The following is a 57,671-nucleotide window of genomic DNA, read 5'->3' as shown; positions in this document are numbered from 1 at the left end:
AGCAGCGACGAGCCCATGCCCGCGCCGCGCAGGTGGGAGGCGGTCGCGAGGAAGACGACCCAGCCCTGCGCGTGGGCGGCGCGGCCGATCGCGGCGCCGACGACCTGCTCGCCCATGACCGCGACCACCGCATGGTCCTTCGCGCACGAGGCGAGCACTTCGGACAGGCTGTAGACGGGCTCGACGCCCTCGGCGGTGACCTGCTCCCAGAGCCGCAGGATGCCGTCGACGTCGTCGGCGTGATAGTCGCGGATGCGCCAGCCTGCCATGCCCGGACTCCCTTCGGTGCGAGGTGGGTCGCCTCAGGCTACCCACGCGGGTGAGGGTCGCACAGTCGTATTAAGGCGTCCGGCCGGACGGACTGTCGGGCGCCCGGCCGGACGGGTCTCAGGCCGCCGGGACGGCGATGTCGCGCACCAGCGCGTCGAGCTGCGCGTCGGCGTCGAGGAACTGACGCAGCGTGTTGCGCGCGGCGCCGAACTCCTCGAACTCGTCGGGGCGCATGCCGTCGACGTCGTAGGCGCGGCGGAACTCGCTGAGCGCGGTGAGCTCGTCGAGGATCGCGGCGTCCACCGGCACGCCGATGCGGTCCTCGGCGGGGATGCCGTTCGCGTCGATGCGGTGCTGACAGGGCGCCACCGAAGGCATCGCCCGCGCCCAGGCCGTTCACCACGTCGACCCAGTAGGGCGGCACGACGACCGACTCCTCACGGGTCTTCGCGAGCACGCCCTTGGGTCCCTGCTTCACGATCGCGAGCTCGACGCCGCGCTCGAGCAGCGCGTCTGCGGCGCGCTCGGGCTCGGTCTCTCCGACGGCGACCTCGCACTCCTCGCGGTTGCCGACGGCGACCGTCGCGTGCTCGAGCGCGCGCGACACCTGCACGCCCGCCTCGGCGGGGTCGGCCCAGAACATGGGGCGGTAGTCCAGGTCGAACACGGTGTGCCCTGCGGTGCGGGCCTGGAGCGCCGCGTGGTGCGCCGCGCGGCTGGGCTCCTGGCTGAGCCCGGTCGCGGTGAACCAGAAGATGCGCGCGGAGCGGACGGCCTCGAGGTCGAGGTCGGCGGGCGCCACGTCGAGGTCGGGCGCCTTCGGCTCGCGGTAGAAGTACAGCGGGAAGTCGTCAGGCGGGAAGATCTCGCAGAACGTGACCGGCGTCTTGAGCGTCGGGTTCACGCCCACGTAGCGGTTGTCGACGCCCAGTCGTGCGAGCTCGGCGAGGAGGTAGCGGCCGAACGGGTCGTCGCCGACCCCGGCGATGAGTGCGACACGGCGGCCGTGCCGCGCGGCGGCGACGCTGACGTTCGCGGCGCTGCCGCCGAGGAACTTGCCGAACGTCTGCACCTCTTCGAGCCCCACTCCGGACTGGAGCGGGTAGATGTCGACACCCAGCCGTCCGAAGGCCAGGACGTCGAAGGGAGAAGTGTTCTCGGTCATACTCCGCTGTACAACTCTCTGCGCGTCCCGCGGGCTGCGCATCGGTGGATCATTTGTCCTGACAATAGCACAAGCATCCCGCGATGCAACACCCTCTTGCGCGTGTCGTCGAGTGACAAAGTCCGACCGATGTACCATTGTCGGGACATTATGCTGTCGGGACTTGGAGTGGATGATGGCAGACGACGTGGTCAAGATCGACGAGCTGCTCGCGAACCTGGACCGCACCGGTCCGGTGCCGCTGTACTTCCAGGTGTCGACCGCCATCGAACAGGCGATCCGCTCGGGTGAGATCCCCGCGGGCGCACGGCTCGAGAACGAGATCGCGATCGGCCAGCGGGCGGGGCTCTCCCGGCCGACGATCCGCCGCGCGATGGAGGAGCTCGTCGACAAGGGACTGCTCGTGCGCCGCCGCGGCATCGGCACGCAGGTCGTGCAGGGGCAGGTCACGCGCCAGGTCGAGCTCACCAGCCTCTACGAAGACCTCAAGAGCTCACAGCACGAACCCGGAACCCTCGTCCTCGAGCACGACACCCGGGCCGCCGACCCGGCCACCGCCGAGGCGCTGCGCGTTCCGGTCGGCTCCGACATCGTCTACCTCCGACGCCAGCGCTCCACCGACGGCGTGCCCGTCGCGGTGCTCACGAACTACCTGCCGATCGAGTTCGCCGACATCACCACCGAGCAGCTGCAGCAGAAGGGTCTCTACGAGATCATGCGCGCGCGCGGCGTCACGATCCGCGTCGCGAACCAGAAGATCGGCGCGCGCCGCGCTCACGGTGACGAGCCGGGCCTCCTCGACATCGACAAGGGCGGCCCCGTCCTCACGATGGAGCGCGTCGCCTTCGACGCCTCCGGCCGCGCCGTCGAGTTCGGCCACCACTGCTACCGCCCCGACATGTACAGCTTCCAGACGACGCTCGTCGCCAAGTAGCGCACAGACGGGACGGATGCCTCGGCCCGAGGCATCCGTCCCCGTCACTGCTCAGCGGGTCACGAGGTCGCCGCTCACGTCGTAGGCGCGCAGCCGGCCGCACATGCCGAACCCCCGCTCGCCCTCGAGCGACGGCGCCTGCGAGACAGCGGCCGAGGAGAGGTGCCCCGCCTCGCCGGCGGCGAGCGCCCGGGTGATGTCGAGGCTGTGCGCGGCCTGCGCGGCCGGACCGCGCTCGACGATCCCGCTCCAGTCCGCGGCGCGTCCCTGCACCAGCCGGGCGGCCGCCGCGTGGAACTCCCGCAGGGGCCCGAGGTCGCCGGCCCGCGCGGCGTCCCGCAGGACGAGGAACCCCTCGACCGCGAGATCGCGCCGTCGCGCCGCCGCCGCGGCCCGTGCCTCCAGCGAGTCAGCCGGGAGCGCTGCGGCTGCGGCGTACCGCGCCGCGTCGGCGACGATGTCGGCCGGGAAGGTCATCACGGCGTCACCCGCCTCGGGGAGCCCCGCGTTGCCCATGACCACGAGCACCTCGAGTCCGCCGTGGTTCACCGCACGGTGGATCGTACCGGGGGTGAACCACACCACGGAGCCCTTGCGCAGCTCGGTCTCGCGCAGTCCGCCGGGGTCGAGCGTGTGCAGCTCGCCGTGCCCGCCGATCACGACGTAGCACTCGGTGGAGGCGAGATGCATGTGCGGGCTGCCGCCGCGGAGGCCGTCGGGAGCGAGGTCGTCGTAGACGTCGAGCAGGGTCACGGAGGTGGCGCCGGGGAACGTGGGCGCGGTGTCGGTCACGAAAGCTCCTCTCCCTCTCGACTCAGACTAAGACCGGCTGGAGGATGCCTCGGAGCACGTCGGCGAGCGGCTCCGCAGCATCCGCTCCCCCATCGGCGATGCCGACGGCGTACCGGAACCGCGCGGTCTCGCCGGGAGCGACGACGAGCTCTTCGCTGAAGAAGGGCGCGGGGTTCAGCGCGGCGAACTCCTCGGAGCGTGCGAACCACTGCGGCGGGTGGTAAGGGTTGGCGCTGTCATCGAGCATGAGCACGAGCGACGTGGCGTCGACGTCGTCGTGGCGGCCGACGAAGCCCATCCACTCGAAGCGCGCGCCCCGCACGTCGTCGCCTGCGCCGGAGGCTCCGGGCGCGACGAGCGTGCCGTCGGTGAACGAGCGGGGTCCGCGCCAGAACAGCCCGCCGTAACCGGCGTTCTCGCGTCCCTTGGTCGTCGGGGAGCCGATGGCGATCGGTGCGCCCGACACGTTGGTCAGCTGCGTGTCGAAGGTGAGGGCCCACGCGGTGTCCGACACGATCTCGGCGGTCAGCGCGCGCTCCTCGGTGAACAGCACGTCCCCCGCCTCCGTGATCCATCGCAGCCCGTGCGCGACCGTGGCGCGCTCGCCCGCCTCGAGCTCGAGGGCTCCGTCGTGCTGCTGGATGCCGTTGTTCGGCAGCTGCACGTAGAACTGCCCGTGGACGTACGTGGGGCCGCCCCAGAAGTTCTCGTCGTTCACGACCGGCAGCGCCCAGGCGATGCCCTTGTGCCACACATGGTCGTGCGGACGGAAGAGGCTGACGACGTCGCCGCGGCGCGTGCGGATCGGGTGCAGGTAGGGCTTGGGCGACTCCAGCGGATCCGTCGTGGGCTGATACACGTAGGTGAAGAGGTCGACGTCGCCGTCGCGGACGGTGACCGCGGAGCCGATCTCGTGCGTGATGCGCAGCGTGCTCATGCGAGCACCCCCTTCACGGGAGCCCAGGGCACGATCCCGCCGCTCATGGAGCGGACGAAGGGATCCTCGCCGCGCAGCTCCCCTGCCTGGACCGCGGCCCCACGGAACGCGGAGGCGTAGGTGGCCGCGGCGAACTCGAGCGTGTGCCGCGCTTCGGCGAGGTCGACGCCGGGAGCCTCGCCCGCCTCGAAGGCATCGAGGATCGCGCGGATCTGGTCGCGGTGCCCGCTGGTCGCCCCGCTGTCCAGGCCCTCGGCCCAGCGGGTCGCGAGATGCTCGTGGCCCGGCGCCGGCGTGAAGGTCCAGTCCTCGCTGGTGTACCCGTACAGGTGGCGCACCTCGACGGACGCGAACTCGAAGTCGAACCGCAGGCGAGAGGTCTCGTGCGGCGAGACGAGCGAGTTGACGACGGTCGCGAGGGCGTCGTTCTCGAAGCGCACCAGCGCCATCGAGACGTCCTCGGTGTCGGTCGGTCGCAGCTGTCGTGCCGCGAAGGCGCTCACCTGCGACCAGCGACCGAAGATCGCGAACAGCAGATCGAATTGATGGATGCCGTGGCCCATGGTCGGACCACCGCCCTCGACATCCCATCGCCCGCGCCACGGCACGTCGAAGTACTCGTCCGGGCGGTACCACAGGGTCTCGCACGTGGCGACGAGGGGCCGGCCGAGCTCGCCCCCGGCGACGAGGTCGCCGAGGTGGCGGGCGGCGGCGCCGAACCGGTGCTGGAACACCGTGAGCACCGGCACGCCGGTCTCGGCCTGAACGGCCTCGAGCTCGTCGACCTCGCCGAGCGTGAGCGCGGTGGGCTTCTCGACGAGCGACGGAACGCCCGCGCGCATCGCCTGGATCGCGAGCGGCGTGTGCGTCTGCGGCGGCGTGCAGACGTGCACGAGGTCGAGCTCCTCGTTCGCGAAGAGATCCGGCGCGTCGGCGTAGACCCGGTCGATGCCGAAGCTCTCGGCGAAGGCGGCGGCGCGCGCACCGTCGAGGTCCACGACGCCGGCGATCTCGACGCGGGGCGAGAGGGTGTTCAGGGCGTCGGCGTGGGCGTGGGCGATGCCGCCGGTGCCGATGATGCCGACGCGGAAGGGTGGGCGGGGTGCGGACATCGTGTGTCGGTCTTTCTGTGGAGTGCGGGGCGGGGGGACGACAGGCGCGGCCCGGGACAAGTCGAGCCGCGCCTGCCGAGTGCGGGTCACTGGTTGAGGACGACGTCCATCTCGGTGAAGAACTGGTCGACGGCCTCATCGACGGTGATCGTGCCGAAGTTCAGCTCGATGCCGATCTGGCGGAACTTGTCCTCGATGGTGCCGTAGCCGGTCACCGGGACCGGCGGCGCGTCGCCCAGCCGGTCGGCGATGGACTCCTCGTAGTCGGCGATCTGCTGGTTGATGCCATCGAGGCTCGCGCCCGACATCGCCGTCTCGGAGGCCGGGAACCCTCGGTTGGTGCCGAAGACCTCACCCGTGACCGGGTCGTTCACGAGGAAGTCGATGAGGATCGCTGCGGCCTCGGGGTGATCCGTGCCCGCGGATGCCGAGAGCAGCATGCCGGCCTTCTTGTAGAGGTCCTGTGCGCCCTTCTTCGTCACCGGCGGGGCGGTGATCTCGAGCTCGGTGTACGGCTCGCCGAGGTTGGCGAGGTAGCTCACGCCGAAGCTGTCCCACGTCATCTCGCTCGTCTGCTGCGCGGTGTCGAAGCCCGTCATCGGCATCGTCTCCTCGAGACGCTGCTGCGGGATGGTGATGCCGTCGCGCAGCTCCTGCCCGGACTCCCAGTAGGCATGCAGCTCGTCCTTCGTGAAGTTCGCCTCGCCGTCGTCGGTGAAGAGGTCCTTGCCCTTGGCCCGCTGCTGGATCTCGAAGCTCTGGATGCGGCCGGTGTAGTCCGCCCCGCCCCAGACGTCGACACCCTTGGCCTTCGCGGCGTCGGTGACCTCGGCCATCCAGTCGTTGTAGTCCTGCCAGTCGCCCTCCTCGAACGGCTCGACGCCGATCTCGTCGAGCAGCACGCTGTTCTGGTACATGCTCCACGCGTTCGTGGAGATGGTGATGCCGGTGGTGGCGCCGTCGATCTGTCCGATCTGGAGCACGTTGTCGGGCAGCGGCTCGGTGTCGATGAGCGAGCCGAGATACGGCGTCAGGTCGAGGAACAGCCCGTTCTCGGCGTACTGCCGGAGGTAGTTGATGTCGGTCTGCATGACGTCGGGGAGCCCGCCGCCGGCCGCCTCCGTCTGCCGCTTCTCCCAGTACTCGGGGAAGCCGAGGAACGACGTGTTGACTGTGATGTTGGGGTACTCCTCGTGGAAGGCGTCCAGCACCTCGTCGTACAGCTCGGCCCGCACGTCGTTGCCCCAGAACGCGAAGTCCAGAGTCACCTTCTCGTCGGGGTCATAGGTGGGCACGGTGTCGGCGGCGGGCGCCGAGCCGCCGGCGCAGCCCGTGAGGGCCAAGCCGAACGCGGCCACGGCGGCCGTGGCGCCTGCCGCCGTCTTCTTCCTGCGTGTGAACATCATCGTCCTTTCGGAATGCGGTCCTGGTGTCGGGAGGGATCGAGTGAACCTTCACTTAGTGATCGATCACTTCACTGGGAAGTGAGAATAGTGAAGGTTCACAATCTGTGTCAACATGGATCTCGGAAGGAGGCGCCGTGACGGACACCGCATCGCACCGCCGGCCGACGATCATGGAGGTCGCCCGCCTGGCCGAGGTCTCGCATCAGACCGTGTCGCGCTACTTCCGGGCACCCGACGGGCTCAAGCCCGCCACCAAGGCGCGCGTGCAGGCCGCGGTCGAGCAGCTGAACTACCGCCCGAACCTCGTCGCCCGCTCCATGCGCACCCGGCAGACCGGCCGGCTGGCGGTGGTCGTGCCGACCCTCGCCTACAGCCCGGCGCGCATGCTCGCCGGCGCGAGCGCCGCCGCCCACTGGGCGGGCTACGCCGTCGAGGTGCTGGCTCTCGAAGGCGGGGCGGCGGAACGGACCGAGCGCGTCGCCGAACTCGCCGACTCGGGTCAGGTCGACGGCATCGTCTCGTTCGCACCCGTGCTCGCCTCGCTCGACCTGCAGGCGTCGAGCGGCACGCTCATCGTCGCGTCCGCGGACTTCGATGACGAGATGCGCGGCATCGGCGAGCTCGCGGATGCCTCGGCCCTCGCCGAGGTCATCGAGGGGCTCGCGGATCTCGGCCACCGCAGGTTCCTCCACGTCACCGGAGATCTCCAGTTCGCGTCCGCCCGCGCGCGGCGCGACACATATCTCGAGACGCTCGAGCGACTCGGGCTGGAGTCGTTCGGCGTCGTCGAGGGCGACTGGTCGGCCGAGGCCGGCATGGCGGCCGTGGAGGCTCTCCCCGATCGCGACGGACCCACCGCCGTCGTGGCGGCCAACGATCTCGTCGCCGCCGGAGTGATCCGCGCCGCGCTCGACCGTGGATGGCGCGTGCCCGGCGATCTCAGCGTGAGCGGATGGGACGACCAGCCCCTCGGCCGCCTGCTCAGCCCCGCACTCACGACGGTCGAGATCGACCTCGAGGGTCTGGGCTCACGCGCGATGACCCGTCTCATCGCGGCATTGCGCAACGAGCCGGCGCCCACCGCGCCGCAGCAGCTCCACCGCGTCATCTGGCGCGAGTCCACGGGCCCCGCACCTCGCTGAACCGCCCCGCGACGGGCGGACGCCGCGTTCGTCCTCAGTCGCGCGTGAGCGCCTCGAGCTCGGCGCGGGCCGCGTCGATCGCGATGTCGGTCGCGGAGTAGCCGTGCTCGGGACCGGGGAAGACCCCGCCCCGCACCTCGCTCGCGTACGCGGCGACGCCGGCCACCATGTCGGGGCCGATGGCGCCGTAGCGCTTGACGAATGCGGCGGTCTTGCCCTCGGTGATGCCGAGGAGGTCGTGCACGACGAGCACCTGGCCGTCGGCGGGGCCGGCGCCGATCCCGATCACCGGGATCTCCAGCGCCGGCAGCACGACGGCGGCGACGTCAGCCGGCACCGCCTCGATGACGAGCACGCTCGCGCCGGCGTCCTGCACGGCCAGCGCTTCGCGCACCAGGCGCGCGGCGGATTCGGCGGTGCGTCCCTGGGCGCGCAGGCCGCCGAGCGCCACGGCCGTCTGCGGCGTGAGACCCACGTGCGCGACGACGGGGATGCCCGCCTCGGCGATCGCGCGGATGCGGCTGAGCCGCGCTTCGCCCCCGCCCTCGAGCTTGACGGCGTCGGCGCCCGTCTCCTTGACGAACCGGATCGCCGTCGTGATCGCTTGCTCGTCCGACACCTCGGTCGACCCGAACGGCAGGTCGGCGACGACGAACGCCGACTGCACGCCGCGGCGCACCGCGCCGGCGAGTACGAGCATCTCCTCGACCGTGACCGCGACCGTCGAGTCGTGGCCGAGCACGACCTGCGCGCCGGAATCGCCGACGAGCACCATGTCGACCTCGGCCTGCTCCGCGACACGGGCGGTCGGGTAGTCGTACGCGGTGACCATGACGATCGGTTCGCGGCGGGCCTTCATCTCGGCGAGACGCTGCAGTGTGACCTGTGCGCGCATCACGCACCTCCTAAGACGGTGTTGTCGATGAGCCGCGTGCTGCCGACGCGGGCCGCGATGGCGACCAGCACCGGTCCGTCCACGGTGGGAACGGCGGCGAAAGTGATCGGGTCGACGAAAGCGACGTATTCGGGACGGATGCTGGATGCCTCGAGCGTCGCGAGGGCCCGGGCGCGCAGCGCCGCGGTGTCGGCGATGCCGGAGGCCGCAGCATCCATCACGTCCTGCAGGGCGTGCGGGATCGCAAGAGCCTGCGCGCGCTCCTCGGTCGAGAGACGCGTGTTGCGGCTGGAACGGGCGAGGCCGTCGGCGTCGCGCGACGTGGGGCACACCACGAGCTCGACCGGAATGCCCAGGTCGGCGACGAAGCGGCGGATGACCGCGACCTGCTGCGCGTCCTTCGCGCCGAAGTAGGCGTGATCGGGCAGTGCCGCGAGCAGCAGCTTCGTGACGACCGTCGCGACGCCGTCGAAGTGCGCGCGGCCGCGCTCGGCGCCCTCGAGGGTCTCGGCGATGGGCCCGGTGACGCTCACGGTGGTGGCGAAGCCGTCGGGGTAGACCTCGGCGGCCTCCGGGGCGAAGACGATGTCGACGCCCTCGGCCTCGGCGAGGGCCACATCGGCCTCTTCGGTGCGGGGGTAGGCGGCGAGGTCGGACTGCTCGTTGAACTGCGCGGGGTTGACGAAGATCGTCATGACGACGGTGTCGTCGGCCTCGCGCGCAGCACGCAGCAGCGTCGCGTGCCCTTCGTGGAGGGCGCCCATCGTGGGGACGAGTCCGATGGGGCCGCCGTGGCGCTCGCGGAGTGCGGCGCGCAGGTCGGCGACGGTGCGGACGACGATCACGGGGCGACCTTTCCGGTGCGTGCGGCGGGCTGGCGCGTCGCGGCGGGCTCGCGCGTCGCGGCGACGTCGCGCGTCGCGGCGACGAGGGCGTCGAAGAGTGCGGCGCGCGCGGGCAGGCGTCCGGCGACGGCGGCACGCTGACGGGCGACGGTCTCGTCGTCGCCGCGGGCGATGGGTCCGGTGAGGGCGGCGGCACCGCCCGCCTCCCAGTTCGCGACCGTCGCGCGCACGAGCGGAACGAGCGCGTCGCGCGGAACCCCCGCGGTGGCCGCCAGGTCTTCGGCGAACGACTCGAGCGTCACGAGGAAGTTCGAGGCGATCGACGCGGCTGCGTGGTACGCCGCGCGATCGGCGTCGGCGACGTCGAACGGGGTCATGCCGAGCGCCTCGGCGAGCGCGTGCGCCGCGGCGAGCGCGCGGTCGGTCGAACCGGCGAGCGCGGCGGGCACGCCCGCGAACGACGTCTCGCCCGTCACGGTGAGGAGGGGATGGATGCTGAGTGCCTCGTGCGGTGCGAGCGGCGCCAGCGTCGTCGCTCCCGAGAAGTGCCCGACCAGACGCGAGGGTTCGATGAGTGCGGCGGCGTTGCCGATCTCGGCATCGGGCACGGCCAGCAGGACGAGTTCGGCGTCCTCGCCGGTCGCGCCGCGGCCGAGAGGTCCCTGGACGTCGACGCCGGCGGCACGGAGTGCGGACGCCATCGCACGGCCGACGCGCCCGTCACCGACGATCGCGACGCGGGCAAGCGCGTGCGCCGAGTGCGAGTCCGGCATCGTCGTCGTCTCCCGTCACGGCGCATGGATCCGGTCCAGGACGGCTGAACCAGTATCAAAAATACCCGGCACAACGCGGAGCGGCGACCGCGCGTCCCGTCGAGCCGCGCCCGCGCTGTCCCTTCCGGCACACGCTGCCGTTCCGAACGGGCGCGATTGCCGATTCCGACAGCGCGAACCGAACTCGACGCAGGAACAGGCGCGAACGCCGATTCCGACAGCGCGGACCCACCCGCCACCCGAGGAACGAGGCATCCGTCCCCCGCGACAGAGCGGCCCCGAGACCGCGAAGGGTCCGGGGCCGCTCGGGGCGATCGCTACGCCTGCGCGGGCACCTGGTACGCGACGTGGACGCGGCCGATCTCGCCGTCGAAGGCGAACGGCATCTTGTCGACGTAGGCACGCGAGACCGCGCCGCCGTAGGCGCGGCCGACGTCGAGGCAGTCGTTCGCCGAGAACAGCAGCGGGGCGCTGACCGGCACGGTGCCCGAGGCGACCTCGGTGCCGTCGACTCGCAGCACGACGTTCAGAGGCCCACCCGGCTTGGGGACGACGTACGAGGTCTCGATCTCGATCGTGTGCTCACCGGCGGTGAGGGGTGTGGATGCTGCGACCGTCGTCCGCTGGACCAGGAACAGGTTGTACTCGTACGTGAGGACGCCGTCGACGACGTACGCCGTGAGGCCGCCGCCCGCGCCGCCCAGCTTGTAGAGGACGCCGTTGGCCTTGTCGCCGACCTTCACCTCGATCGTCACGACGTTCGGCTTGTTGCCCAGCGCCGGAGCGCAGAACTCGGGCACGCGGGTCGTGTCGCCGGTGAACTCCCACTCGGTGTACGGCGGCGAGATGCGCAGCTCGGGGTGCAGCGGCGCGATCCACAGGCCGCCGCCGATCGGCAGCACCTTGTTCTTCGCCGCCTCGATCGCGAAGAGCTCCTTGAGTCCGGCGAGCTTCTCGGGGTGCTCCGCGGCGAGGTCCTTCGACTGGCTCCAGTCCTCGTCGAGGTTGTAGAGCTCCCAGATGTCTTCGTCGGGCGTCCAGGTCTGGATGCCGGCGGGCATGCCCGGCACCCAGGGCAGGCGGGGTCCGGCCGTGGACGCGATCCAGCCGTCCTCGTAGATCGACCGGCTCGCCATGACCTCGAAGTACTGCACGCGGTGGCGGCCCTCGGCGGCCTTGTCGTCGATCGAGTACGCGAAGCTCGTGCCGTCGATCGGGTCCTGCGGAATGCCGTTGACCGTGTCGGGGTGCGAGATGCCGAGGATCTCGTAGAGCGTCGGCGCCAGGTCGATCACGTGGTGGAACTGCGTGCGCGGCACCGGGTCGTGTGCGATGCGGCCGGGCCACTGGATGAACATCGGGTTGCGCGTACCGCCCAGGTGCGAGGCCATGAGCTTCATGCCCTGGTACGGCGACGAGCCCGCCCACGCCCAGGCCGCGTGGTACTGGTTGTCGGTCGCCGGCGTGCCCAGCACGTCGAGACCGCCGAGCTCCTCGAGCGCGGCGATGTGCTGGTCGATCGTGGTCGGGATCATGTTCTGCGCCAGCAGCTCGCTGATCGTGCCGTTCTGGCCCTCACCCGACGAGCCGTTGTCGCCCCAGATGTAGATGACGATCGTGTCGTCGGAGTACCCGAGCCGCTCGAGCTCGTCGACCACGCGGCCGGCCTGCACGTCGGCGTGCTCGCCGAAGCCGGCGCACACCTCCATGAGGCGCGCCTGGAACGGCTTCTGGTGGTCGGGGATGTCGTCCCAGCCCTGCAGCGAGTCGGGGCGCGGCGTGAGCGCGGCGTCCTCGGGAACCCAGCCGGCGGCCTTCGCACCGGCGAGCGCGTCTTCTCGGTACGCGTCCCAGCCGTCGTCGAAGACGCCCTTGTACTTGTCTGCCCACTCCTTGTGCACGTGGTGCGGGCCGTGGATCGCGCCGGTCGCCCAATACATGAAGAAGGGCTTGTCGGGCGAGAGCGCCTTGTGGTCGCGCAGCCACGCGATCGCGTCGTCGGCGATGTCCTCGCTGAGGTGGTAGCCCTCCTCCGGCGACTTCGGCGGCAGCACCGACGTGGTGTTGCGCACCAGGTTCGGCTCGTACTGCGACGCCTCGCCCGCGAGGAAGCCGTAGAAGTACTCGAAGCCGTTGCCCGTCGGCCAGTTCTCGTACGGGCCGGCCTTGGTCGTCTCCTCGGCGGGGGTGTTGTGCCACTTGCCCCACGCCGCCGTGGAATAGCCGTAGTTGCGCAGCACCTCGGCCATGGTCGCGCTCGACTTCGGGATGTGGCCCGAGTAGCCGTCCCAGTCGTTCGCGAGCTCGGCGATCTGGCCGGCGCCCACACGGTGGTGGTTGCGCCCCGTCAGCAGCGAGGCCCGGGTCGGCGAGCACATCGACGTGGTGTGGAAGCGGTTGTAGCCGATCCCGCCCTGGCGGATGCGGTCGAGCGTCGGCGTGGCGACCTTGCCGCCGAGCGGTGCCGGCAGCGCGGGCCCGGCGTCATCGATGAGGATGACGAGCACGTTGGGCGCGTTCTCGTTCAGGTGGCGCTCCGGCGGCAGCGGCGAGTACGTCGACTCGGCGAGCGTGCGCCCCGCGTAGCTGCCCGACGGCTTGGGCGGGAACGGGAGCGTGCGAGCGGGTGGGAGCGGTGCTCCCACGACGGAGTTGCGGTCGTCAGCGGTCATGCGTGTCTCCTGTCCCCGAGGGGGTGGGCAGGCGAGAGCGCCACCCCGTGGTGGCACCGTAGCGGCCGGAACGCGGGGCCGGCATCATCCGGATCGTATGAACCGGTCTCGAAGCCACGAACGGCGCGTGACCCGTGGGCGGCACGTGGCACTGCCGGCGATCGAGGCGGAGTCTGCGCACACAGAGGCGCGACCTTCCTGCCGCTACCAGGTTATCGCGGGGTGGGGGCCTTGCGGCAAGGGCCCCTCGAGGGCGCATACTTGTCGATCGCGACGCTCCCCCCGCCCTCCTCTGCCTCCCTCACACGCCAGATTCCGCGTCGCGCAGCCGCCTGGAGACGATGCCGTGAACCCCCGCCCTCTCAGCGATCCGAACCCGACCCCGATCTCGTCCCCGACCGCGAACCCGGCCCCGAACCCGGCCCCCGCCACCTCGACCGCGTTCCACCTCCCCGCGCGCCTCGCCGCCAAGTCCGACCCCGCGCTCATCGGCGGCGACGACGCGCACTTCGCCGCGATCGCCGGCGCCCTCGAGCGCTCGATCGCGGGCCTCGAGGAGCGCCTCGACGACTTGCGTCGCCGCCCGGGCGGTCACGGCCAGGCGGGCGTCGAGCGCGACATCGAGATCCACCGCGTCTCGGCGCGGCTGCGCGTGCTCCGCCGCTTCGGGGTCGACGCGTGCCTCGGCCGCATGGTGCCCGCCGACGGCTCCGACCCCGTCTACATCGGTCGTTTCGGACTCACGGATGCTGCGGGCCGCCGCCTGCTCGTCGACTGGCGCACGCCCGCCGCCGAGCCGTTCTTCGCCGCGACGCACGCGCATCCCTCCGGGCTCGTGAGCCGCCGCCGCTACCGCTGGACGGGCGGCCACGTGACGGACTACTGGGACGAGGTCTTCACCGCCGAGGGTCTCGACCACAACGCGGCGCTCGACGACCAGTCAGCGTTCATCGCGAGCCTGGGCGCCAGCCGGTCGCCCCGCATGCGCGATGTGCTGGGCACGATCCAGGCCGACCAGGACGCCATCATCCGCGCAGGATCCCGCGGCGCGCTGGTCGTCGACGGCGGCCCCGGGACGGGCAAGACCGTGGTGGCGCTGCACCGCGCCGCGTACCTCGTCTACTCCGACCCGCACCTCGGCGAGGGACGCGGCGGTGTGCTGTTCGTCGGCCCGAGCCCCGCCTACCTCTCCTACGTGGAGGACGTGCTCCCGAGCCTCGGCGAAGAGAGCGTCCAGACCTGCACCCTGCGCGACCTCGTGGCCGAGGGCCGGGCCGCGGTCCCCGAGATCGACCCGCTCGTCGCCCGTCTGAAGGCCGACGCGCGCATGGTCGACGCGATCGAGCCCGCCGTCCGGCTCTACGAGGAGCCACCCACCCGCGCACTCGTGATCGAGACGCCGTGGGCCGAGCTGCGGCTCGATCCTCAGGACTGGGCCGAGGCGTTCGCGTCGGCCGAGGCTGGCCTTCCGCACAACGAGGCCCGCGACCAGGTGTGGGAGACGGTCCTCGACATCCTCACCGACCAGGTCGACGGCGAAGCGGTGCCGCTGCACCAGCTGCGGCGGGCGCTCGCCCGCAACGAGGACCTCACCCGCACCTTCGCCCGCGCATGGCCGCTGGTCGAGGCATCCGTTCTCGTGTCGGATCTCTGGACTGTCCCCGCGTATCTGCGCCGCTGCGCCCCGTGGCTCGAGCCCGACGAGGTGGAGGCTCTGCAGAGAGTGGATGCCTCGGCCTGGACCACGTCGGACCTTCCGCTGCTCGACGCCGCCCGGCGCCGGCTCGGCGACCCTGGCGCGTCGCGGCGGCGACGGGAGCGCGAGGCGAAGCTCGCACAGGAGCGCGAGTACATGGCGCAGGTCGTCGACCGGCTGAAGGAAGCCGGCGACGAGATGATGCAGTGGCTCGACGGCGACGACCTGCGCAACAGCCTCGTCGATGAATCGGTGCTCGACACGCTCGACCCCGACCTGCTCGCGGGGCCGTTCGCGCACGTGGTCGTCGACGAGGCGCAGGAGCTCACCGATGCGGAATGGCGGATGCTGCTGGCCCGCTGCCCGTCGCGCAGCTTCACGGTGGTCGGCGACCGGGCGCAGGCGCGGCACGGGTTCCACGAGTCGTGGCAGGAGCGCCTCGAGCACGCCGGCCTGACCGAGGCGGGCGTGTCGTCGCTGACCATCAACTACCGCACGCCGAGCGAGGTGATGGCCGAAGCGGAGCCGATGATCCGGGCGGCGATCCCCGACGCCAATGTTCCGACGTCGATCCGGTCGAGCGGGGTGCCGGTGCGGCACGGGGTGGTCGCAGAGCGCGACACGGTGCTCGCGGAGTGGCTCGATGCGCACGCCGAGGGCGTCGCGTGCGTGATCGGCGACCCGTCGTTCGCGCCGCAGGAGCGGGTGCGCTCGCTCACCCCCGAGCTCGCGAAGGGACTCGAGTTCGACCTGGTCGTGCTGGTCGAGCCATCGGCCTTCGGCGAGGGCATCGAGGGCGCCGTCGACCGCTACGTCGCGATGACCCGCGCGACCGAGCGATTGGTGGTGCTGGAGGGTTAGGTGCGATCGCGGTCAGCACTCCACGACGTTGACGGCGAGGCCGGCGGCGCTGGTCTCCTTGTACCTCGACGACATGTCGGCGCCCGTCTGGCGCATGGTCTCGATTGCGGTGTCGAGGTCGACGATGTGGCTGCCGTCGCCCAGCAGCGCAAGCCGGCTCGCGGTCATCGCGGTCGATGCCGCGACGGCGTTCCGCTCGATGCAGGGGATCTGCACGAGGCCTGAGACGGGGTCGCAGGTGAGCCCCAGATGGTGCTCGATCGCGATCTCGGCGGCGTTCTCGATCTGCTCGGGGGTGCCGCCGCGGACGGCGGTGAGCCCGGCAGCGGCCATCGCGCACGCGCTTCCCACCTCTGCCTGGCAGCCGGCTTCGGCGCCCGAGATCGAGGCGTTCGCCTTGATGAGCGATCCGACGGCGGTCGCCGTGAGGAGGAACGTGCGGATGAGTCCAGGATCGAAGTCCGTGGGCGCGGCCGCCTGGTACAGCACGGCCGGCAGCACCCCGGCGGCGCCGTTGGTCGGCGCGGTGACGACCCGACCGCCTGCGGCGTTCTCCTCGTTGACCGCGAGGGCGTAGACCGACACCGCTTCGGCGGCATCCGTCGATCCGCCGCGCTCCCCCAGCTGCCGCCACGCCGCGGCGGCCCTCCGCGGCACGCGAAGCCCGCCGGGCAGGATGCCGTCGGAGTGCAGCCCTCTCTCGATGCACGCCCGCATCGCCGCCCAGATCGCGTCGAGACCGCGCGCCGTCGCAGCAGCACCGTGAACGGCGACCTCTGTCTGCCAGGCGATATCGGCGATGGTGCGGCCACGGGTGAGATCGAGGAGTTCGCGCATCGTGCGGAACTGCGGCGCATCCGCGGCGGTTCCTGGCAACGGAGCCGTCTCGGCACCGGCGGACTCGTCGCCCAGCCTGCGGATGAAACCGCCGCCGACCGACAGGTATGTCTCCTCGCGGATGCCGCGCCCAGCGGTGAGCTCGGCGGTCAGCTGGAGCGAGTTGGGATGCCCGTGCGGCCGCTCTCGCGATGCGAGCACCAAATCGTCTCGGACGAACGGCACCCCGCCGATGTCGAGCGAGACGCCCGACTGCAGCAGCGCCCACCCTCCGTGCACGACCTCAGGATCGACCGTCTCGGGCCGGAATCCGCGCAGTCCGGCGATGACCGCGTCCGGCGTCCCGTGTCCGACCCCGGTCGCGGCGAGGGAGCCGTGGAGTCGGCAGCGGAACCGGACGACGTCCGCCAGGGCTCCGGCATCCGCCAGGCGCGCGCGGAAGTCCGCCGCCGCCCGCATGGGCCCGACCGTGTGCGAGCTCGACGGACCGATGCCGATCGAGAAGAGGTCGAGCGCGGAGGTGTACAACCCGCGCTCGACCTCGACGGCGGTGCGCGTCATCAGCCCCACAGCCCCAGGGCGAATTCGGCGACGACGGCCGACAGGAGGAAGGAAGCGGCGATCGCGACCGTCCCGACCGGGATGATCTTCCATCCGATGCTCTTGAGCATCGGAAGGTCCTTGCCGAGGCTCAGCCCGGCGATCGTCAGCATGACGGTGATGAGCGACAGGAAGTCGATCGTGTTCGACACCGTCGTGAACCAGCCGGCGACCGGCGAGGCGGGCGACGTGAGGAAGGCTCCGATCGTCATGACGACGATGATCGCGGGAACTTTGCCACGGGTGACCTTGGCCAGGGCGATACCGCCCGCGACGAGGGCACCCATCACGACGTACGCGATCACCATGTCCCAGGAGAAGCCCTTGGCGGCGATCGCCGCGACGACGAGCCCGGCGAAGCCGATGATGAGCAGCGACACCCACAGCGGGACCTTGACGGTGGGCTTCTCGAGCACCGTCTCCTCGACGGTCTTCACCGCCGACGTCGGCATCGCGCCGGTGGCCTTCGAGCGACGGCCGGGAAGGGTCGCGTCCTTGTTGCGCGTAAGGAGCTTGTAGAAGCGGTCAGCCAGCGGCAGCGAGACCCACACACCGATGTACACGCCGAGGACACCCGTGATGAGGTTCGAGGTGGCGGCCAGCGCGAGCACCTGGTCCTGCATGTCGGGGTGCGCCGAGACGATCACCGATGCGGCGGCCGCCATCATCGACCCCGAGCCGACACCCGCGCCCATCGCGAGCGCAAGCGGGTCGAAGATGCCGAGCGACGCGGCCAGCGAGGCGATGAGGCTCACGATGACTGCGCCGAAGACCGTACCGAACACGTACATCGACAGCACGCCGCGGTACTGCGGCGAGTCGGAGCCGTAGCGCTCGCTCACCATCGCGAACGAGCCCTCGCGGTCGATCGAGAACGTCGCGCCGACGGTGGCCGGTCCCATGCGCAGCAGCACGGCGAGCGGGAGAGCCAGCGCGATCGTGCCGAACAGGTGGCCGACCTCCTGCAGCAGCAGGGCGGGACCCGCCTGCAGGAGCATCGGGATGTTGGGCCCGATCGTGAAGGACAGGCGGGCGCAGAGGAAGAGCACCGCGACGCCCATGATGACCGTGGCGGCCTGCTGCAGGTCGATCGGAAGCGGCTTGAGACGCTGACCGGAGACGAGGGCACCGGCGGTGATGCCCCAGATCATCGGGAGCAGCGTCACCGAGGCGATGCCGAGCGGGATGACGATCGGGCCGATCGCCTGCGCGCCGGCGGAGATGGCGACGATGAGGCCGATCAGGATCCACAGTCGCGGACTCCGGAAGCCGAGGGCGACAGCAGACGCCGCCTTCGCGATCGGGCTCGACGATGTTGCGGTGGAGGCGACGTCGCCTGTGCGGGTGTGAGCGGTCATTTCGGGTTCTCCAGGTGGGAGGGCTTCGCGTCCCCGGCGAGCGGGATCGGTCATGCCTCGAGCGTGATCCGAGTCGCCCCGGCGGGGCGTTCGGCGGTGCGGTGGAGCAGGTCGGCGCGCAGGGCGTCGTCCAAGGCGACGTCGAGCACCGTCCACGCGAGGATCGTGGCGGCGTCGATGACGGCCTCGTCGGCTGCGGGGGTCGCCGCAGCAGCGGTGAACTCGGGGTTGTGGGCGGGGCCCGTCTGACCGAGGAAGGCGATGGTGGGGTGGATCGTCGGCACGACCTGCGACACGTTGCCCATGTCTGTGGATCCGCCACCGAGGGGGGCGGGGGTGATCGAGCGTCCGCGCGCCAGCAGGTTGGCGTCCCACAGCTCGCCGAGGGCGACGTCATGCTTCATGGGTGCGTACGGGTGCTCGGTCGGAGCCCATTCCCAGCGGCATCCCGTCGCGATCGCGGCGCCCTCGAAGCACGCGAGCACGCGCTTCTTCATGTCGCGCCATACGTCGATGTCGTAGGCGCGCAGCTCGACCTGAACGACGGCGCGGTCCGGGATGATGTTCGTCGCCTCGCCGCCGCGCGAGACGAAGGCGTTGAGGTTCGTCTCCTTCGGCAGGTGCTGACGGAGGAACGCGATCGAGGTCTGCGCGATGGCGGCTGCGGAGCCTGCGTTCAGGCCCTGCTCCGGCATCCCGGCCGCGTGCGCGGTGCGGCCGTGGAACACCACCTCGAAGCGGTCGACCGCCGTAGAGCGGAAACTGGTCGCCGAGATGTCCTCACCCGTCATGCCGTGGACCATGAGCGAGAAGTCGACGTCCTCCCACGCACCCTCGAGGAGCATCGCGACTTTGCCGCCGCCGTGCTCTTCCGCCGGCGTTCCGAGCAGCTTGATGCGCAGTCCGGCTGCGTCGGCGAGGGGTGCGAGTGCGAGAGCCGCACCGACACCCGATGCCGCGATGACGTTGTGTCCGCAGCCGTGCCCGATGCCGGGCAGCGCGTCGTACTCTGCGCAGATCGCGACCGTGAGATCGCCGGTGCCGTAGACCGCCTCGATGGCGGTCTCGACGCCGTACGCGCCGACCTCGACCTCGAACCCGGCGTCTCGGAGCGTGCGCGCGACCAGTGCGGCGGCTTCGTGCTCCTCCCATGACAGCTCGGGGTTCTCGTGGATGGCGTGGCTCAGTCCGATGAGCTCGCCACGACGAGCGTCGACGCCCGCGGCCGCGCGGTCCTTCAACTCCGTGACGGTCACGGTATCGGTGGTGGTCAGGCTCACGAGGTGTCCTCTCGTCGTTGCGAACGTTGCGGATATGGTGCGCGTTCACATGTTTCGACTCCGTGACGATGCGCGATATCTGCGGAAAGTTGCGATCAGATGCGGGATACTTGATTCCGGGATCGGTTCCAGGGAGGGTCCGGATGCAGGAGATCTCGCTCGACGTCATCGATCGCCGGCTCGTGCACGCGCTGCAGATCGAGCCGCGCGCGAGCTGGAACGAGCTCGCACCCGTCATCGGCGTCGATGCCAGCACCCTCGCTCGTCGCTGGGCGCGCCTCCAGGAGGAGGGCATCGCCTGGGTCACGGGCCACTCGACCGACGGACAGTTGTCCCTGATGGAGATCGACTGCGAGCGGGCGAGGCTGGATGCCGTCGTCCAAGAACTCCAGCGAGACCCCGCCGTGTACGTGCTCGACGTGACCTCAGGTTCACGCGACCTCATGGCGCTGGTGTTCGCGCCCGACATCTCAGGGCTGTCGGACTACGCGCTGCACCGGCTGGGACGACTGGACGGTGTGCGGTCCGTCCGCACGCACCTGGCCAATGAGACGCTGATCGACGGCGGAAGCTGGCGTCTGCGCGCGCTCGATCCCGCCGAAGCACAGCATGTGCGGCCGCCGCGTCCGCCGCGGCCGCGCGCCGCGCAGCGCGTACCCGACGACCTGCGCGCGGCGATCGAGCGCGAGGTCTGGGCCGACGGGCGCGTTCCGGTCGCGACCATCGCCGAGCGCAGCGGCTTCGCGCCCCAGCGCGTCGCCGATGCGCTCGCGACCCTGCGGATGCGTGGCAGTCTCCGCTTCCGCACCGATATGGCGCGTGCGGCGTCGGGGTGGCCCATCTACGCCTGGTACTTCGTCGAGGCTCCCGCGCAACTGCTCGAGGCGGCGCGGCCTGCGATCACCTCCGTCCCCGAAGTGCGGCTGGCCTTCACCGCCGCCAGCCGGTACAACCTCATCCTCGCCGTGTGGCTCAGGCGCCTCGCCGACGTGAACCGCTTCGAGGTGGCACTGGAGTCCGCCTTGCGGGGCGCGCGCATCGGGGACCGCGCCGTGGTGCTGCGCATCGCGAAGCACATGAATCAGACGGTGGGCGCCGACACGCGCGCGACGGGGTTCGCGGGGCCTGCCGGAACTGCATAGAGCGGCTCACGCAGCCGCCTCAACGAGTGTCGTAGGTATGTTCTAATCTCGAGATATGTGCACGACGGATGCGCTCCACTGCGACGACGCGGCGACGATCGTCGGCGAGCTCGATCGGGTGCGGCGGGCACAGGCTGGCCTGGAGGCGGAGCGCACCCGGCTGCTCGACGCGCTGCGGCGGGTCAGCGAGGCGCACCAGCAGCAGATCCTGTCGTACGAGCCGGGGTCCGCAGCCGCTGCGAGAGCGGCTCGGGGCAAGGATCCGGTGGTGGATGCTGCGGACTGGGTCGCCCGCTCCACCCGCGCCGAAGTCGCCTGCGTGCTCCGCGTCACCGAACGCCAGGCCGCCGACCTGCTCCGCGAAGCCCGGGTGCTGTGCGCCGACCTGCCCGCGACCATGACCGCCCTCACCTCGGGCGAGATCTCCTACCGGCACGCCGCCGCGCTGGTGGAGGACGCGGAGATGTTCACCCCGCTGCACCGCGGCGCATTCGAGGACGCCGTCCTCGCCGGCCGGCTCGACGTCACCGCGCACCGGTTCGCACACCGTTCCCGGCGCATCCGGGAACACCTCGACCCCGACACCATCCAGCAACGTGCCGACCGTGCCGTCCGCTCCCGGGATGTGACCGTGCAGCCCGCCCGCGACGGCATGGGCTGGCTCATGGTCTACGGCCCCATCATGCAGCTCCACCTCGCCCACACCCTGCTCACCGGCACCGCGAAAGACGAACACGACGCCGGCGACCCGCGCACGCTGGGGCAGCTGCGCTTCGACACGCTCATCGACGCCCTGCTCCGCAACGACCGCCCCGTCGACCTACCCGACAGCGCCGACCCCGGGAAATCGCTCCGCCCGGTTCACGTCGACGTCACCGTGACCGTGCCCGCACTCACCCTGCTCGGCCACAGCGACGAACCCGCCATGCTCGACGGATACGGGCCCATCCCCCTCGACGTCGCACTGACCCTCGCCGCCGGCGCCACCTCCTGGCGGCGCGTACTCACCCACCCCATCACCGGCATCCGACTCGTCTACGACCGCACCACCTACAAGACCCCCGCCGCACTGCGCGCCTGGCTCACCGACCGCGACGGCACCTGCCGGTTCCCCGGCTGCGACACCCCCGCCACCGGCTGCGAAACCGACCACAACCTCGCCTGGGCCGACGGCGGCTGCACCGACCACGACAACCTCGCCCACCTCTGCAAAAAGCACCACCGCCTCAAACACCACACCCGGTGGACCGCCCGACTCGACGACGAGCTCCTCATCTGGACCAGCCCCACCGGCCACGAATACACCACCACCGGCCGCGAAGACCGTGCCCCCGCACTCACGCCCCTCCGTACCTGAGACTTCAGGCACCGGTGGGCGGGCAGACTGGAAACCGTGACCCGCGCCCAGTCCATCGCCGAAAGCATCGTGCTCGAGGCGGACGCCTCGGGGTTCCGGGCCCATGGCCTGCATGTCCTCGTCGGCGACGACGTCGCCGAGCACCGATGGACGGCTGATGTGCGCGAAGACATCCACTCCGCCGCGAAGGGCGTCTGCGTGCTCGCCGCGGGTATCGCCGCAGACGAGGGAGTGGTCTCGCTCGACGTGCCGGTGGCGACGTACCTCCCGTGCGTCGAGCTCGGCGAAGGCGTCGATGAGGTCAGCCTCCGCCACCTCCTGTCGATGACGAGCGGCATCGACCTGCCCTGGTCCGAGACGATGATGACCGACTGGCCCGACCTCGCCGCGGAGTTCCTCCGGCGCCCGTCACGCGGGAGGGCGTTCCAGTACTCGAACGCCAGCACCTACACAGCGATGCGCGTGCTCGCGGAGCGAGTGGGCGACGTCGCCGGCTATCTCGGTCCGCGCCTGTTCGCGCCGCTCGGCATCCACGACGTCGAGTGGGAGCGCTGCCCGAACGGTCGCATCGTCGCGGGCGGCGGCCTCCCGTTGCGCACCGACGAACTGGCCCGGCTCGGGCGGCTCATCCGCGATCGCGGCCGGTGGGAGGGGCGGCAGCTCGTCTCGCCGGAGTGGATCGAGGCGATGCACTCCGACTGGGTGGTCGCCGGCGAGAACCCGGGATACGACGGCTACGCCCTCGCGGGCTGGCGCGGCCCAGGCGGGGCGTGGCGCCTCCACGGCGCCTACGGCCAGCTGCTCATCTTCGCGGGCGACGCGGTCGTGACGATCACGGCCGACGATCACTTCGGCGCCGACCGCATGGCGGCCCTCGCCGTCGAGACCCTGGGCGGCTGACGCGGGGGCCACGTACCCGTGACGGGTCAGCTGCGCTGCACGTAGTGGCGCACGGTGTCGTCCCGCTCGACGAGGAACCGGTCGTCCTCCGGGTAGTACACCGCCCTGTCGACGTCGTCGCCCGCGAATCCTCGGATGCTATCTAGGCTGTCCCACCGCGAGACCGTCAGGATCTCCGTCAGGCCGTCGGCGAGTTCGCGCGTGAGAGTCCAGGCGTCCTTGTTCCCAGGAAGTGCGCGGTACTCCTCGATCCCGGTCCGCTCGACGTAGTCGACGTACTCGTCGCGGTCCTCGGTGCGGATCACTCCGCGCCACACGCGGACGATGTTCCGATGGCGGGTGTGGTCTTCGACGTCGGGCTCGGCGCGCGCGACGTCGGCGATCTCCTCCTCGGGACGCGGCGGGATCGTCTCATCGACCTCGAGCTCGGGGATGCTCGACTCCCCGGACCCCGGGACGTGGGGCTCAACATGCTCGTCGTGAGTGGACATCGCGATTCCTTCCGTCGCCGGCAGTCACAGCGTAGATCCACGCACGGTCAGCGCACCCGCAGCTCCTCCGGAAGCACGACGACGTCGACCAGCGCGCCGTTGCGCCAGAGGGTCATCTCCATGCGGCGCCCGATCGCGCCCTCGACCATGCGGCGCTGCAGCGCCGTCGGGTCGGCGATCGTGACACCGTCGAGCGACAGCACGATGTCGCCGACGCGGGCGCCGGCCACCGCCGCCGGGCTGTCGGGCACCACCGAGACCACCTGCATCCCGACCCGCGATCCTGCCTTGGCCGCGACGTCGGGGCCGAGCGGCACCGTCGAGCCGGCGATGCCCAGCCAGGCGCGCCGCACGCGGCCCGACACCCGCAGGGCATCGATGATCTCGCGAGTCGTGGCGTTGATCGGCACGGCGAGCCCGAGTCCCACGCCGGCGACGGCGGTGTTCACCCCGACCATCCGGCCGGCGCTGTCGGCGAGCACGCCGCCGCTGTTGCCGGGGTTGAGCGCCGCGTCGGTCTGGATCACCTCGTCGATCACCCGCCCGGACCGCGTGGGCAGAGATCGCCCGAGCGCCGACACGATGCCCGCGGTCACGCTGCCCGAAAAGCCCCGCGGATTGCCGAGCGCGACGACGAGCTGCCCGACTCCGAGTTTCGAGGCATCCCCCATCGTCAACGGTGGCGGGGTGTCGACGTCCGCGCGCAGCACGGCGAGGTCCGAGAGGGGGTCAGCTCCGATGACGGATGCCGCCGCCACCGTGCCGTCCGGAAACGCGACCTCCACCCCGATCGCACCCTCGACGACGTGTGCGCTGGTGAGCAGGTGCCCGTCCGAGGTGATGACCGACGCGCTGCCCGCCCCTGCACCCTGGCGCGTGCGCACACTCACCGCCGCGACGGACGGCAGCACGATCTGCGCGACGCGCATCACCGTCGAGGAGTAGGCGTCGAGCGCCTCCTGATCGTCCACGAGACCAGTGTCGACCCGCCCCGGCCCCCGCGGCGGAAGTTCGCCGAAGGCGGAAGACGCGTCAGGCCGAGGCATCCCACCAATCCAGCACCCTCGTGCCGACCAGCGTGAGCCACTTCGACGGCTCGCCCTCGGCGACGTCGACGTCGAACCAGGTGTGGCCGGGGAGCGGGGTGGTCTGCAGCCACGTGCCGTCGGGCTGCCGGGCGGCACGCACGACCTCGACGGCGTCGGCGAGACGTGGATCGGGCGGCGTGCCTTCGAGCAGCGCGACGTCGCGGAAGTGGTCGAGCGCGACCAGCGCGCTGTAGCGGTGCCGGTTGGGGTACACGAACCGCGTGACGAACGGGCCCACGACCTCACCGGTCGTCGCGCGGTTCATCAGGTGCCGCGACAGGAGGTACTCCTCGCCGCCGTGGCGCGCGTCGCGCATGCTCGTGTCGCCCGTGATCCGCTCGTACGCGAGGATGCCGCGCGCCGCGTTGAGCGTCGAGTGGAACGAGGAGCGGACCGAGTCGCCCTCCTCCGCCTCGCAGTTCCAGCCGCCGTCGGCCAGGCGATGCTCGGGGAACCAGGCGACCAGCCGCGAGACGTCTGCCCCGAGCCACGCACCACTCGCCAGCGTGTACGAGTTGATGCAGACGTCGACCTCGCCGCCCCAGTACGGCAGGTCGTCGTACTCCCACCGGCTGTTCCGGGCGAGCTTGTCGGCGGTGCCGGCGAGCGCCGCCGCGTCGACGCCCCACTCGCGGAGGTCCTTCAGCGCCCACGTCGTCGCGACCCAGGGCTGGCCGGGCTCCTCCTGCTCAGCACTGCCGAAGAAGCCCGCGGGAAAGAATGCCCCGCCGGCCCACTGGCCGTCGTCGTCCTGCGCGGCCAGCAGCCGCGCACCGAAGCCCTCGGTCGCGACACGCGCCCGCGTCGCCTCCCAGACTTCGGGCGAAGCGCCCGCGAGATCGCGCTCGACCTGCCAGCGCAGCGCAGGGTCGGAGTCGAGCAGCCAGTCGAGCAGACGCCGATCGATGGTCATGCGGGCCAGAGTAGTCACCCCCACCGACGCCCCGCCGCCCCTCATCCTCTGCCGTTTGCAGGACTGTTCCCGCGCCGCACGGGTGCCGCCCACGGAATCCCGGGAAGCGCGCCGGCCTCACTCGAAACGGTCCTGCGAACGATCGTCCGCGCCGCGGAGGGCCACCGCGTCCACCTCGCGCATAGCTTCGTCACCAGAACCGTCCAGGCCCGGTTCCTACGCTCGATCCCATGCCCGATTCCCGACGACGGGCGAGCGGAATCCTCGGCGGTCTCGCCGGGCTGCTCGGCCTCAGTGCCCTTGCCGGAGTCCTCGTGGCCGCGACGGTCACCCCCGCGGTGGCCCTCACCAGCGCGGCCGCCTCGCAGACGATCACGCTGTTCGACAACCTTCCCGGCACGCTCGAGATCGACCAGCTGATGGTGCCGAGCAACTTCTACGCCACCGACCCCGACACGGGTGAGGAGGTGCTGATGGCGCGCTTCCTCGAGCAGGACCGCACGCCCGTGACGCAGGACCAGATCTCGCCGGTGATGTACGACGCGATCCTGTCGAGCGAGGACCCGCGCTACTACGACCACGGCGGCGTCGACATCATCGGCACCACCCGGGCCGTGCTGTCGAACCTCGGGGGCGGCGGCGAGACCCAGGGCGGGTCGACCATCAGCCAGCAGTACGTCAAGAACGTCCTCGTGCAGCAGTGCGAGGCGACCGCGAAGACGCAGCAGGACAAGTACGACTGCTGGTCCGAAGCCACCACCTCCTCCGGCACGCCCGGCATCGAGCGCAAGCTGCAGGAGATGCGCTACGCGATCGCCCTCGAGCAGAAGTACTCGAAGGACGAGATCCTGCTCGGCTACCTCAACATCGCGAACTTCGGCGGCACCACGTACGGCGTCGAGGCGGCGGCGCGCTACTACTTCGGCACGACGGCCGCGAACCTCACCCTCGGGCAGGCGGCGACGCTCGCAGGGATGGTGCAGAACCCCAACAGCTACCGGATCGACCGGCCCGCCGGCTCGATCACGACGTCGGACGGCACGACGTTCAACAAGGCCCCCGACGGCGTCATCGACGACGGCGCCCAGCTCGGCGCGCTGGACGCGCTGGTGACGTCCGGCGAGATCACCGAGGACCAGAAGCTCGCGGCGGCCGACGGCTACACCTCGACGAAGGTGCGCCAGCTCTACGTGCTGAGTCGCATGCTCGACGACGGCAAGATCACACGCGACGCATACGTCGCCGCCGCGATCGAGCCGATCACCCCGGCCATCACACCCACCTTCACCGGTTGCGCGGCGGCAGGCGGCGCGGCCTACTTCTGCGAGTACGTGAAGGACGTGATCCTGAGCGACCCGGCGTTCGGTGAGACCCCGAGCGACCGCCTGCAGACGCTCCAGCGCGGCGGGCTGAACGTCTACACGACGCTCGACTCGCGCGTGCAGTCCGCCGCCGAGGAAGCGATGACGCAGTACGCGCCCGCCTCGGCCACGATGCCCACCTCCCCCGGCGCCGCGACAGGACGCTTCGGCTCCACGACGGTCAGCATCGAGGCATCCACCGGCCGCATTCTGGCGATCGCGCAGAACACGAAGTACGGCGAGGACGCCGCGGCCGACGACGATCCCGACTACTCGTCACTCGTCTTCGCCGGTGACCCCTCCGCGGGCGGCTCCACGGGGTTCAACGCCGGCTCGACCTTCAAGCTGTTCACGCTGCTCGACTGGCTCGAGCAGGGGCACTCCGTCAACGAGACGCTCGACGGGCGGCTGCGCGTGTTCGAGCACCTCACCAACTCGTGCCAGGGCGACTGGGACAACACCGATCACACCCTCGTCAACAACTTCGGCAAAGCGGCGGGCCGCATCGGCACGCCGATGCAGTTCACGGCCGCCTCGCTGAACACCGGCTACTTCGCCATGGCCGAAAAGCTCGACCTCTGCGACATCCAGAACGTGGCCGCCAAGCTCGGCGTCACGCAGAGCGACGGCACGCCGATCGTGATGGACACCCTGAACTCGGTCATCGGCACGGCTCAGGTGTCGCCGATCGCCATGGCCGCCGCCTACGCCACCGTCGCGAACGGCGGCACCTACTGCCAGCCGCAGGCCATCGATCGGGTGACGGATGCTGCGGGCAACGAGATCGCGAAGCCAGAACGCACGTGCACCCCGGCCCTGGACCCGAAGGTCGCCGCGACCGCCGCCTATGCGCTGCAGGGCGTGATGGCGTCCGGAGGGACGGGAAGCGCCGGAAACCCCGGCGACGGCACGCCGCTCCTCGGCAAGACGGGCACGCACGAGGCGTGGCAGACCTGGATGATCGAGTCGAGCACCAAGGTCACCACGGCGACGTGGGCGGGCAACGTCGAGGGCTTCGGCGACGTGTTCCAGACCTGGCACCAGGGCACCCGGTTGTCCGACATCCGCTACCGCATCGGCCGCGCGGTGCAGGCCGCGGCGGACGACGCCTACGGCGGCGACGCCTTCCCGAGTCCCGACCCGAATCTCACCAAGTCCTCGCAGGCCACGGTGCCCGACGTGAACGGGCTGACGGTCGCCGACGCGCAGAGCCGGCTCGAGGCCGCGGGCTTCGTCGTCCAGGTCGGCGACACGGTCGAGTCCGACGTCGCGGCCGGGCTCGTCGCGAGCCAGGATCCCGGCGCCGGCCGGGCCACCGCCGGTGCGACCGTCACGATCCATCCCAGCGCCGGCCGGGCCAGCGGCGACTCCGGCAACGGCGGCGACAACGGCGACGGGAACGGCAGCGGCAACGGAGGCAACAACGGCAACGGCAACAGCGGCACCGGCAACGGCACCGGGAACGGCGGCGACAACGGCGGCGACCCCGGCGGAGGCGGTTGATCCGACGCGCCCAACCGCGCAGCATCCGTCGTCATGGAATCGTGAGGATCGTTGCCCGCCGTCCCGCCCGCCGAGGAGAATTGCCCGATGCCCATCGTCGACAACGGCGTGTACGTCGCCGGTAAGCGGATCGAGAATCCGTCGAGCCTCGCCGAGACCTTCGAGTACACCCGCGCGCAGCACGGGATGGCGTGGATCGGGCTGTTCCGCCCGACGCCGGAGGAGATCGCGCAGGTCGCCGACGAGTTCTCGCTGCACCCGCTGGCGGTCGAGGATGCGCTCACCGGGCACCAGCGCTCGAAGCTGGAGCGCTACGGCGACATCCTGTTCGTCGTGCTGCGCCCCGCCCGCTACATCGACGAGAGCGAGACCGTCGAGTTCGGCGAGCTGCACGTGTTCGTCGGACCGGACTTCATCGTGACCATCCGGCATGCCGAGTCCCCCGACCTGAGCCGCGTGCGAAAGCGCATGGAGCACGAGCCCGAACTCCTCGCCCGTGGGCCCGAGGCGGTGCTCTACGCGATCCTCGACGAGGTCGTCGACGAGTACACGCCCGTCATCGAGGGCGTGGAGAACGACATCGACGAGATCGAGGACGCCCTGTTCGAGGCCGGCGGCGTCTCACTCTCCAAGCGCATCTACGATCTGTCGCGCGAAGTCATCGCGCTGCAGCGCGCGGTCATGCCCCTCGCCGACATGCTCGAAGGGCTGCAGCGCGGCGCCCCGAAGTACGAGGTCGATCTCGAGCTGCAGCGGTCGCTGCGCGACGTGCACGACCACGCGCTGCGCATCATCGAGAAGACCGCGGCGTTCCGCGCGATCCTCGACAATGCGCTCACCGTGAACGCGACGATCGTGACGCAGCGCCAGACCGACACCGCCCTGATGCAGAACGAGCAGGTGAAGAAGATCTCGGGCTGGGCCGCGATCCTGTTCGGCCCCACGCTCGTCGGCACCATCTACGGCATGAACTTCGAATACATGCCGGAATTGGCATGGCCCCTCGGCTACCCCATGGCGCTCGGCCTCATGGCGGCGACGAGCCTCACCCTGTACTGGGTCTTCCGCAAGCGCCACTGGCTCTGAGACCTGGAAGGAGACGGATGCCGCGGCCGCAGCATCCGTCTCAGCGGGTGAAGAGGAGCACGACGCTGCTGTGCAGCGGGATGCGATCCGCCTGCTGGTAGCCCAGCGCCTCCAGATCCGACACGGCGCTCGAGTCGACCTCGCCGCCCCGCGCGTATTCGACGACCCACACGCGGTCCACGGCCGCGAATCGCCCGAGGCGCGCGGCCTCGGCGACCGAGTACACGCTCGAGTGCCAGCTCGTGCTGTCGGCGTAGGAGGTCTCAAGGGTCACGTCGGCGATCCCGGCGAAGGCGGCGGGGTCGGTCTCGAGCGCCAGGCGAGGACGCCGCGACGGGCGCACCGAGTCGTCGAACACGATGGCGTCGCCCGGTTGCGCGTCGTGCTGGATCGTGGCGGCGATGTCGTTCCAGTCGGACTTGTTCTTCGCCCATGGCGTGCGCTGCGCGGCCCACACGGGCATCGCGGCGGCCACCACGGCGACCACCGCGAGCCCGGCGAGCGCGGTGCGCGGCACGCCCCAGCCGAAGCGCAGGTCGCCCAGCCGCCACACCCCGAGCGCGATGAGGATCGCCGCCGCCGGAGCGGCGAACGTGCCGTAGCGCGGGGTGAACCCGGCGACGAGAGGGCTCGCCGCCAGCAGGATGCCGGTGGGCACCACGAGCCACGCGAGCGCGACGGTCTCGAGATCGAGTGCGGCGGGAACGCCCTGCCTGCGCCGGCGCTGCAGGCGTCGCACCCACATGACGACCGCGACGCCGATGAGCGTCCAGGCGATGAGTGCGAACGGCCACGCACTGAACCACATCTTGATCAGGATCGAGGTCGGGTTCACCACGTCGCGGTGCGCGAGGAACGCGATCTGCTGCCGCTGGGTGACCGCGAGCACGACGACCGGACTCGCGGCGACGGCGGCACCAGCCGACGCGATGAGCCAGCGCCGCAGCTGACGCCGCCCGCGCGCGTCGACCGCGAGCGCGAGACCGACCGCGAGGGTCAGCAGCGCGAGATAGAGGAACACGTAGATCCCGACCGTGAGGGCGGTCGCGTAGAGCACCCACCATCGCCGCGACGGCGACGGTCGCCGGAGCAGTTCGACGACGACGATCCAGAGCAGGGTCGCGATCGCCGCCGCGAACGCGTAGCCCCGCGCCTCCTCGCCGGCGTAGGTCAGTCGCGGAAGGATCGCGGCGAGCGCGCCGGCGAGCACCGCGAACCCGAGCGAGCCGAAGCGTCCGCAGAGCCACGTGACCGCCGCCGCGCAGACCGCGACGGCGAAGGCCGACGGCAGCCGCACGGCGAACGGGCTCGAACCGAACAGATGCACCCAGGCATGCAGGCCGAGGTAGTACGCCCCGTGCACCGCATCCACGTGCGTGAGCATCGTGAGCAGGCTCTCGCCGGGGCGGAGCGCCGAGAGCACGCTCGCCGCCTCGTCGCCCCACAGCGACGGGATCCACGACCCGGCCGCGCTCACCGCGGCCGCGAGCACCCCGACGAGGGCGGCAGCCACGCCCAGGCGCCGCGGATCGGCGGTGTCTGCGAGCAGAGCCTCGGGCGACGGCATCCGTCTTCCGGTCGCGTCCGCCTGCGCGACCGCGACCGATCCGGACCCCTCCTCGGAGACTCCCACGACTTCAGGTTCCGCCTGAGGTCTGTGAACGAGGTGTGAGTCCGCGCGCGCGTCAGCCCAGGTGCTCCCGCGCCCACAGCGCCGCGCTGGTGCGATCGGCCACCCCGATCTCGCGGAAGATGCTCCCGAGGTGCGCCTTGACGGTGCGCTCGGCGATGCCGAGCCGCGTGGCGATCTGCTTGTTCGCGAGGCCTTCGGCCACGAGGGCGAGCACCTCGCGTTCGCGATCGCTGAGCTGACGGGAGACGGATGCTGCGGGCAGCAGCGCCGTCGCCACGCGCGGGTCGAGCGGCGCATGGCCGGCGGCCACCGCCCGCACCGCCGCACGCAGGTCGGCAGGTTCCGCGTCCTTCAGCTGGTAGCCCGTCGCCCCCGCCTCGAGCGCCCGCCGCACGCGGTCACGGTCGGTGAACGACGTGAGCACGAGCACGCGGATCGTGGGAATCGCCTCACGCACCGCGCGGGTCGCCGCGACGCCGTCCATGACGGGCATGGACAGGTCCATCACGACCACGTCGGGCCGGTGCTCGGCCACGAGACCGACGGCCTCGGCACCGTTCGCCGCATCCGCGACGACGTCGATGTCGCCCTCGGCCGCCAGGACGGAGGCGAGGCCCTCGCGCACCATGGCGTGGTCGTCGACCACCATCACCCGGATCATCGGCGTGCGTCCTTTCGTCCTGCGGCGGCCGGGATGCGCAGCCGCCAGCGGGTGCCGCCGCCGGGCCGGGTGGCCAGGCGCAGCTCCGCCCCGGCCTGCTGCGCGAGATCCTGCAGCACCCGGGTGCCGAGGTGGCCCTCGGCCGGCTCGTCGAGGATCGTGGGGTCGAAGCCCGGTCCGTCGTCGGCGACCTCGAGCACGAGATCCGGCCCTTCGGCCGCGAGGCGCATCGTCACGCGGCAGGGCGCCGCGTGCGCCACGGCGTTGCGGAGCGTCTCCTGGGCGACCCGGTAGACGAGCTGTTCGTCGGGCTCGGCGAGGTCGGGGAGCCGCTCCGGGATGTCGAGGTCGACGGTGACGGCACGGCTGCGCGCCGTGGCGGCGAGGTCGTGCAGCGCGTGGGCCAGCCCCGCTGCGCGCAGGCCGGGCGGGTAGATGTCCATGAGGAGCGATCGCAGCACGCGGATGTTGCCGCGCACGGCGCCGGCGACCTCGCGCAGCTGCGCGCCGGCCTCGGTGTCGCCGCGGCGCACCGCCGCATCGGCGGCGCCCTCCGCGGCGTAGCTCGTCGCGACGAGCTCCTGCACCGGCCCGTCGTGAAGAGTGCCCGCGATCCGCCGGCGCTCGGCGTCCGAGGCATCCATCCCCCGCTGCAGCAGGTCGGCGCGACGCCGTTCTTCGCTGCGCAGCCGCCGCAGCAGCCCCCACACGATCGGTGCGGTGAGCACGAGGAGGAGCAGCAGGCTGCTCGTCGTGACGCCGGCGAAGCCGCGCCAGAGATCGGCCGCCCGCGCGGCCACCGGGTCGTACGGCAGGTAGACCTCGAACAGCAGCTCACGGCCGTCGGGCGCCCACACCGGGCGGTACACCTCGAGCAGCCGCGATCCCGGCTCGAACTCGTTCTCGTCCTCCGACAGGTCCGAGATCGCCGCTCGCGTCGACGGGTTCGACAGCGCCTCGCGCTGCGCGTCGTCGAGCTCGAACGACCGGCCGATCAGCTGCGGCTCGTCAGCGTAGAGCACCACGCCCTCCGGGCTCCAGATCTTCACCCGCACGATGTCGTCGCCGATCACCTGTCCCCGGATGATCCGGTCGAACGCCTCGACCGCCGCGGGGTCGCCATCGGCGAGCGCCGAGGTGAGGGAGGGCTGGATGACGGCGTCCGCCAGCACGTCGGCGACGTTCGCCGCGTCGTTCACGGCCTCGCGCTCGGCGAGCCACTGCGCGGCGAAGGTGGCGAGCAGCCCGACCACGACGAGGATCGCGACGAGGCCGCCCGCGAGCCGCAGCACGACGGTGCGCGTCCGCAGCGGGCGCGCCGGCGGAGCCGGATCGACGGATGCCGCCACCACGGTGATCCACGGCACGGGCGCCCCCCCCGACCGGGATGGGAGCGGTCGGGGCGGAGGAGGCGGAGTCGGATGCCGTCACTCAGTCGTCTCCGCCGTGCCCGCCGTGACCGCTGCCGCTGTCGTCACTCCCGCTGTCGTCACTCCCACTGTCGTCGCTCCCGTGGCCGCCGCTGTCGTCGCTCCCGCCGCTGCGGCGATCGTCGCCCGGCTCCGTGCGCTGGTCGCGCGGCACGTCGCCGCCGTGATCGTCGACCGGCGGAACGGTCGTGGCCGGCGGGGCGGACGGGGCGTCGGTCGAGCCGGTGCCGTTGAGGTCGCGGTCGTCGCCCGGCTCCGTGCGCTGGTCGCGCGGCACGTCGCCGCCGTGGTCGTCGACGGTCGCCGACGGCGAGGGGGTCGGGAGCGCGGGCGTCGGAGTGACGACCTGTCCTGACGACGGCACGCGCACCGGCACGGACTGCGCGAACGACGAGTTGCCCCACAGGCCGATGACCGCCGGCACCGCGACCAGGACGAGCGCGGCGGCGCCGAGGAGGATGTGCTTCTTCATGGTTGTGCCCTTCGCTCATTCTGGTGCCCGACGCTGCCGGCGCGAAGCGCCGCGTCGTGCGGTGTGCCTCCAGACTCGTCGCGGCCGGGGCGCAGCCGCCATCGGACGATGGTCGTACGACCACTCTCCGGGCGGGCGTGACCGCCGTGCTGCCACCCGGCGCACACGGCGCATTCCCAGGAAGCGCCCCGGGAGACTCCGTAGGCTCGCAACCCCCAGGGGGAGTACTCCGGCACGATCGGCTCGTCATTACGGATGCATGGCGCATCCCGGGCCGTCGGTCCTCGATCTCGAGGATGGAGAAGACCTTGGCGTCGATCAGTCACGCCACGGTCTGGAGTTCCCTTGCACATCACCCCGCTCGTCTGGGTCATCACCATCGCGGTCACCATCGCGTTCTTCGTCTACGAGTTCTTCGCGCACGTCCGCAAGCCGCACGAGCCCACGATCGGCGAGTCCGCCCGCTGGTCCGCGTTCTACATCGGGCTGGCGCTGCTGTTCGGCGTGGGGATCGGCGTCGTCTCGGGCTGGACCTACGGCGGCGAGTACTTCGCCGGCTACCTCACCGAGAAGGCGCTGTCGATCGACAACCTCTTCGTCTTCCTGATCGTGATGACGGGGTTCGCGGTCCCGAAGATCTACCAGCAGAAGGTGCTGATGATCGGCATCGTCATCGCGCTGGTGCTCCGCGGCGCCTTCATCGCCGTCGGCGCCACGCTGATCGAGAACTTCTCGTGGATCTTCTATCTCTTCGGGGCGCTGCTGCTCTTCCTCGCCTACCGGCAGGCCTTCGCCCACGGCGACGCCGATCCGTCGCAGGGCCGATTCATGCAGTTCGTGCGACGCCGGCTGCCGGTGAGCGACGACTACAACGGCGACCGGCTCACGGTCGTGAAGGCCGGTCGCCGCTTCGTGACGCCGATGCTCCTCGTCATCGTCGCGATCGGGTTCGTCGACCTCATCTTCGCCGTCGACTCGATCCCCGCGATCTACGGTCTCACCGAAGCGGCGTACATCGTCTTCACCGCCAACGCGTTCGCGCTCATGGGGCTCCGTCAGCTGTTCTTCCTGATCGGCGGCCTGCTCGAGCGCCTGGTCTACCTCGCGCAGGGCCTGGCCGTGATCCTCGCCTTCATCGGCGTGAAGCTCGTCCTGCACGCGATGCACGTGAACGAGCTGCCGTTCATCAACGGCGGCGAGCCCATGCTGTGGGCACCCGAGATCCCGATCTGGTTCTCGCTGCTGTTCATCGCCGCCACCATCGCCGTCGCCACCACGGCGAGCCTGATCAAGACCCGGGGCGACCGCGCCGCGCCCGCCCGCCCGACCACCCCGCCCGCGGACACCCCGTCCGTGGCCGACACCGAGAAGGAAACCTCGTGAACCGCCGCCGCTGTCCTGAATCGCCCGCCGACTCCGACAGACCCCGCGCCTGGGTGACCCCAGGCGCGTCCCTCGCCGTGCGAGACGGAGCCGTCCGCTGATGGGCGACCTCTTCTGGAACATCGCACTCGTCATCGTCTTCGTCCTGGTCGGCGGTGTCTTCGCGGCGACCGAGATGGCGCTGGTCACCCTCCGCGAGAGCCAGATCAACACCATCGCCGCTCGAGGCAGGCGCGGGGAGAAGGTAGCGGGCCTCGCCCGCAACCCGAACACGTTCCTCTCGGCCGTGCAGATCGGTGTGACCGTCGCGGGCTTCGCCTCGGCGGCGTACGGTGCGACCTCGATCGCGCCGTCCGTCACACCGCTCCTGGTGGCGTGGGGCGTGCCCGCGCCGCTGGCCGCCACGATCGCGACGGTGCTGCTCACCCTGCTCATCGCCTACCTGTCGCTCGTGCTTGGGGAGCTCGTGCCCAAGCGGCTGGCCATCCAGCGCAACGCGCAGTTCGCGTACGCCGTCGCGCCCGTGCTCGACGGATTCGCCACGGTCATGCGGCCGGTCATCTGGCTGCTCTCGGTGTCGACGAACGCCCTGGTGCGCCTCCTCGGCGGCGACCCGCACAAGACCGCGGACGAGCTCAGCGAGGAGGAGCTGCGCGACATCGTCGCGACCCATCAGAGCCTCCCCGCCGACGAGAGACGGATCCTCGACGACGTGCTGTCGCTCCGGGGCCGCCAGATCAGCGAGGTCATGCGTCCCCGTCCGGAGGTCGTCGCGCTGGATGAGACCGCCTCGGTCGCCGACGCGATGACGCTCGTGCGCGAGCTCCCCTTCTCGCGCTACCCGGTGGTCGACAAGTCGATCGACGACATCGCCGGCTTCGTCCACGTGCGCGATCTGTTCGACGCGGCGCAGGAGAACGGCGATGCCCCGGTGCACGGGCTGGTCCGGCCGATCCCTTACATCCCCTCCACAGCGCGGCTGCTGCCGACCCTCACGCGGATGCGGGCGGACGGGCATCACATCGCCGTCGTCGTCGACGAGTACGGCGGGACGGACGGCATCGTGACGCTCGAGGACCTGGTCGAGGAAGTCGTCGGCGAGATCTTCGACGAGTACGACACCGCGGCCGACCCCGCAGCGGCCGGCGGGGTGCTCGACGGGCGGCTCAATCTCCAGGACTTCGAGGAGCTCACAGGGATTGCGCTGCCGCGCGGATCCTCCGACACGATCGCCGGATTCGTGACCGAGCAGCTGGGCAGGCTGGCGGTGGTCGGCGACTCCACCGACGTCCCGGGGGCGACCATCCAGGTCACGTCGCTGGACCGGCGCCGCATCTCCGGTGTGCGGGTGAGGCCCCGGCTCGACGAGATCGAGCCGGGGCCGGTCACCACGCCTCCTACTTCGTGACGGTGACCTTCAGCGGGGCGCTGACCGTCGTGCCGGCGGCGTTCGTGAACTCCACCGTGTAGGTGTACGTCCCCTTGGCCTTGCCCGACACCGGCAGGGTCGCGCGCTGCGCGGCCGGCGAGGCGGCCTTCAGGTCGCCCGCGCCGACCTCGACGCCGTTCTCGAGGAACCGGTACGAGGTGGCGTTGGTGCCCCACCACAGGTCGGCGGTGACCGTGTACGACCCCGCGCCGTTCCGGGCGTCGCTGGAGAGGACGGGCTTGCCGGGCGAGGCATCCGTCACCTTCACGGTGAGCGGCTGCGTCGCGGTGGTGCCCTTCGAGTTGACCAGCTCGCCGGTGAACACGTAGCTGCCGTTGGCGAGCCCCTTGATGTCGACGACCGCGCTCTGCGCGCCGGGCGTCATCATCGTGAGCGGCACCGTGCCGACGAGTTCGCCGTCGCGGTAGAGCTTGAACAGCGAGCCGTTCTCGCCCCACCACAGGTTCATCGTGAGCTGGAACGTGCCGTCCTTGAGGCCGGTGTCCCATCCGTCGTTCGACGAGAGCACGCCCTTGGCCGGTGCGGTCTTCGCGCCGTCGTTCGAGGCGACCTCCGGGAGGGTGATGGAGGCTGTGGCCGCCGACCGCTCGCCCTCGCCGAGTGCGTTCACACCGGCGACCTCGTACGCGTGCGTCGTGCCGAGCTCGAGCGCCTTGACGGTGCACGTCGTGCTGCTCGTCTCGCACACCGCGTCGGTGCCGCCGGCCTCGTACACGCGGTACCCCGTGAATCCCGGACCGGTGGGGGCCGCAGCATCCCACGTGACCGTGATCGAGGTGTCGCCCGCAAGCGCCGCCGTCGCGTTCTGCGGGGCCCCCGGCAGCGTCTCGTCGGCCACGGCGAGCCACGAGATCACCGGCTTCTCGGCGCCGGCGCCCTCGTTGGTGACGAGGTAGTCGACCGTGGCCGGGGCCGTCAGCGTGAACGTGAGCGGCGCGGCGATCGGTCCGCTCGAGCCCGACAGCGGGACCGTGCCCTTGGCGAGCTCGGTGCCGCCGACCGACACCGTCTGGTACATCGCCCGGTTCATGCCCCACCACTCGGTGAAGCCGGCCGTCAGGGTGTACGTGCCCGCGTCGAGGGGCAGACGGTAGACGAGCTTCGTCGTGTCCTGGTAGAGACCCGTCGAGTACTTGTCGTTGATGTCGGTCGTGCCCTTCGTCTTCATGCCGTCGGCGACGTAGCCCCACTGGTCGGCGGCCGTCGAGACCTGATCGACCTTGTCGTTGCGCAGGCTCACCGCCCCGGCGACCGCGGTGTACTGCGGCGAGTCCGCCCCGCCCGTGCCCGAGTCGATGTAGTACACCAGCGCGGGCGGAACGACCTCGTAGCCCGCGACGACGGCCTGGTCGGTGTCGGTCAGGCGGCCCGTGAGCGTGAGCTTGCCGTACGCGACGCGCGGCTGCGCGGCGGAGGCGGCATCCCATTCCACGGCCTTCTCGGCGCCGGCGACCGTCACCGTCTCGGGAAGGTCCTCGTCGACGGTCAGCGCACCCTGCACGCCGAGGTCACGCGGCAGCGCCTGCACGTAGACCAGCGCGAGGCGGGCGTTGTAGCCGCTCGTGCCGTTGGTGCCGAACTCGACGTCGACCACCGCGTCCGCGTCGAGCGTGAGCGTCTGCGCGACCGGCGTCGCCGATCCCGTCGACGTCGCGTTCTTCGTGGTCTCGGCGCCGGCGGCCTTCACCTTGGAGTAGACGTTGGTCGTGAGACCCGCACGCGGCGCCTGGACGGCGACGATGCTGTACGAGCCCGCGGGCAGCGTCAGATGGTAGGTGATCGGCTTGTTGTAGTCGGCGCCGATGTACGACGAGCCCCAGTCGCCCGGCGTGCCGGCCGCGGCGACCGTCGCCGTCGTGGAGTAGCCCCACGTCTCACCGGCCGTCGTGCCGTCCCACTTCTGGTCGCTCGTGTCGTTGAGCAGACCGGGAGCGGATGCTGCGACCCCGGCGTACACCGAACCGGCCGGGGCTCCTGAGGCGCCCGAGTCGATGAAGTACGCGAGATCGGCCGGAGCGACGAGCACCGTGGCGCTGAAGCGCTGGTACAGGCCGGATGCCAGCTTCTCGGTCGAGCGGCCGGTCGCGACGAACGTGCCGAGCTCGGGCACGGACTTCGCGCTCGTGGTCGCCGCGAGGCCCCACGTGACCTTCGCGTTCGTGCCGGCGAGGTCGAGCTTCGCGGGCAGCGTGCGGTCGGTCGACGTGATGGTGACCACGCCCACCTCGAGCACGTCGGGGCTGACGTCCTTGGGGACGAGGCCGTCCGCCGCCGCCGTGAGGCGGGCCGCGATCGCGGCCGCGCCCTCGGTGTCGAGTCCGTACGCCTTCGGGTCGTCGAGCGCCGCCGTCGCGTTCGCCTTCACGGCCGCGAACACCGCCCACGTCTCGGCGCTGTACTCGTTCTCGTCGAGGCCCTTCACGGCGTCCGCCGCCGCGGCGAGCGCGGTGGTGTCCGCCTTTGCCGAATCGGCCGTCGCGGTGACCACACCGACCGCGTCGACGTTGATCGACGCGTCGTTGGCGGTCTTGATGACCACGGTGTGCGGGCCGTCCGACAGGCCGCGGAGGGTGAACGTGGTGCGCTCACTGCCCGCGGCGAACGTCGGCGCCGCCGTCGCGACCTGCACGCCGTCGACGATCACGTCGAGAGTCGTCGTGCCGGCGTTCGTGCCGATGATGTCGAGACCGGTTCCGGTGAACGCGTACGTCATCGCCGCGCCCTTCGCGGTGCTCTTCGACGCGGTGCGCTGCCACTCGAACATGCCCTGGCCGTTGACGTGGCTCCAGTTCTGGTCGAACTGCAGCACGGGCACCGAGCGGTCAGCCCAGCTGGTCTGGTGCATCCCGTCGATCATCGCAACGTAGTACGGCGTGTAGCCGGGCACCGTCTCGACCTTGAGGTTGTCGAACTGCACGAAGTTGAAGCTCGAACCCAGCTGGATGCGACCGGTCGCCTGGGGCGCAGCATCCGTGTACGACGTGATCTCCACGCCGTTGACGTACGCCGTATAGACCGAGCCGGCCACCTTCACGGTGATGTTGTTCCACACGCCCGCGCCCGTCTGGAACGCCGCGGCGGCGTTGCCGGCCACGGTGCCGGACGACAGCGTCGCGCCGAAGCGCATGAAGGTCCACGCGCCGGTCGGGTCGATCTTGAGCTCCGCGGCCGAGACGCTCTGGCCGTTGGCCGTGCCGCCCTGCTCGCGCGCGCCGATGGTCGCGTACTGGGATCCGGATGCCTCGAACAGCACGTCCGACGAGACCGTGTAGTTCGCCCAACGGGCGTCGCCGATCGTCGTCTTCGGGTCGCCGCCGTTCCACGCGCCGCCGGCCATGCCCGGGCCCACCTGCTGGCGGAGCACACGGTCGTGCGCCGGGTCGGCCGTCGCGACCGACTCGAACGCGCCGTTCGTGTCGTTCGTGTAGCGGGGCGTCGCGCCCTGGTCCTCGCTCTGCACCGCGGGGGTGCCCGCGGGCCGGGAGTGGCTGCCGCGGCTCTCGAGGTACGAGACCTGACCGTCGCGGAGCTGCCCGGTCGCGGGGTCGTAGTCCTTGATGTTCCCCTGCTCGGCGTAGTCGAAGTCGTCCGCGTACAGGAACGCGTCGTCGGTCACGCCGTTGACGTTGCCGCTCGCGTCGGTGTCGAGCACGTCGCGGCCGCCGTCGGCGTCGGTGTACTCCTTCGACGTCGGCAGGGCGCTGCCGTACCCGTCCTTCGCGGTGACCTTTCCGTCCGCGCCGACGGTGGCGTGGTCGAGGGTGGTGAAGGTGGTCGCCGACCACGGCTTGACCGTGACGGTGTAGGTGCCGTCGGCGGCGGGCGTGACCTCGCCGACCGGCTTCAGGTAGTTCGCGTCGTACGCCTGGCCGGCGTCCGCGGCGCGGGTCTCCCAGACCTCACCGGTGAGGTCGTCGCCGAGGTTCAGGTCCTGAGCGACGATGCGATAGGTCTTCGTGAACTTCGAGTCGTTGATGATGACGGTCGAGAAGTCCGACGCGTCGGGCGCCGCGAGCGTCGTGTACGACGCGCCGCCGGCACGCGCACCGCTCGGCGGGTTGCCCGTGCCGAGCTGGCTGCCCGAGGCCTTCGGGATCGCGCGCCAGATGCCCGCGGTGTTGTCGGCGTTCTCCCACCCGAGCTTCGCGAACTGCGTGAAGTGCTCGATGACGGCGAGCCCGCCGTCGTAGTACGTCCAGCCCGACCACGGCTCGCGCGCGTTCACGAGCTCCTTCGACGAATACTGGAACCCGTCGTAGAACGAGCCGATCGCCGGCTGGAAGATGTTCATGGTGCGCCGCGAGGCGTTGAACCCCGTCGTGACCCAGTTGCCCATCTCGAGCGCGCTGTTGGTGCCGCCGAACTGCGTGCCGAAGCCGCCCTGCTCGTCGCTCGCGTTGTTGTTCGGGCGGTCGGCCGAGCTCGAGAAAGTCGACTGGCCCTCCGAGTTCCAGACCTCCTTGTCGAGCTGCTCGGCGACCTTCTTCATGTTCCCGGCGCTGTCGTCGGCGCTCGAGTAGTGGAAGCCGACGACGTCGACCGCGTCGCGCAGCGACGGGTCGGTGGCCGAGGTCATCGCGTTGCCGAACGAGACGGGCGGCGTGCCCACGGTGTCGGCCGCGATGGTCTGGATCGCGCGGTAGAGGCTCTTCTCCTCCTCCGAGGCGAAGCCGTTGTTCGGGTCGGACGCGCTCGCGCCCTCATAGCCCTTCTCGTCGCCGCGGACCCAGCCCGAGAAGTTCTTGTAGAGCTGGATGTTGGGGTTCGAGGTCTCGTTCGTGTCGGGGTTGATCGAGTCGACCATGACCCCGAACTCGCGGTAGGCGGCCAGCACCGTGTTCTTGAACCAGATGTACTGGTCGGCGTCATTCGCCACCCAGGCCGGACGGTTCCAGCGCAAGAGGCTCAGGTGGATGTCGCCGTGGGCGACGAGCTGCGCGTCGGCGGCGAGCTGGAAGCCGGGCTCGCGCAGGACGTTCGGGTACTCGTCGCGCGTGCGCATCGTCGACGCGTTCGGGCCGGTCGAGGTGTTGCGGTCGTTGCCCATCTCGATCTTGACGGTGTTCATGATCGGGTGGTCCCCGCCGAACAGCGTCTCGATGAGCTCCCAGTACTTGTCAGGGTGCTGCGACTTGTAGTCGAGCAGCAGGGCGCTCGTCGAGTTCGCCGACAGCACGCCGAAGCCCTTGAACGTGAGCCCGTTCCGGTTCTGCGCGGCCGCCGCGATGTCGGCGCCCGTGACGGTCACGGTGACGGGATCCGCCCCCGCCGCCTGCGCCATGGTCGGCACCGCGAGCGGCGCCGCGACCACCGCGGCGGTCACCACCGCCGCCAGCGTCATGCGCACCCGTCGTGGCCTCTTTCCATCCTTCGGACGAGGCATCCATCCCTGCGACATCGCAGTCTCCGTTTCCGCTGGGCTTGTCCGTGCGCGCGGGCTGGGGCCGGCGTCGACGCACGAAAGGGGCACGACCGCGTGCCCGCAGCGAGATCTTCTCGTGAGGACGACGGATGCCGGAACCCAAACGAACAGATTCGTTCACTCTTGAACCGAATCGAACACACTTGTACGCTGAGGCGATCATGGAGCAACCCACTGATCCGCCGACTTTCGGCCTCTCCCGCCGCGAGCACATCCTCGACGAGCTGCGTCGATCCGGCTCGGTGCGGGTGGCGGATCTCGCCCGGGAGCTCGGCGTCTCGGAGCTCACCATCCGTCGCGACATCGGCAGTCTCGCCGATCGCGGCCTCGTCACACGCGTGCACGGCGGGGCGACGCTGCGGAGCCGCCTCGACACGACAGTGCCCGGGTCTTCGGGCGCCGGCATCCGGTACCGGGTGGGCATGGTCGTGCCGTCGCTCAGCTACTACTGGCCCCACATCATGATCGGCGCGCGGGCGGCGGCGACGGAGCTCGGCGTGCAGCTGATCCTCCGCGGCGCGACCTACGCGGTCGACGACCAGCGCCGGCAGATCGCGTCGCTCGTCGAATCGGGGAGCCTCCACGGACTCATCGTCGCGCCCGAGACCCTCGGCGCCGACGGACGCGCGCTGCTGCACTGGCTCGAGGCGCTGCCGATCCCCGTGGTGCTCGCAGAGCGCCGGGCGCCGTCGGAGCTCGCCCTCACCCGCCTCGAGTGGGTCACGACCGACCACGTCTTCGGCGGCTCGCTCGCCGCCGACCACCTCGCCTCGCTCGGCCACCGCCGGGTCGGCATCCTCACGTCGGCGGGCTCCCCCACGTCGTGGCAGCTGCGCCGCGGGTGGGACCGCGCCGTCGAAGGGCTGGGCCTCGAATGCCTCGTCGACGTCGACGCCACCCTCGACGCCCTGGACGGGGCGGCCCGCGAAGCGCTCATCGCGGACGTGCTCGAGCGCTGCCGCGAGAGCGGCACGACCGCGCTCTTGATCCACAACGACCCGCAGGCGGTGCTGCTGCAGCAGCACGCGCGCGACCACGGCTGGTCGATCCCCGACGATCTCGCGATCGTCGCCTACGACGACGAGGTCGCCGAGAGTGCCGAGCCCGCGATCACCGCCCTCCGCCCGCCGAAGCAGCAGGTCGGGCGCCTCGCCGTCGAGACGATGGTCGCCCGCCTCGCCGAAGGCCCGCGCCGCCCCGTGCAGCGCGTGCACCTGCTCCCCGAGCTGCTCCCGCGCGCCTCGACACTCGCCACCGCACACTGAGGCCGCAATTTGCACGACTAGCTATTGAGTGCAAAACTGCATGATGTGACAGATAGTGCAGAGGGACTTCGCGAGCGCCGACGCGCCGAGGCCACGCGCACGCTGATCCGCGCCGCGCGCCGGTTCACCGCCGAGCACGGGCTCGCGGGCTTCACCGTCGAGGAGCTGTGCAGCGAAGCCGCGGTGTCCCGACGCACGTTCTTCAACTACTTCGCCTCGAAGGACGATGCCGTCCTCGGCATCCCTCTGGAGCGATCGGATGCTGCGGCCATCGCCCGCTTCCTCGCCGGCGGATCGGGGGGCACGGGCATCTCGCCGAATCTCCTCACCGACCTCGCCCTCCTGGCCGAGGAGCGCTGGCGCGCCCTCGACATCGCGCCCGACACCGTGCACGACCTGTTCCGCGCCGTCGAGAAGGAGCCGCGACTGCTCGCGCGCATGCTCGAGCTCGGCTTCGAGGGCGAGAAGTTCGACGCGGGCCTCATCGAGCAGCGCGAGAACCTCGCGGCGGGCGACCTCCGCGCGCAGGTCGCCGCCCAGGTCGTGGGCGCCCTCGTGCGCTCGGCCGCGGGCGAGTTCCTCGACCCCGGCAACACCGAGTCCTTCATCCAGATCTTCGAGCGACGCATCGGCGCGGCGCGCGACCTCTTCGCCACGCAGACCGCATTGATGGGAACCCCCGAATGACCACCGCTTCCGTCCCCACCGCCAAGCCCGGCGGCGAGGCGCCGTTCCTGCTCACGCAGCGGCGCATCTGGATCATCTTCTCCGCGCTGATCGCGGGCATGCTCCTGTCGAGCCTCGATCAGACCATCGTCTCGACCGCGATGCCGACGATCGTCGGCGAGCTCGGCGGGGTCTCGCACCAGGTGTGGATCACGACCGCCTACATCCTCGCCACCACGATCGTCATGCCGATCTACGGCAAGTTCGGTGACGTGCTCGGCCGCCGCCGCCTGTTCATGGTGGCCATCGCGATCTTCACCCTCGCGTCCATCGGCTGCGCCTTCGCCACCGACTTCTGGATGTTCGTGGTCTTCCGCGCCGTCCAGGGGCTCGGCGGCGGCGGGCTCATGATCCTGTCGCAGGCGATCATCGCCGACATCGTGCCGGCCGACCAGCGCGGCAAGTACCTCGGCCCGCTCGGCGGCGTCTTCGCCCTCGCCGCGGTCGCCGGCCCCCTGCTCGGCGGCTTCTTCGTCGACCACATGACGTGGCAGTGGGCGTTCTACATCAACATCCCCGTCGGCATCGCGGCGTTCCTGGTCGCGGTGTTCGCGCTGAAGCTGCCCGACAAGAAGGCCGAGAAGCCGATCGACTGGCTCGGCGTGGTGTTCCTCTCGGCCGCGACCACGTGCCTCATCTTCTTCACCGACTTCGGCGGCTCGGCCGCCCACGGGTGGGACTCCGCCGCCACCTGGGCGTGGGGCGCCGGACTCGTCGCCTCGGCCGGCCTGTTCATCTTCACCGAGTCGCGCGTGGCCGACCCGATCATGCCGCTGTCGATGTTCCGCAACCCGATCTTCATCAACGCGACGGCCATCGGCATGGCGATCGGCATCGGCATGTTCGCGGCTCTCGGCTTCGTGCCGACGTTCCTCCAGATGTCGTCGGGCACGTCGGCCGCAGCATCCGGTCTTCTCATGCTCCCGATGATGGTGGGCGTCATGGGCATGTCGATCGCGTCGGGTCTGCTCATCACGAAGACCGGCAAGTACAAGCTGTTCCCGATCGCCGGCACGCTCATCGTGGGTGTCGCGATGGTGCTGATGACGACGCTCACCGCGTCGACGCCCATCTGGCTGATCTGCACGTACCTGTTCCTCTTCGGCGCGGGTCTCGGCTGCATCATGCAGGTCGTCGTGCTCGTCGTGCAGAACGCGGTGCCCGCGGCGGAACTCGGAACCGCCACCTCGACGAACAACTATTTCCGCGAGGTCGGCGCCGCGCTCGGCACCGCCGTGTTCGGCACGCTGTTCACGACGCGCCTCACCGAGAACCTGACGAAGGTCTTCACCGATGCCGGCGCCAGCCCCGAGCAGGCTGGCGAGGCGACGTCGAGCATCGACCCGGCGGTGCTGAACTCGCTGCCCGACACGGTGCGGACGGGCGTCGTGGACGCCTACGCCGATGCGCTCGCACCGGTGTTCTGGTACCTCGTGCCGTTCATCGCCATCGCGTTCGTGCTCGCCCTGTTCCTCAAGCAGATCCCGCTGTCGGACGTCGCCGGGCTCGTCGCCCGCGGCGAGGCGATCGGCGGCGAGGAGGCCGAGCGCCTGGAAGCGGAGCGGCTGGAGGCCGAGCGACTCGCGGCCGAAGAGCACAACGCGGCTCCGACGCGCCGCGCCGGCCGTCGCCACGCGCGCGAGAAGGACCGCGCCGCGAAGTAGTCAGGCGCCGAACCGGCGCTGGACGTCGGAGTAGCCGAGGGTTCCGTCGAGGAACCCGAGCGTGCCGGTCTCGCGCAGTTCGAGGCCGGCACGCTCGACTGCGGAGAGCGCCGCGCGGGCGAGGCTGCCGCCCACACTGACCCGCTTGACGCCCAGCTCGAACAGCGCGGGCGCGGGGATGACCGGTGCCACCAGCCCGGCGACGACGTTGACGGGTGCCGCGATCTCGGCGACGAGGCGGCACAACAGGCGCGACCGAGGAAGCCCGAGGCTGCAGCGCGCGGGGCTACACTGCGGGCATGGCGGACGCCCCCGCGTATCGGATCTGGCCGCCGGTGGCGCTCGGCGTGCCGCTCGTGGCCGGGTGGATCCTCACCGCCGTCGTGGGCGACCCGATCGCACTGCCGGCGGGGCCCTGCCGCGCGGTGGCCGTCGTGCTGATCGTCGCGTTCGCCCTCTGGAACGGCTGGGCGCTCTGGCTCATGGCCCGCCACCGCACGGCGCTGCTGCCGGGCGGCGCGACCCGCACGATCCTCGACCGCGGCCCGTTCCGGGTCAGCCGCAACCCGCTCTACCTCGGCCTCATCGCCCTCGACATCGCGCTGGCACTGCTCTGGCCGTCGTTCTGGGCGCTCGTGTTCGCACCCCTCGGCGTCGCAGCGCTGTGGTGGGGCGCTGTCGCACCCGAAGAGCGCTACCTCGCCGAGAAGTTCGGCGCCGAGTACGCCGACTACCGCGCGCGGGTGCGCCGCTGGCTCTAGCCGACGGGCTCAGCCGTCCGAGCTCGACGGCGAGGGCGACGGCGCAGGAGCCGCCGCCTGCAGATCGGCGATCTTCTTCTGGAACGCGGCGATGGTCGCAGCATCCACCGTCCCGGTCGGCTCGACGCCCAGCTCGGTCTGGAAGGCCTGCACCGCGGCGGTGAGCTCCGGCGTCCACACGCCGTCGACGGGACCGTCCCAGAAGCCGGCGAGCTTGAGCGTCTGCTGCAGCGCCGCCGTCGACGCGACCGAGTCCTGCGCGGCGGCTCCGCCCAGGGCGGCGAGCTTCGCCTGCAGCGCCTCGGCGGTCGCCTTGTCGACGGTGCCGGTGACCGGCAGTCCGGCGGCGCGCTGCAGATCCTCGACGGCCTGCACGGTCAGCGGCCCGTAGACGCCGTCGACGTCGCCGGTGTAGTACCCGGCGACGAGCAGGTCCTGCTGGAGCGCCGTCGTGTACGCCCGCACGGCCGCCTCGGCCTGAGCGGCCTGCTCGTCGGTCAGGCATCCGGCGTCGGCGAACAGCGCCAGCCACGCCATCTCCAGCGCAACCGCGGCGCTGTTGAACTGCTCGGCGGCGTCTTTCAGCGGTGTGTCATCGGTGACGGATGCCTCGGCCGCCGCGAGCTCGGATTCCGCCTGCTTCACGCGGTCCACAGAAGCGGTGGGCGCGAGCGGCGTGCTCGACGGCGCGGGCGCGGGCTCGGTAGGGGTACCGGTCGGACCGGCCTCCGCCTCGGCGAGCGCGGCCTGCGCGTCGACGAGTTCCTGCTGCGCATCGTAGAGCGCCTGGTTCGCGGTCACGGCGGCCTCGGCGCTGTCGACGGCGTCCTGGCGGGGCGCGGCGAGGTCGGCGCCGGCGTTGCGGACGTCGCCGACGGTCGGCGCGGTGTCGTTGAGCACATCGCCGTAGCGGTCGAGGGCCGTGATGTAGTCCTTGCTCGCACCGCAGAATGCGCTCGACGCGGCCGTGAGCTCGGTCTGCGCCTCGGCGACCGCCTTCTCCTTGGCCGACACCTGGGCCTTGGCCCGCTCCACCGGGTCGGCCTCCCCGGCGCACCCGGTGAGGATCAGAGCCGCGACCGTGCTCGCGATCACGATGGCGCTCAGCCGCGCCGGCATCCTGGTGCGAAGCGTGCCCACGTCGCGCCCCCTCCTGAACCGAGTGTGTGAGCCACATCATGGCACCGCGACCTCGCGCCCCGCGTCATGCGGATCGCATGAGTTCGCCGTGAGCCGTCGCCCGGTCGGGCCGAGGCGTGTCGTCAGGCGCTGGGCGGCAGCATCCGTCCACCCTCACGGGTGCTGGAAGAGCCCGGCGCTGCCCATCAGCCGTGTCGGCGTCAGCATGATCGCGACCCGCAGCGGGTTCACGCGGGGCTGGCGGTACCGCTCGGCGTAGAGCGCGACCGCGAGGGCGACCTCGTCGGGGTCGTCGTGCACGGTCGCGGTGCCCTGGAACGAGAGCCAGCGGGCGCCGTCGACCTGACTGATCGTGGCGGTGCCGTCGCGCCTGACGTTGCGCACCTTCTGCGAGTCGCGCGACGTGATGACGCGCAGCACCCCGTCGTGCACGGTGAAGCCGACCGCCACCGCGTGGATGCCGCCCCACGGCGCCAGCGTCGACAGCGTGCCGATGTGCCGCTCCCGCACGAACTCCTCGCCCGCCTCCGCCAGTTGCCGCACCCTCCCACGGTACCCGGGGGACTGCCGGTGAGCGCACGCAGAACCTACAGTTCGAGGGGGGAAGACGAAGAGGGGCGACGATGGTGACCAGCATCCCGCTTTCGAGCGGAACACGGATGCCTCAGCTCGGCCTGGGCGTCTACCTCGTGACCGACGTGGCCCTGTGCGAGTCGAGCGTGACGTCCGCCCTCGCGTCGGGGTACCGCCTCATCGACACCGCTGCGATCTATCGCAACGAGCGGGCCGTGGGGCGCGGCATCCGTTCCTCCGGAGTCCCCCGAGAGGACATCTTCCTCACGACGAAGCTGTGGCCCTCGGACTACGGCTACGACAAGGCGCGCGCCGCGATCGGCGGAGCGCTGGAGCGACTCGACTGCGGGCCGCTGGACCTGCTCCTGCTGCACCAGCCCGTCGGCGACGTGAAGGGCGCCTGGCGGGCGATGGAGGATGCCGTCGACCAGGGCGTCGTCCGGGCGATCGGGGTGAGCAACTTCGCCGTGCCCGATCTGGAACGTCTGCTGCCCGCCGCGCGGATCCCGCCCGCTGTGGACCAGGTGGAACTGCACCCGCACTGGCAGCAGCCGGAGCTGCTCCCCTACCTGGCCCAGCACGCGATCGTGCCCGAGGCGTGGTATCCGCTCGGGCACGGATCGACGAAGCTCCTGGCCGAGCCGGCGATCGTGGGAGCAGCGGCCGCCCACGGGAAGTCCGCGGTGCAGGTGATCCTGCGCTGGCACGTGCAGCGGGGCTTCGTGGCGATCCCCAAGTCGACGAACCCCGCACACATCGCGGCCAACATCGACGTCTTCGACTTCGAGCTCAGCCCGGCCGAGATGGCCGGCATCGACGCGCTCGGAAGGGAACGACCGATGTTCCGGCTGCCGCGCTGGATGATGGCGGCCACGATGCCGATGGCCCGCCCGCGGCCGCTGCCTTAGCCGGTGCGGGTGCCGACGATGTTCGACGGCGGGTAGGGCCCGGCCTGGGCGGTTCCCGTCAGCCGGTCGCCGATGACGTGCAGCTTGACCACGAGCGACATCGGCAGCGGCCCGACGAGGTCGAGCGTGAACTCCGCGGTGTCGCCCGAGGCGGTGCCGCCCCGGATCGCGATGGGACCGGTGGGACCGATCGCCGTGCCCGTGAGCGACGTTCCCACCGTCGTCAGGGTGGCGTCGAAGTGCATCGACCCCGCCAGGGTCGCGACCTCGAGCGCCCAGGAGCCGTCGATGGCAGCCACGCCGACCTCCCTCTTTCGTTCCGACGAGTGGATGCTGGAACTCTAGCGTCCGTGCACGACGCTATGGGCCCTGCGGGCGAGGCGAGCGCCTCACCCCGGCGGCCCTCAGCCGCGTGACGATCCGCGCAGACAGCGCCGCAGCCGCCCAGAACGCGACGCATCGTGCGACCAGCGTCGCGGCGAGGATCCAGACGCCGACCTTCGCGACATCCATGACCGGCAGCGACACGAGGAAGAGCACCGGGCCGACGACGAGGCCTGCGCCCAGGCTGCTGCGTCGCGGTCCCCAGCCCCGTCGGTCGGAGAATGCCATGACAGCGTCGAAGAGGACGGCAGCTGCGAGAAGGGGCACCGCCATCAGCCAGCCGATGGCGGTGAACGGCGCGACGAGCACGCCCGTGATCGCCGCGGCGAGAGTGCCGGCCCACGGTTGCCCGGTGAAGCGGCGAGCCGCGAAGATCATCAGGGTCTGCAGCCCCGCGACGAGGGCGTACGCCGGCGGGAACCAGGCCGCGATCAACGGGGTGAACGGCGCAAGCGCGATGATGATCACCACCTGGGTGGCAGCGAAGGCGCTGATCTGCAGGAGTGTCCTGGTGGTTCGGCGATCGCCGTTGCGGCGACGCACAAGGGCTGCGGGCGTCATCGAACCTGGAGGGTCCGTGTCAGCAGGTTCAGTTCCAGCGCGACGGCCACCGCATCCTCCCGCGTGGTGACGCCGAGCTTGCGATAGAGAGTGCGCAGCTGCGACTTGACGGTGTTGGGCGAGACGCCCAGCATGTCGGCCAGCTCGCTCACGCTCGTCGTGTCGGGCAGCGCTTCGAGCACGGCGCGCTCACGGTTCGTCAAGGAGGCCACAGGATGGGTCGGGACGAGCAGAGACGCCGGGGCGTTGGTCACGAGCGCATCGAAACCTGCACGGGTGAGCGCATCCAGCACCCGCCTGCAGTCATCAGGGGGGAGCAGCGCGAGTGGGAGCCGCAGCCCCGTGCGGTGGAGGATCGCCGCAAGCCGACGCGTGAGAGCAGGCACCCGGAGGTCGTGCGAATAGCGCGCGAGCACGGCCAGCTCCAGAGCGACCGCTTCGGCGTTCTGCCGTGGCGGCAGCGCCGACCCGGCGAGCGCCTTGAGCTCCCGCAAGGCCGTGCCCGGCTTGTCCGCCGCGAGCGCGGCTCTTGCGCGCGCGATGGTGGCGTCGGCTCCGCGAGCGTCCTTGTGTGCGATGACTGTCGCGGTGTGGACATCGCCGAGCGCGAGGTGCAGCAGTCCCCGCGCACGTGCAAGCCCGTGTCGCGCCCGCAGAGAACGTCCTTCAGCGCCTCGCTGACCGATCGTCGCATCGAGCGCCGCGAGGCCCTCGGCCGACCGCCCGGCCACGAGTGCCGTGATCGCCTCGATCTCGGCGACGACGATCCAGTGCTCGTTGACTCGTCGCCTCGGTGCCGCATCGGCGAGATGCACCTGCGCGGTCTCGACGTCCGTCTCCTCGAGCGCCAGTATCGCCTCGGCCAGATGATAGAAGGTGCCGGCGTAGGCGGTTCGCTGCGGGCCGAAGGATTCCTCTTCGCGGGCGCGCTCGACGAGTTCCCGCGCCTCTGCGAGGTCCCCCTCCAGCGCTTGGATCCCCGCCAGCATCGCGAGGCTTCCGAAGCCCTCCTCGGGTGCGGAGGCCGGTGCCTCCGCGAGGCCCTTCGTGAAGGCGTCGAGAGCCTCGGCGGTGTGCCCCCCGTAATAGAGCGTGAGCCCGGCATGGGTGTACAGGCGGCTCACGTTCCGCGCGGTCGCACGCTCGGCGACGGTCAGTCCGTCCACCAGCCGTACTCCTGCTCGAGCCGCACCGGCTCCGAGCGACGGACGGCCGAGCAGCCGCAGCGCGGCGCTCTCGGCGATGCGGATCACCGCCCGGTCGAGGGGCGCGAGCTGCGCGTGGCTCTCCCGGCGTGCGGCGACGACTGCCGTCGCGAAGTACCGGAGCGCACGCGCGCGGTGGTGGGCGTTCGCGTTGTAGATGAGCCCGAGCATCATCAGGAGGACGGGATGGTGGCGCAGCTCGTTCGCCGGCATGGCTTCGAGGAGGCCGCGCGCCACCAGGCCGCGCGCGGTCAGGATCTCGTACCAACCGTCGCGTGCCGCGTCCGACACCGCGACGTAGTCCGCCGCGGCGATGCCCTCCTCCATCCGCTGAAGGTAGAGGTCGGCGACGGCGAGCGCAGCCGAATCCGGGCGCGCGAGCGCATCGCTGTCTGGCATGGTCGGCTGGCCCCCCGGTCGTCCTCCGCGACCTCTCGGTACGCGTGGATCCAGGTTCTCACAGGTTGTGAGGGGTACGGCGCGCGACGAACGGCGAGGCCGGCCCGAAGATGCGCGAAGGGCCCCCGATCGCTCGGGGGCCCTTCGTCATGCGACTGCGCGGATCAGCCCTGCGGCGCCTCCCGTCGGCGACGGCGGATCACGAGGAGGATCGCTCCGACGATCACCAGTCCGACCGCCAGCACTGCCGCTCCCCAGGCGATCGTGCCGCCTGTGATCGCGAGGCCAAGGCCGCCGCCGGGTGCGGCGGCTGGCGCGGTCACGACGTCGTCGATCTCGGCGGTGGACGGGTCGGAGAGGATCTCCGTGCCGTCGAGGGCGACGCCCGACACCGACGCCGTGTTCACGAGCGACTGGCCGTCGAGATCGGCGGGGACGACCGTGTACGTCGCCGCGCACTCCGCGACCTGACCCGGCAGCAGGGTCAGCTCGGTCTCGCAGGAGACGACCGGGGCGTCACCGCGGCCCGAGAACGAGTCCTCGCTCACGCTCACGTTGCGGGCAGTGGTGTTGCCTGTGTTCGTGATCGTGAACGTGTAGTCGACGATCTGGCCTGCACCTGCGATCTTCATCGTGTCCGTGCTCTTCGCCAGGGCGAGAGCCGGCTTCGCCGGGGCCATAAGGTCGACGGTCGATTCCGGCGAGACCGGAGCCTCGGTGCCCTCAGGGCCGTTCCCGGTCGCGGTCGCCGTGTTCGACAGGGTTCCCGCGTCGACATCGGCCTGCGTGATGACGTACTCGAGCGAGCAGATCAGCTGATCCCCAGGCGCGAGCGCCTCGACCTCGGCGCACTCAGGCAGACCCAGTTCACCGGTGCCGGTGAACGCGCCCTCCTGCACCGCAGCATCCGTGATCGTCACGTTGCCGGCGTTGGTGATGACGAACGAGTACGTCACCACGTCGCCGGCGCGGATGTTCTCCGGGTCGGCGACAGCGGCCGACTTCACCAGCGACAGAGCCGGCTGCCGGTCCACCGCGACGACCGCGGTGTCGTGGTCAGACGAGATCGGCGCCCCGCCTGCGGATGCCGTGACGAACGCGGTGTTCGTCAGCTCACCCGAATCGATGTCCGCCTGGCTCAGCGTGTACGTCACCTCGCAGGTCATGTCGTCACCCGGCGCGAGAGAGCTGTCGCACGAGGGAGCCTCCAGCACGCCGGTGCCCGAGAACGCGTCCTCGACCACCGAGAGTCCGGTGAGGGTGACGTTTCCGTCGTTGACGATGTGGAAGGTGTAGGTCACCTCATCGCCCGCGGCATCCACGGACTCCTCCGAGGCAGTCTTCTCGAACGTGACCGCGGCGTTCTGGACCGCGCTCACGGTGACCGTGGACGGTTCGGCGAGGATCGCGTCTCCCTCCGGCGACTCGGCGGTCGCCGCTCCCGTGTTGGAGATGCTCCCGCGGTCGATGTCGGCCTGGGTGACCTCGTAGGAAGCCGTGCACGTCGTCGACTCGGTCGGCGCCAGCTCGTTCGCCAGGCAGTCGATGGCGCTCACCTCGCCCGACCCCGTGAAGGCGCGCTCCGTCGCTGTGACGTCGGTCAACGCCACGTTGCCCGTGTTGGTCACTTCGAAGGCGAAGGTGATCTCCTGGCCGACGGTGTCGTAGGTCTCCACGTCGGCGGTCTTGATGACCGACACCGCCGGCGCGGCGTTCGCCGTCACATCCGCACTGTCTTCGGGCGAGACGACATCGGCGTCGGAGGTGTCGAGAGCGGTCGCGCGCGCCGTGTTCTCGATTCCACCGTTGTTCATGTCGTCCTGCGTGACCGAGTAGTCGGTCGTGCAGATCGCCCGCTGGCCCGGCGCCAGCGTGGTCGTCGAGCACGTCGCGTCCGCGAGTGTGCCGGTACCGCCGAAGTCGGTCTCGTCGATGGCCACATCGTGCACGGTCACGTTGCCGCTGTTGCGGACCGTGAATGTGTACGTCACGGTGTCGCCGGCCGCGTTGACGAACGAGGTGCTCGCCGTCTTCGCCAGCGTCAGGCTCGGCGCCGCGATCTGCGGGGTGCGCACCGACGACTCGTTCGACGTCACCGCGCCGGTCACGGCGGTGCCCGAAGCCTGAGCCTTGTTGTCGAGAGAGCCGCGGTCCACATCCTCCTGGGTCAGCGTGTACGTCGCCGTGCAGGTGAGCTGCGTCGCGGGGGCGAGGCTGCTGGCCGGGCAGGTGATCGCCGAAAGCTGGCCGCTACCGGTGAAGTCGGTCTCCGCGATCGCGATGTCCGTCACCGGCAGGTTGCCCGTGTTGGTCACCACGAACGAGTAGGTGATCTCCTGGCCCTCGTTGTAGGCAGCCGCGCCCGAGGGCGACGCCGACTTCACGAGCTCGAGGGACGCCACCTGATCGACATCCACCACCGCGGACGACTCCGCCGATGTGACGGCGACATTCCCAGGGGTGCGCGCGGAGGCGGTCGCCGTGTTCGTCACCGATCCGGCCGTCAGGTCCGCCTGCGTGACCGGGTAGGTCGCGGTGCAGTCCGTCGACGCGCCAGGCGCAAGGGTGCCGTTCGGGCAGACGATGGCCGACAGTGAGCCGCTGCCGCTGAACGCCGTCTCAGCGATCGAGAGGCCGCGCAGCGTGACGTTGCCCGAGTTGGTCACCGTGAACGTGTAGTCGATCTCGTCTCCCACCGAATCGACGGTTCCCGGACTCGCCTTCTTGTCGAGAGTCATGGCGCCGTTCTGCGTCGCCGTGACCGTCACCGTGCCGGTGCTGTTGACGAGGTTCGGGCCGGTCGGCGGGGTCGCCCTCACCGTGGCCTGGTCGGACACCGATCCGTGGTCGAGGTCCGCCTGGGTGGCCGTGTAGGCGGCGGTGAAGGTCGCAGACTGGCCGGCCGCGAGCGTCGTGGACGAGCCTGAGCAGGTCGCCGCAGGCGCTGTGCGCGACACGCACACCGGGGTGGGCGCGACACTCGATGCGGCGGAGTTCACCAGGGCATCGGTGACACGGACGTTCGTCAGTGCCACTGCGGTGTTGTTGGTCACCGTGAACGTGAAGTTCACGACCTGCCCGACCGCGTCTACCGTTGTGCGGTCCGCGGTCTTGGTGATCGCGGGCTGCGCGCTCTCGGCTTGCAGGCCCGTCTTCGACGACTCCGCCGGCGACATGAGGCTGTCACCCGCGGTCACGCTCGTGCCGATGCTGTTCCACGCGGTGTTGCCCGCCGCGGTGGCCGGTGTCGAGACCGAATATGCGGCGGTGAACTCCGCCGACGGCGCGATGCTCCCCGTGTAGACGAACTTGAGGGCGGTGACGGTCGCCAGCGACGCAGGCGCGGTCGACGACCAGTCGTTGGCACAGCCGGCGTTGGCCGGGAGGACCTCGGGCCGGCACGGGTTCGTCGCCTGCGAGTACGCCAGAGAGACGTTGGGCGGCAGGTCCGCCACGCTCGTGAGCGCTACGCGGAAAGCCGACTCACGCGCCGCCGTCGACGACGCGAACGTGTCGCCCACCCGCGGGAGCAGGTCGTACATCACCGGGTTCTTCAGCACGCTCTGACCGTTGTTCTTGAACGTGACGGCGTACGTCGCGGCACCACCGTCGACGCTCACATGACCGGTGCCGCCGGCGCCGATCGGAGAGGGGTCGAGGTTTCCCTGCACGGTCTTGTCGACGGCGAACGCCGCGGTGTCGTTCTGGATGGTCCGGCTGCTGGAGTAGCCGCAGTAGTTGTTCGCCAGGGACGAGCCGTTGTCGCGCAGCTGTGTCGTGCCGAACGGGTGCATCGGAGGGTTCTGGACGATGGTGGTGCTCTGCACACCGGTCGCGAGGTAGCACTTGTAGATGGGCGTGTCGAGACCGATCGTCACGTCACCCGTATACGTGCCGACGCAGCCGGACTCGAGCGTGAGCACTGCCAGCGCGGCCGAGGTCCGCACCGAGTACAGCCCCTCGGTCTGCACGACGCCCGCGGGAATGGTCCAGCGCACGAGCGTGCGGCCTGTGCCGTTGTAGTCCTGGATCGTCGTCGGGGTGACCACCGGGGAGGTGTACGTCGGGATCGTGGACCCCGCCGCGTTCATCGGGGCGAAGATGAAGGGCGTGGTGGCCGGAGCGACCGAAGCGGTGCCCGCGGGTGCCAGATAGTCGACGTAGACGGCGGAGGAAGGCGCCGAGGCGAACTCGATGCGCGTCACCGTGTTGCCGGAGGTGAGGAACGTGTTCGCGACACAAGAGCTCGGGCCCGGCGTCGTGGCGAGATGTGGAAGGACGATGGTGCCGTTGTCAGCCGGCGGCATCTCGACCTGCAGACGAGCTGCCGGAACGATCGGTGCAGCCATCGGCGTCGTGAGGTCGCTGGACAGGTACGGCGTGACGCTTGCCCGGTTGGTGAGCACCGCTGGAGCCGGCACGCCGTCCGCGACGTATCCGGCGATCTTGATGCGGATCGTCGGGCTGGTGCTCGTGCCCTGCGCGGCGACGGGCTGCGTTCGGATCTCCGCCACCGCACGCGTCGTCGGGACGACCCAGCCGCGGCCGGCGGTGTAAGGGACGGTGGAGGTCGTGCCGTCGGTGTAGACGAGCGTCAGCAGCTCGGATGCCGCAGGGGTCCAACCCGTGGTGGTCACAAGGGTGGGCACGAACCCCGGGTTCTGGCAATACGTGCCGGCCGCGTTCGATGTGTAGTTGTTGTTCGCACCGTTGGTCAGGCAAGGCATCGGGTCCGTGAACCCGTAGGAGACGCCGGCGTTCGCGGTCTGCGTCGGCGCCGTGTACGCCGAGACCTCGTAGAACGAGGTCGCACCCGAACCGTCCCAGTTGCCCGGGTACACGTACTGCCCGCGCGCTCCGCCGTCCGCAGAGGCGTATTGACCCACGTTGCTCAGTGTGGAGGTGCTCGCCGCCGACTTCGCACCGTTGGTCGCGATGTCGATCACACGCACGCAGATCGGCGTCGAGGTGCCCGCACCGGTTACGCCGTCAAGGTAGGTCCACGTCGCCGAGTAGGAGTTGCAGACCTGCGTGCCCACAGGGCTGGGTACGCCGTTCGTCGCCACCTTGCCCGTGAGGGTGATGCTGAACGAATTCGCGGGGTTCCCGGAGACGAGGCCCGCACACGCGGCGCCGGTCGGGTCCGAGTAGGTGAACTGACGGGTCACCGTGTCGTAGGCGACCGTGCCCGGAAGCGTCCGAGTGGTCGTGTGCGACTGGTACTCGAAGTTCGCCGGCAGGGTCGAGATCATGTTGATCGCCGAAGTGCCGACGCTCCCCGTGCTGCCGCCGCAGATGAACTGCATCGTGTAGGTGAAGGGCTGGCCGACGATCACGGTGCCCTGACCCGAGTTCGCGATGCTCGCGTTGCGGTTCGCAGTCACTGTGTAGGTGACGGGTCCCGCGGAGCTCGTGTCGGAGTTCGAGCTCGTCAGAGTCGCGGCGATCGTCGCGACCGTGTCGTCGACGAGCTTGTAGTTCGGAGGCGTCACCGGGAAGGTGCACTGGCGTGAGCCGGTCGGCAGGGTGTTCGTGAAGCTGTAGACCACCTGTCCGGCGCTCACCGCCCGGGTGAGATCCGGGCAGGTGCTCGTGCCGAACCAGGAGCCGAAGTCCGTGACGCCGTCGGTGCCTGTCACGGCGGTGGTGGGGATGGTCACCTTCGCGTCGGTGCATCCGCCGTCGGTGCTGCAGCTCACGCCGAGCGTGAAGGTCGTGGCCACGCCTGACGCTGCGGTGACCGTTCCGGGGGTGAGGGTGATGGTCGTCGCCGCCGCCATCGCCGGCGAGGGCACCAGCGCCGTGGCGAAGGCGACCGCGAGGACGGTGAGGAAGCCGACCCAGCCCGTCCGCCTGCTCATGCCGCGGATCGACAGATCGCGTCTCTTCCGCCTGTTGCGGTGCATACCGCGGATCACACTCTCAGCCACGCCGAGTCCCTCTCCCTGAAGTCCGAGGGGCACACGGGCACCCCTCCCCGCGAGACGCTATCCGCGGTGGGTTCTCGGCCCGCACTCTTTTCACCCCGCCTTCACCCCGGGAGCGCAGTCGACTCGAGGGCCTGGGCTGCAGCGGGAGCGGGACGCGAGGAAGAGCGGTGTGCCGCCCACGGCGCCGTGGAGAGGCTGTTAACGCGGAATGGCCACCCTGCGATGGGTGGCCATTCCGTGAATGGGTGTCCGGCGGTGTCCTACTCTCCCACAGGGTCCCCCCTGCAG

General features: G+C 70.7%; 43 protein-coding genes (1 of these 43 running past the window's edge). 15 read left to right on the top strand and 28 right to left on the bottom strand.

All coding sequences use genetic code 11. The features are described 5' to 3' along the window. Nucleotides 1–269, bottom strand: partial view of an ATP-binding protein gene (locus ACFC1I_RS17430; RefSeq protein ID WP_376012245.1) — the 5' end (the start) only. The gene continues 1,009 nt to the left of window position 1, outside the view; only the first 269 of its 1,278 coding nucleotides appear in the window; the start codon lies at nt 267–269; the stop codon falls past the left edge of the window. A 38-nt stretch (nt 270–307) separates the two neighbouring features. After that, on the bottom strand, nt 308–1,435 hold the full coding sequence (iolC, locus tag ACFC1I_RS17425; RefSeq protein ID WP_376012242.1) for a 5-dehydro-2-deoxygluconokinase: 1,128 nt from the start codon (nt 1,433–1,435) through the stop codon (nt 308–310). Nucleotides 1,436–1,610: 175 nt separating this feature from the next. Between iolC and ACFC1I_RS17420 the strand changes: the two genes are divergently transcribed. Continuing rightward, nucleotides 1,611–2,369 (top strand): GntR family transcriptional regulator, encoded by a 759-nt coding sequence (locus tag ACFC1I_RS17420; RefSeq protein WP_376012239.1) that lies wholly within the window; start codon nt 1,611–1,613, stop codon nt 2,367–2,369. 51 nt (nt 2,370–2,420) lie between these two features. Here ACFC1I_RS17420 and ACFC1I_RS17415 read toward each other — a convergent pair whose 3' ends face one another. From ACFC1I_RS17415 to ACFC1I_RS17400, 4 genes are all read right to left on the bottom strand, one after another. After that, nucleotides 2,421–3,161: a cupin domain-containing protein gene (locus ACFC1I_RS17415; protein WP_376012236.1), complete on the bottom strand. Its 741-nt coding sequence runs from the start codon at nt 3,159–3,161 to the stop codon at nt 2,421–2,423. A gap of 22 nt (nt 3,162–3,183) precedes the next feature. Next, nucleotides 3,184–4,098 carry a PmoA family protein gene (locus ACFC1I_RS17410; protein ID WP_376012233.1) on the bottom strand — a complete coding sequence of 305 codons (915 nt, stop codon included), beginning with the start codon at nt 4,096–4,098 and terminating at the stop codon, nt 3,184–3,186. Next, nucleotides 4,095–5,210, bottom strand: coding sequence for a Gfo/Idh/MocA family protein (locus tag ACFC1I_RS17405; RefSeq protein ID WP_376012230.1), 1,116 nt, complete (start codon nt 5,208–5,210; stop codon nt 4,095–4,097). The genes ACFC1I_RS17410 and ACFC1I_RS17405 overlap by 4 nt, the downstream gene beginning before the upstream one ends. A gap of 86 nt (nt 5,211–5,296) precedes the next feature. Continuing rightward, nucleotides 5,297–6,613: an ABC transporter substrate-binding protein gene (locus ACFC1I_RS17400; RefSeq protein ID WP_376012227.1), complete on the bottom strand. Its 1,317-nt coding sequence runs from the start codon at nt 6,611–6,613 to the stop codon at nt 5,297–5,299. A gap of 137 nt (nt 6,614–6,750) precedes the next feature. Between ACFC1I_RS17400 and ACFC1I_RS17395 the strand changes: the two genes are divergently transcribed. Further along, complete coding sequence (locus tag ACFC1I_RS17395; protein WP_376012224.1) at nt 6,751–7,758, top strand: LacI family DNA-binding transcriptional regulator; 1,008 nt, start codon at nt 6,751–6,753, stop codon at nt 7,756–7,758. A 34-nt stretch (nt 7,759–7,792) separates the two neighbouring features. Here ACFC1I_RS17395 and panB read toward each other — a convergent pair whose 3' ends face one another. From panB to ACFC1I_RS17375, 4 genes are all read right to left on the bottom strand, one after another. Continuing rightward, nucleotides 7,793–8,653: a 3-methyl-2-oxobutanoate hydroxymethyltransferase gene (gene panB / locus ACFC1I_RS17390; protein WP_376012221.1), complete on the bottom strand. Its 861-nt coding sequence runs from the start codon at nt 8,651–8,653 to the stop codon at nt 7,793–7,795. After that, nucleotides 8,653–9,498: a pantoate--beta-alanine ligase gene (panC, locus tag ACFC1I_RS17385; protein WP_376012218.1), complete on the bottom strand. Its 846-nt coding sequence runs from the start codon at nt 9,496–9,498 to the stop codon at nt 8,653–8,655. The genes panB and panC overlap by 1 nt, the downstream gene beginning before the upstream one ends. Beyond that, on the bottom strand, nt 9,495–10,271 hold the full coding sequence (locus ACFC1I_RS17380) for a DUF2520 domain-containing protein (RefSeq protein ID WP_376012215.1): 777 nt from the start codon (nt 10,269–10,271) through the stop codon (nt 9,495–9,497). The genes panC and ACFC1I_RS17380 overlap by 4 nt, the downstream gene beginning before the upstream one ends. Before the next feature lie 317 nt (nt 10,272–10,588). After that, nucleotides 10,589–12,943, bottom strand: a complete 2,355-nt coding sequence (locus ACFC1I_RS17375) for an arylsulfatase (RefSeq protein ID WP_376012213.1) — start codon at nt 12,941–12,943, stop codon at nt 10,589–10,591. Nucleotides 12,944–13,328: 385 nt separating this feature from the next. On the opposite strand from ACFC1I_RS17375, the gene helR reads away from it, so the two are divergent. Beyond that, a complete protein-coding gene (gene helR / locus ACFC1I_RS17370; protein WP_376013091.1) occupies nt 13,329–15,500 on the top strand; it encodes an RNA polymerase recycling motor ATPase HelR in 2,172 nt (723 codons plus the stop codon). Between the two features lie 12 nt (nt 15,501–15,512). Here helR and ACFC1I_RS17365 read toward each other — a convergent pair whose 3' ends face one another. From ACFC1I_RS17365 to ACFC1I_RS17355, 3 genes are read right to left on the bottom strand one after another with little or no spacing between them, the layout of a single operon-like run. Further along, nucleotides 15,513–16,898: an L-serine ammonia-lyase gene (locus tag ACFC1I_RS17365; RefSeq protein WP_376012210.1), complete on the bottom strand. Its 1,386-nt coding sequence runs from the start codon at nt 16,896–16,898 to the stop codon at nt 15,513–15,515. Beyond that, nucleotides 16,898–18,295 carry a DUF3100 domain-containing protein gene (locus ACFC1I_RS17360; RefSeq protein WP_376012208.1) on the bottom strand — a complete coding sequence of 466 codons (1,398 nt, stop codon included), beginning with the start codon at nt 18,293–18,295 and terminating at the stop codon, nt 16,898–16,900. Before ACFC1I_RS17360 ends, ACFC1I_RS17365 begins: the two co-directional genes overlap by 1 nt. A gap of 50 nt (nt 18,296–18,345) precedes the next feature. Then, nucleotides 18,346–19,575 carry an amidohydrolase gene (locus ACFC1I_RS17355; protein WP_376012206.1) on the bottom strand — a complete coding sequence of 410 codons (1,230 nt, stop codon included), beginning with the start codon at nt 19,573–19,575 and terminating at the stop codon, nt 18,346–18,348. 143 nt (nt 19,576–19,718) lie between these two features. Between ACFC1I_RS17355 and ACFC1I_RS17350 the strand changes: the two genes are divergently transcribed. From ACFC1I_RS17350 to ACFC1I_RS17340, 3 genes are read left to right on the top strand one after another with little or no spacing between them, the layout of a single operon-like run. After that, nucleotides 19,719–20,717: an Lrp/AsnC family transcriptional regulator gene (locus ACFC1I_RS17350; RefSeq protein WP_376012203.1), complete on the top strand. Its 999-nt coding sequence runs from the start codon at nt 19,719–19,721 to the stop codon at nt 20,715–20,717. A 55-nt stretch (nt 20,718–20,772) separates the two neighbouring features. Next, nucleotides 20,773–22,074, top strand: coding sequence for a DUF222 domain-containing protein (locus ACFC1I_RS17345; RefSeq protein ID WP_376012200.1), 1,302 nt, complete (start codon nt 20,773–20,775; stop codon nt 22,072–22,074). 36 nt (nt 22,075–22,110) lie between these two features. Then, on the top strand, nt 22,111–22,974 hold the full coding sequence (locus ACFC1I_RS17340; protein ID WP_376012197.1) for a serine hydrolase domain-containing protein: 864 nt from the start codon (nt 22,111–22,113) through the stop codon (nt 22,972–22,974). Nucleotides 22,975–23,000: 26 nt separating this feature from the next. On the opposite strand, the gene ACFC1I_RS17335 is transcribed toward ACFC1I_RS17340, so the two are convergent. The 3 genes from ACFC1I_RS17335 to ACFC1I_RS17325 form a co-directional block, all read right to left on the bottom strand. Then, the gene (locus tag ACFC1I_RS17335; protein WP_376012194.1) at nt 23,001–23,465 is read right to left on the bottom strand and encodes a hypothetical protein; all 465 of its coding nucleotides are present in this window, start codon (nt 23,463–23,465) and stop codon (nt 23,001–23,003) included. A gap of 47 nt (nt 23,466–23,512) precedes the next feature. Then, nucleotides 23,513–24,436 carry a S1C family serine protease gene (locus ACFC1I_RS17330; RefSeq protein WP_376012191.1) on the bottom strand — a complete coding sequence of 308 codons (924 nt, stop codon included), beginning with the start codon at nt 24,434–24,436 and terminating at the stop codon, nt 23,513–23,515. A gap of 61 nt (nt 24,437–24,497) precedes the next feature. Continuing rightward, nucleotides 24,498–25,466, bottom strand: a complete 969-nt coding sequence (locus tag ACFC1I_RS17325; RefSeq protein ID WP_376012188.1) for a squalene cyclase — start codon at nt 25,464–25,466, stop codon at nt 24,498–24,500. 230 nt (nt 25,467–25,696) lie between these two features. Here ACFC1I_RS17325 and ACFC1I_RS17320 point away from each other — a divergent pair, with 230 nt between their 5' ends. Beyond that, the gene (locus ACFC1I_RS17320; RefSeq protein WP_376012185.1) at nt 25,697–28,330 is read left to right on the top strand and encodes a penicillin-binding protein; all 2,634 of its coding nucleotides are present in this window, start codon (nt 25,697–25,699) and stop codon (nt 28,328–28,330) included. An 87-nt stretch (nt 28,331–28,417) separates the two neighbouring features. Continuing rightward, a complete protein-coding gene (gene corA / locus ACFC1I_RS17315) occupies nt 28,418–29,416 on the top strand; it encodes a magnesium/cobalt transporter CorA (RefSeq protein ID WP_376012182.1) in 999 nt (332 codons plus the stop codon). Nucleotides 29,417–29,456: 40 nt separating this feature from the next. Here the strand turns inward: corA and ACFC1I_RS17310 are convergent, their stop codons facing one another. The 4 genes from ACFC1I_RS17310 to ACFC1I_RS17295 all read right to left on the bottom strand — a co-directional run bounded on the left by ACFC1I_RS17310 (nt 29,457) and on the right by ACFC1I_RS17295 (nt 33,612). Continuing rightward, a complete protein-coding gene (locus ACFC1I_RS17310) occupies nt 29,457–31,049 on the bottom strand; it encodes a hypothetical protein (RefSeq protein WP_376012179.1) in 1,593 nt (530 codons plus the stop codon). 52 nt (nt 31,050–31,101) lie between these two features. Further along, complete coding sequence (locus ACFC1I_RS17305; protein ID WP_376012176.1) at nt 31,102–31,710, bottom strand: response regulator; 609 nt, start codon at nt 31,708–31,710, stop codon at nt 31,102–31,104. Beyond that, complete coding sequence (locus ACFC1I_RS17300) at nt 31,707–33,077, bottom strand: sensor histidine kinase (RefSeq protein ID WP_376012174.1); 1,371 nt, start codon at nt 33,075–33,077, stop codon at nt 31,707–31,709. Before ACFC1I_RS17300 ends, ACFC1I_RS17305 begins: the two co-directional genes overlap by 4 nt. 64 nt (nt 33,078–33,141) lie before the next feature. Beyond that, on the bottom strand, nt 33,142–33,612 hold the full coding sequence (locus ACFC1I_RS17295) for a hypothetical protein (protein WP_376012171.1): 471 nt from the start codon (nt 33,610–33,612) through the stop codon (nt 33,142–33,144). A 345-nt stretch (nt 33,613–33,957) separates the two neighbouring features. Here ACFC1I_RS17295 and ACFC1I_RS17290 point away from each other — a divergent pair, with 345 nt between their 5' ends. Both ACFC1I_RS17290 and ACFC1I_RS17285 read left to right on the top strand, forming a co-directional pair. Continuing rightward, on the top strand, nt 33,958–34,995 hold the full coding sequence (locus tag ACFC1I_RS17290) for a TerC/Alx family metal homeostasis membrane protein (protein ID WP_376012168.1): 1,038 nt from the start codon (nt 33,958–33,960) through the stop codon (nt 34,993–34,995). Between the two features lie 100 nt (nt 34,996–35,095). Continuing rightward, a complete protein-coding gene (locus tag ACFC1I_RS17285; RefSeq protein WP_376012166.1) occupies nt 35,096–36,403 on the top strand; it encodes a hemolysin family protein in 1,308 nt (435 codons plus the stop codon). Here the strand turns inward: ACFC1I_RS17285 and ACFC1I_RS17280 are convergent. Beyond that, the gene (locus ACFC1I_RS17280; protein ID WP_376012163.1) at nt 36,393–41,786 is read right to left on the bottom strand and encodes a chitinase N-terminal domain-containing protein; all 5,394 of its coding nucleotides are present in this window, start codon (nt 41,784–41,786) and stop codon (nt 36,393–36,395) included. The two genes, ACFC1I_RS17285 and ACFC1I_RS17280, sit on opposite strands and share 11 nt — an antisense overlap. Nucleotides 41,787–42,028: 242 nt before the next feature. Here ACFC1I_RS17280 and ACFC1I_RS17275 point away from each other — a divergent pair, with 242 nt between their 5' ends. From ACFC1I_RS17275 to ACFC1I_RS17265, 3 genes are read left to right on the top strand one after another with little or no spacing between them, the layout of a single operon-like run. Then, nucleotides 42,029–43,132, top strand: a complete 1,104-nt coding sequence (locus tag ACFC1I_RS17275; protein ID WP_376012160.1) for a substrate-binding domain-containing protein — start codon at nt 42,029–42,031, stop codon at nt 43,130–43,132. A gap of 45 nt (nt 43,133–43,177) precedes the next feature. Next, nucleotides 43,178–43,819 (top strand): TetR/AcrR family transcriptional regulator, encoded by a 642-nt coding sequence (locus ACFC1I_RS17270; RefSeq protein WP_376012157.1) that lies wholly within the window; start codon nt 43,178–43,180, stop codon nt 43,817–43,819. Further along, nucleotides 43,816–45,522, top strand: a complete 1,707-nt coding sequence (locus tag ACFC1I_RS17265) for an MDR family MFS transporter (protein WP_376012154.1) — start codon at nt 43,816–43,818, stop codon at nt 45,520–45,522. The genes ACFC1I_RS17270 and ACFC1I_RS17265 overlap by 4 nt, the downstream gene beginning before the upstream one ends. Here ACFC1I_RS17265 and ACFC1I_RS17260 read toward each other — a convergent pair whose 3' ends face one another. After that, nucleotides 45,523–45,768, bottom strand: a complete 246-nt coding sequence (locus ACFC1I_RS17260) for an isocitrate lyase/phosphoenolpyruvate mutase family protein (RefSeq protein WP_376012152.1) — start codon at nt 45,766–45,768, stop codon at nt 45,523–45,525. It abuts the gene before it with no gap. 53 nt (nt 45,769–45,821) lie between these two features. Between ACFC1I_RS17260 and ACFC1I_RS17255 the strand changes: the two genes are divergently transcribed. Then, nucleotides 45,822–46,283 carry a methyltransferase family protein gene (locus ACFC1I_RS17255; RefSeq protein ID WP_376012149.1) on the top strand — a complete coding sequence of 154 codons (462 nt, stop codon included), beginning with the start codon at nt 45,822–45,824 and terminating at the stop codon, nt 46,281–46,283. A 9-nt stretch (nt 46,284–46,292) separates the two neighbouring features. Here ACFC1I_RS17255 and ACFC1I_RS17250 read toward each other — a convergent pair whose 3' ends face one another. After that, nucleotides 46,293–47,423, bottom strand: coding sequence for a peptidoglycan-binding protein (locus ACFC1I_RS17250; protein ID WP_376012146.1), 1,131 nt, complete (start codon nt 47,421–47,423; stop codon nt 46,293–46,295). A 153-nt stretch (nt 47,424–47,576) separates the two neighbouring features. After that, nucleotides 47,577–47,966, bottom strand: a complete 390-nt coding sequence (locus tag ACFC1I_RS17245) for a PPOX class F420-dependent oxidoreductase (RefSeq protein WP_376012143.1) — start codon at nt 47,964–47,966, stop codon at nt 47,577–47,579. 80 nt (nt 47,967–48,046) lie between these two features. On the opposite strand from ACFC1I_RS17245, the gene ACFC1I_RS17240 reads away from it, so the two are divergent. After that, on the top strand, nt 48,047–48,904 hold the full coding sequence (locus ACFC1I_RS17240; RefSeq protein ID WP_376012141.1) for an aldo/keto reductase: 858 nt from the start codon (nt 48,047–48,049) through the stop codon (nt 48,902–48,904). On the opposite strand, the gene ACFC1I_RS17235 is transcribed toward ACFC1I_RS17240, so the two are convergent. The 4 genes from ACFC1I_RS17235 to ACFC1I_RS17220 form a co-directional block, all read right to left on the bottom strand. Continuing rightward, a complete protein-coding gene (locus ACFC1I_RS17235; RefSeq protein ID WP_376012139.1) occupies nt 48,901–49,203 on the bottom strand; it encodes a hypothetical protein in 303 nt (100 codons plus the stop codon). The genes ACFC1I_RS17240 and ACFC1I_RS17235 overlap by 4 nt on opposite strands. Before the next feature lie 61 nt (nt 49,204–49,264). Further along, complete coding sequence (locus ACFC1I_RS17230) at nt 49,265–49,849, bottom strand: hypothetical protein (protein ID WP_376012137.1); 585 nt, start codon at nt 49,847–49,849, stop codon at nt 49,265–49,267. Next, nucleotides 49,846–51,453, bottom strand: a complete 1,608-nt coding sequence (locus tag ACFC1I_RS17225) for a LuxR C-terminal-related transcriptional regulator (RefSeq protein WP_376012134.1) — start codon at nt 51,451–51,453, stop codon at nt 49,846–49,848. Before ACFC1I_RS17225 ends, ACFC1I_RS17230 begins: the two co-directional genes overlap by 4 nt. A gap of 164 nt (nt 51,454–51,617) precedes the next feature. Continuing rightward, the gene (locus ACFC1I_RS17220) at nt 51,618–57,314 is read right to left on the bottom strand and encodes a hypothetical protein (protein WP_376012131.1); all 5,697 of its coding nucleotides are present in this window, start codon (nt 57,312–57,314) and stop codon (nt 51,618–51,620) included. Between the last annotated feature and the right edge of the window lie 357 nt (nt 57,315–57,671).

Source organism: Microbacterium sp. NPDC056044 (assembly GCF_042267145.1).
Taxonomy (GTDB): Bacteria; Actinomycetota; Actinomycetes; order Actinomycetales; family Microbacteriaceae; genus Microbacterium.
Note: the sequence above shows the minus strand (reverse complement) of the source record. Positions and strands in the feature narration are given on the sequence as shown.

Bases quoted from the DNA above. Each gene is read 5' to 3' on its own strand.
- ACFC1I_RS17360 (WP_376012208.1), bottom strand. From the start codon at position 18,295: ATGACCGCTCACACCCGCACAGGCGACGTCGCCTCCACCGCAACATCG.
- ACFC1I_RS17240 (WP_376012141.1), top strand. From the start codon at position 48,047: ATGGTGACCAGCATCCCGCTTTCGAGCGGAACACGGATGCCTCAGCTC.
- ACFC1I_RS17230 (WP_376012137.1), bottom strand. From the start codon at position 49,849: ATGACGCCCGCAGCCCTTGTGCGTCGCCGCAACGGCGATCGCCGAACC.
- ACFC1I_RS17265 (WP_376012154.1), top strand. From the start codon at position 43,816: ATGACCACCGCTTCCGTCCCCACCGCCAAGCCCGGCGGCGAGGCGCCG.
- panB (WP_376012221.1), bottom strand. From the start codon at position 8,653: ATGCGCGCACAGGTCACACTGCAGCGTCTCGCCGAGATGAAGGCCCGC.
- ACFC1I_RS17375 (WP_376012213.1), bottom strand. From the start codon at position 12,943: ATGACCGCTGACGACCGCAACTCCGTCGTGGGAGCACCGCTCCCACCC.
- ACFC1I_RS17305 (WP_376012176.1), bottom strand. From the start codon at position 31,710: ATGATCCGGGTGATGGTGGTCGACGACCACGCCATGGTGCGCGAGGGC.
- ACFC1I_RS17350 (WP_376012203.1), top strand. From the start codon at position 19,719: ATGCAGGAGATCTCGCTCGACGTCATCGATCGCCGGCTCGTGCACGCG.
- ACFC1I_RS17345 (WP_376012200.1), top strand. From the start codon at position 20,773: ATGTGCACGACGGATGCGCTCCACTGCGACGACGCGGCGACGATCGTC.
- ACFC1I_RS17405 (WP_376012230.1), bottom strand. From the start codon at position 5,210: ATGTCCGCACCCCGCCCACCCTTCCGCGTCGGCATCATCGGCACCGGC.
- ACFC1I_RS17225 (WP_376012134.1), bottom strand. From the start codon at position 51,453: ATGCCAGACAGCGATGCGCTCGCGCGCCCGGATTCGGCTGCGCTCGCC.
- ACFC1I_RS17420 (WP_376012239.1), top strand. From the start codon at position 1,611: ATGGCAGACGACGTGGTCAAGATCGACGAGCTGCTCGCGAACCTGGAC.
- ACFC1I_RS17325 (WP_376012188.1), bottom strand. From the start codon at position 25,466: ATGACCATCGATCGGCGTCTGCTCGACTGGCTGCTCGACTCCGACCCT.
- ACFC1I_RS17275 (WP_376012160.1), top strand. From the start codon at position 42,029: ATGGAGCAACCCACTGATCCGCCGACTTTCGGCCTCTCCCGCCGCGAG.
- ACFC1I_RS17380 (WP_376012215.1), bottom strand. From the start codon at position 10,271: ATGCCGGACTCGCACTCGGCGCACGCGCTTGCCCGCGTCGCGATCGTC.
- ACFC1I_RS17285 (WP_376012166.1), top strand. From the start codon at position 35,096: ATGGGCGACCTCTTCTGGAACATCGCACTCGTCATCGTCTTCGTCCTG.
- ACFC1I_RS17280 (WP_376012163.1), bottom strand. From the start codon at position 41,786: ATGACGCTGGCGGCGGTGGTGACCGCCGCGGTGGTCGCGGCGCCGCTC.
- ACFC1I_RS17255 (WP_376012149.1), top strand. From the start codon at position 45,822: ATGGCGGACGCCCCCGCGTATCGGATCTGGCCGCCGGTGGCGCTCGGC.
- ACFC1I_RS17220 (WP_376012131.1), bottom strand. From the start codon at position 57,314: ATGAGCAGGCGGACGGGCTGGGTCGGCTTCCTCACCGTCCTCGCGGTC.
- ACFC1I_RS17295 (WP_376012171.1), bottom strand. From the start codon at position 33,612: ATGAAGAAGCACATCCTCCTCGGCGCCGCCGCGCTCGTCCTGGTCGCG.
- ACFC1I_RS17335 (WP_376012194.1), bottom strand. From the start codon at position 23,465: ATGTCCACTCACGACGAGCATGTTGAGCCCCACGTCCCGGGGTCCGGG.
- corA (WP_376012182.1), top strand. From the start codon at position 28,418: ATGCCCATCGTCGACAACGGCGTGTACGTCGCCGGTAAGCGGATCGAG.
- iolC (WP_376012242.1), bottom strand. From the start codon at position 1,435: ATGACCGAGAACACTTCTCCCTTCGACGTCCTGGCCTTCGGACGGCTG.
- ACFC1I_RS17320 (WP_376012185.1), top strand. From the start codon at position 25,697: ATGCCCGATTCCCGACGACGGGCGAGCGGAATCCTCGGCGGTCTCGCC.
- ACFC1I_RS17365 (WP_376012210.1), bottom strand. From the start codon at position 16,898: ATGACGCGCACCGCCGTCGAGGTCGAGCGCGGGTTGTACACCTCCGCG.
- ACFC1I_RS17400 (WP_376012227.1), bottom strand. From the start codon at position 6,613: ATGTTCACACGCAGGAAGAAGACGGCGGCAGGCGCCACGGCCGCCGTG.
- ACFC1I_RS17410 (WP_376012233.1), bottom strand. From the start codon at position 4,098: ATGAGCACGCTGCGCATCACGCACGAGATCGGCTCCGCGGTCACCGTC.